This is a genomic window from Klebsiella terrigena (genome assembly GCF_012029655.1).
GTDB classification, from domain to species: Bacteria; Pseudomonadota; Gammaproteobacteria; order Enterobacterales; family Enterobacteriaceae; genus Klebsiella; species Klebsiella terrigena.
Genome location: NZ_CP050508.1, coordinates 1592287 through 1649957 on the forward strand (window position 1 = coordinate 1592287; position 57671 = coordinate 1649957).

The 57671-nt window shown below is 57.3% G+C and carries 47 protein-coding genes, 1 tRNA gene and 2 pseudogenes (1 of these 50 running past the window's edge); 23 read left to right on the forward strand and 27 right to left on the reverse strand.

Annotated elements, in window-relative coordinates; all coding sequences use genetic code 11:
- The first annotated feature begins 60 nt into the window (after positions 1-60).
- From HCK03_RS07610 to yfaU, 5 genes are all read left to right on the forward strand, one after another.
- Positions 61-1257, forward strand: coding sequence for a nicotinamide mononucleotide deamidase-related protein YfaY (locus HCK03_RS07610; RefSeq protein WP_041146543.1), 1197 nt, complete (start codon positions 61-63; stop codon positions 1255-1257).
- A 204-nt stretch (positions 1258-1461) separates the two neighbouring features.
- A complete protein-coding gene (locus tag HCK03_RS07615; protein ID WP_134527144.1) occupies positions 1462-2244 on the forward strand; it encodes an IclR family transcriptional regulator in 783 nt (260 codons plus the stop codon).
- A 13-nt stretch (positions 2245-2257) separates the two neighbouring features.
- The gene (gene rhmD, locus HCK03_RS07620; RefSeq protein WP_041146541.1) at positions 2258-3463 is read left to right on the forward strand and encodes an L-rhamnonate dehydratase; all 1206 of its coding nucleotides are present in this window, start codon (positions 2258-2260) and stop codon (positions 3461-3463) included.
- 52 nt (positions 3464-3515) lie between these two features.
- On the forward strand, positions 3516-4805 hold the full coding sequence (locus tag HCK03_RS07625) for an MFS transporter (protein WP_167691351.1): 1290 nt from the start codon (positions 3516-3518) through the stop codon (positions 4803-4805).
- Positions 4806-4819: 14 nt separating this feature from the next.
- Positions 4820-5623: a 2-keto-3-deoxy-L-rhamnonate aldolase gene (gene yfaU, locus HCK03_RS07630; RefSeq protein ID WP_167691352.1), complete on the forward strand. Its 804-nt coding sequence runs from the start codon at positions 4820-4822 to the stop codon at positions 5621-5623.
- A gap of 25 nt (positions 5624-5648) precedes the next feature.
- On the opposite strand, the gene glpC is transcribed toward yfaU, so the two are convergent.
- From glpC to glpA, 3 genes are read right to left on the reverse strand one after another with little or no spacing between them, the layout of a single operon-like run.
- Complete coding sequence (gene glpC / locus HCK03_RS07635) at positions 5649-6827, reverse strand: anaerobic glycerol-3-phosphate dehydrogenase subunit GlpC (RefSeq protein WP_143717312.1); 1179 nt, start codon at positions 6825-6827, stop codon at positions 5649-5651.
- A complete protein-coding gene (glpB, locus tag HCK03_RS07640; protein ID WP_143717311.1) occupies positions 6824-8083 on the reverse strand; it encodes a glycerol-3-phosphate dehydrogenase subunit GlpB in 1260 nt (419 codons plus the stop codon). Before glpB ends, glpC begins: the two co-directional genes overlap by 4 nt.
- A complete protein-coding gene (gene glpA / locus HCK03_RS07645; RefSeq protein ID WP_167691353.1) occupies positions 8073-9695 on the reverse strand; it encodes an anaerobic glycerol-3-phosphate dehydrogenase subunit A in 1623 nt (540 codons plus the stop codon). Before glpA ends, glpB begins: the two co-directional genes overlap by 11 nt.
- Before the next feature lie 271 nt (positions 9696-9966).
- Here glpA and glpT point away from each other — a divergent pair, with 271 nt between their 5' ends.
- Both glpT and glpQ read left to right on the forward strand, forming a co-directional pair.
- Positions 9967-11313 carry a glycerol-3-phosphate transporter gene (gene glpT, locus HCK03_RS07650; protein ID WP_041146535.1) on the forward strand — a complete coding sequence of 449 codons (1347 nt, stop codon included), beginning with the start codon at positions 9967-9969 and terminating at the stop codon, positions 11311-11313.
- A 9-nt stretch (positions 11314-11322) separates the two neighbouring features.
- Positions 11323-12402 (forward strand): glycerophosphodiester phosphodiesterase, encoded by a 1080-nt coding sequence (gene glpQ / locus HCK03_RS07655; RefSeq protein ID WP_135184204.1) that lies wholly within the window; start codon positions 11323-11325, stop codon positions 12400-12402.
- Positions 12403-12464: 62 nt separating this feature from the next.
- Here glpQ and yfaE read toward each other — a convergent pair whose 3' ends face one another.
- The 4 genes from yfaE to ubiG form a co-directional block, all read right to left on the reverse strand.
- Positions 12465-12719 carry a class I ribonucleotide reductase maintenance protein YfaE gene (gene yfaE, locus HCK03_RS07660; protein WP_041146533.1) on the reverse strand — a complete coding sequence of 85 codons (255 nt, stop codon included), beginning with the start codon at positions 12717-12719 and terminating at the stop codon, positions 12465-12467.
- On the reverse strand, positions 12719-13849 hold the full coding sequence (gene nrdB, locus HCK03_RS07665; RefSeq protein ID WP_041146532.1) for a class Ia ribonucleoside-diphosphate reductase subunit beta: 1131 nt from the start codon (positions 13847-13849) through the stop codon (positions 12719-12721). Before nrdB ends, yfaE begins: the two co-directional genes overlap by 1 nt.
- Positions 13850-13945: 96 nt before the next feature.
- Entirely contained in the window at positions 13946-16231 is a 2286-nt protein-coding gene (gene nrdA, locus HCK03_RS07670; RefSeq protein WP_041146531.1) for a class 1a ribonucleoside-diphosphate reductase subunit alpha, read from the reverse strand.
- Between the two features lie 345 nt (positions 16232-16576).
- Positions 16577-17305, reverse strand: a complete 729-nt coding sequence (gene ubiG / locus HCK03_RS07675) for a bifunctional 2-polyprenyl-6-hydroxyphenol methylase/3-demethylubiquinol 3-O-methyltransferase UbiG (RefSeq protein WP_041146530.1) — start codon at positions 17303-17305, stop codon at positions 16577-16579.
- 271 nt (positions 17306-17576) lie between these two features.
- Here ubiG and gyrA point away from each other — a divergent pair, with 271 nt between their 5' ends.
- Both gyrA and rcsC read left to right on the forward strand, forming a co-directional pair.
- Positions 17577-20216 carry a DNA topoisomerase (ATP-hydrolyzing) subunit A gene (gene gyrA, locus HCK03_RS07680; RefSeq protein WP_041146529.1) on the forward strand — a complete coding sequence of 880 codons (2640 nt, stop codon included), beginning with the start codon at positions 17577-17579 and terminating at the stop codon, positions 20214-20216.
- Positions 20217-20369: 153 nt separating this feature from the next.
- Entirely contained in the window at positions 20370-23216 is a 2847-nt protein-coding gene (gene rcsC, locus HCK03_RS07685; protein WP_167691354.1) for a two-component system sensor histidine kinase RcsC, read from the forward strand.
- Positions 23217-23308: 92 nt separating this feature from the next.
- On the opposite strand, the gene rcsB is transcribed toward rcsC, so the two are convergent.
- Together rcsB and rcsD are read right to left on the reverse strand one after the other, a co-directional pair.
- A complete protein-coding gene (gene rcsB, locus HCK03_RS07690) occupies positions 23309-23959 on the reverse strand; it encodes a response regulator transcription factor RcsB (protein WP_041146527.1) in 651 nt (216 codons plus the stop codon).
- A 16-nt stretch (positions 23960-23975) separates the two neighbouring features.
- Positions 23976-26633: a phosphotransferase RcsD gene (gene rcsD, locus HCK03_RS07695; RefSeq protein ID WP_041146526.1), complete on the reverse strand. Its 2658-nt coding sequence runs from the start codon at positions 26631-26633 to the stop codon at positions 23976-23978.
- 770 nt (positions 26634-27403) lie between these two features.
- Here rcsD and ompK36 point away from each other — a divergent pair.
- The 6 genes from ompK36 (at position 27404) to mgtE (ending at position 34739) form a co-directional block, all read left to right on the forward strand.
- Positions 27404-28495 (forward strand): porin OmpK36, encoded by a 1092-nt coding sequence (gene ompK36, locus HCK03_RS07700; RefSeq protein WP_115192200.1) that lies wholly within the window; start codon positions 27404-27406, stop codon positions 28493-28495.
- Positions 28496-28597: 102 nt separating this feature from the next.
- Positions 28598-29650, forward strand: coding sequence for an FAD:protein FMN transferase ApbE (apbE, locus tag HCK03_RS07705; protein WP_167691355.1), 1053 nt, complete (start codon positions 28598-28600; stop codon positions 29648-29650).
- A gap of 72 nt (positions 29651-29722) precedes the next feature.
- Positions 29723-30784, forward strand: coding sequence for a bifunctional DNA-binding transcriptional regulator/O6-methylguanine-DNA methyltransferase Ada (ada, locus tag HCK03_RS07710; RefSeq protein WP_167691356.1), 1062 nt, complete (start codon positions 29723-29725; stop codon positions 30782-30784).
- Positions 30784-31434: a DNA oxidative demethylase AlkB gene (gene alkB, locus HCK03_RS07715; RefSeq protein WP_167691357.1), complete on the forward strand. Its 651-nt coding sequence runs from the start codon at positions 30784-30786 to the stop codon at positions 31432-31434. Before ada ends, alkB begins: the two co-directional genes overlap by 1 nt.
- A gap of 74 nt (positions 31435-31508) precedes the next feature.
- Positions 31509-33152 (forward strand): multidrug ABC transporter permease/ATP-binding protein, encoded by a 1644-nt coding sequence (locus HCK03_RS07720; protein WP_076945765.1) that lies wholly within the window; start codon positions 31509-31511, stop codon positions 33150-33152.
- A 150-nt stretch (positions 33153-33302) separates the two neighbouring features.
- A complete protein-coding gene (gene mgtE, locus HCK03_RS07725; RefSeq protein WP_115192204.1) occupies positions 33303-34739 on the forward strand; it encodes a magnesium transporter in 1437 nt (478 codons plus the stop codon).
- Here the strand turns inward: mgtE and HCK03_RS07730 are convergent.
- On the reverse strand, positions 34702-35949 hold the full coding sequence (locus HCK03_RS07730; protein ID WP_123551751.1) for a SulP family inorganic anion transporter: 1248 nt from the start codon (positions 35947-35949) through the stop codon (positions 34702-34704). The genes mgtE and HCK03_RS07730 overlap by 38 nt on opposite strands.
- A 277-nt stretch (positions 35950-36226) precedes the next feature.
- Between HCK03_RS07730 and mqo the strand changes: the two genes are divergently transcribed.
- Complete coding sequence (mqo, locus tag HCK03_RS07735; RefSeq protein ID WP_041146518.1) at positions 36227-37858, forward strand: malate dehydrogenase (quinone); 1632 nt, start codon at positions 36227-36229, stop codon at positions 37856-37858.
- 47 nt (positions 37859-37905) lie between these two features.
- Here mqo and eco read toward each other — a convergent pair whose 3' ends face one another.
- Positions 37906-38397 carry a serine protease inhibitor ecotin gene (eco, locus tag HCK03_RS07740; RefSeq protein ID WP_167691358.1) on the reverse strand — a complete coding sequence of 164 codons (492 nt, stop codon included), beginning with the start codon at positions 38395-38397 and terminating at the stop codon, positions 37906-37908.
- A 367-nt stretch (positions 38398-38764) separates the two neighbouring features.
- On the opposite strand from eco, the gene HCK03_RS07745 reads away from it, so the two are divergent.
- Positions 38765-39187, forward strand: a complete 423-nt coding sequence (locus HCK03_RS07745; RefSeq protein ID WP_115192207.1) for a hypothetical protein — start codon at positions 38765-38767, stop codon at positions 39185-39187.
- Between the two features lie 95 nt (positions 39188-39282).
- Here the strand turns inward: HCK03_RS07745 and HCK03_RS07750 are convergent, their stop codons facing one another.
- The 9 genes and pseudogenes from HCK03_RS07750 to HCK03_RS07785 form a co-directional block, all read right to left on the reverse strand.
- Complete coding sequence (locus HCK03_RS07750; protein WP_041146515.1) at positions 39283-40392, reverse strand: AI-2E family transporter; 1110 nt, start codon at positions 40390-40392, stop codon at positions 39283-39285.
- A 646-nt stretch (positions 40393-41038) separates the two neighbouring features.
- Entirely contained in the window at positions 41039-41371 is a 333-nt protein-coding gene (locus HCK03_RS07755; RefSeq protein WP_167691359.1) for a DUF1493 family protein, read from the reverse strand.
- Positions 41371-41820 (reverse strand): STM2901 family protein, encoded by a 450-nt coding sequence (locus HCK03_RS07760; RefSeq protein WP_167691360.1) that lies wholly within the window; start codon positions 41818-41820, stop codon positions 41371-41373. The genes HCK03_RS07755 and HCK03_RS07760 overlap by 1 nt, the downstream gene beginning before the upstream one ends.
- 11 nt (positions 41821-41831) lie before the next feature.
- Positions 41832-41918: pseudogene (locus HCK03_RS26590) on the reverse strand (type VI secretion system tube protein Hcp); the annotation flags it as partial.
- Positions 41911-41991 (reverse strand): annotated as a pseudogene (locus HCK03_RS07765) (type VI secretion system tube protein Hcp); the annotation flags it as partial. The pseudogenes HCK03_RS07765 and HCK03_RS26590, both read right to left, overlap by 8 nt.
- 478 nt (positions 41992-42469) lie before the next feature.
- Positions 42470-42685, reverse strand: coding sequence for a hypothetical protein (locus tag HCK03_RS07770; RefSeq protein ID WP_167690984.1), 216 nt, complete (start codon positions 42683-42685; stop codon positions 42470-42472).
- Positions 42686-42725: 40 nt separating this feature from the next.
- Positions 42726-42802: transfer RNA gene (locus HCK03_RS07775), tRNA-Pro, on the reverse strand.
- A gap of 75 nt (positions 42803-42877) precedes the next feature.
- Positions 42878-44638, reverse strand: a complete 1761-nt coding sequence (yejM, locus tag HCK03_RS07780) for an LPS biosynthesis-modulating metalloenzyme YejM (RefSeq protein WP_115192208.1) — start codon at positions 44636-44638, stop codon at positions 42878-42880.
- A 19-nt stretch (positions 44639-44657) separates the two neighbouring features.
- Positions 44658-44885 (reverse strand): YejL family protein, encoded by a 228-nt coding sequence (locus tag HCK03_RS07785; protein ID WP_015583825.1) that lies wholly within the window; start codon positions 44883-44885, stop codon positions 44658-44660.
- A gap of 189 nt (positions 44886-45074) precedes the next feature.
- Here HCK03_RS07785 and yejK point away from each other — a divergent pair, with 189 nt between their 5' ends.
- Entirely contained in the window at positions 45075-46082 is a 1008-nt protein-coding gene (yejK, locus tag HCK03_RS07790) for a nucleoid-associated protein YejK (protein WP_041146511.1), read from the forward strand.
- Positions 46083-46124: 42 nt separating this feature from the next.
- On the opposite strand, the gene HCK03_RS07795 is transcribed toward yejK, so the two are convergent.
- The gene (locus HCK03_RS07795; RefSeq protein WP_135184209.1) at positions 46125-46889 is read right to left on the reverse strand and encodes a DeoR/GlpR family DNA-binding transcription regulator; all 765 of its coding nucleotides are present in this window, start codon (positions 46887-46889) and stop codon (positions 46125-46127) included.
- An 81-nt stretch (positions 46890-46970) separates the two neighbouring features.
- On the opposite strand from HCK03_RS07795, the gene HCK03_RS07800 reads away from it, so the two are divergent.
- The gene (locus tag HCK03_RS07800) at positions 46971-47591 is read left to right on the forward strand and encodes an NUDIX domain-containing protein (RefSeq protein WP_115192210.1); all 621 of its coding nucleotides are present in this window, start codon (positions 46971-46973) and stop codon (positions 47589-47591) included.
- Here HCK03_RS07800 and HCK03_RS07805 read toward each other — a convergent pair.
- A complete protein-coding gene (locus HCK03_RS07805) occupies positions 47588-48895 on the reverse strand; it encodes a serine hydrolase domain-containing protein (RefSeq protein ID WP_167691361.1) in 1308 nt (435 codons plus the stop codon). The two genes, HCK03_RS07800 and HCK03_RS07805, sit on opposite strands and share 4 nt — an antisense overlap.
- 106 nt (positions 48896-49001) lie before the next feature.
- On the opposite strand from HCK03_RS07805, the gene HCK03_RS07810 reads away from it, so the two are divergent.
- Positions 49002-49892 carry a LysR family transcriptional regulator gene (locus HCK03_RS07810; protein ID WP_041146507.1) on the forward strand — a complete coding sequence of 297 codons (891 nt, stop codon included), beginning with the start codon at positions 49002-49004 and terminating at the stop codon, positions 49890-49892.
- A 57-nt stretch (positions 49893-49949) separates the two neighbouring features.
- Here the strand turns inward: HCK03_RS07810 and rplY are convergent, their stop codons facing one another.
- Positions 49950-50234, reverse strand: a complete 285-nt coding sequence (gene rplY, locus HCK03_RS07815; protein WP_041146506.1) for a 50S ribosomal protein L25 — start codon at positions 50232-50234, stop codon at positions 49950-49952.
- Between the two features lie 137 nt (positions 50235-50371).
- Entirely contained in the window at positions 50372-52129 is a 1758-nt protein-coding gene (locus tag HCK03_RS07820) for a DEAD/DEAH box helicase (RefSeq protein ID WP_115192213.1), read from the reverse strand.
- Between the two features lie 147 nt (positions 52130-52276).
- On the opposite strand from HCK03_RS07820, the gene rsuA reads away from it, so the two are divergent.
- From rsuA to HCK03_RS07835, 3 genes are all read left to right on the forward strand, one after another.
- Positions 52277-52996 (forward strand): 16S rRNA pseudouridine(516) synthase RsuA, encoded by a 720-nt coding sequence (gene rsuA / locus HCK03_RS07825; protein WP_123551746.1) that lies wholly within the window; start codon positions 52277-52279, stop codon positions 52994-52996.
- The gene (locus tag HCK03_RS07830; protein WP_167691362.1) at positions 52993-54189 is read left to right on the forward strand and encodes a Bcr/CflA family multidrug efflux MFS transporter; all 1197 of its coding nucleotides are present in this window, start codon (positions 52993-52995) and stop codon (positions 54187-54189) included. The genes rsuA and HCK03_RS07830 overlap by 4 nt, the downstream gene beginning before the upstream one ends.
- Positions 54190-54519: 330 nt before the next feature.
- Entirely contained in the window at positions 54520-54864 is a 345-nt protein-coding gene (locus HCK03_RS07835; protein WP_041147706.1) for a YejG family protein, read from the forward strand.
- 3 nt (positions 54865-54867) lie between these two features.
- Here the strand turns inward: HCK03_RS07835 and yejF are convergent, their stop codons facing one another.
- The 3 genes in view from yejF to HCK03_RS07850 are tightly spaced (at most 1 nt apart) and all read right to left on the reverse strand, a layout consistent with a single transcriptional unit that may run on beyond the window.
- On the reverse strand, positions 54868-56457 hold the full coding sequence (gene yejF / locus HCK03_RS07840; RefSeq protein WP_167691363.1) for a microcin C ABC transporter ATP-binding protein YejF: 1590 nt from the start codon (positions 56455-56457) through the stop codon (positions 54868-54870).
- Position 56458: 1 nt separating this feature from the next.
- Positions 56459-57484 (reverse strand): microcin C ABC transporter permease, encoded by a 1026-nt coding sequence (locus HCK03_RS07845; RefSeq protein WP_041146501.1) that lies wholly within the window; start codon positions 57482-57484, stop codon positions 56459-56461.
- Positions 57484-57671, reverse strand: partial view of a microcin C ABC transporter permease YejB gene (locus HCK03_RS07850; RefSeq protein WP_167691364.1) — the 3' end only. It continues 907 nt past the right edge of the window; the window shows 188 of its 1095 coding nt (coding positions 908-1095); its start codon lies beyond the right edge, outside the window; its stop codon occupies positions 57484-57486. Before HCK03_RS07850 ends, HCK03_RS07845 begins: the two co-directional genes overlap by 1 nt.

The window sequence follows — 57671 nt, forward strand, 5'->3', positions numbered from 1 at the left end:
TGTCTACCCAGCCCGCACCTTTGCGTTATAGTATTTCCACTTATCAGGCTGGAGTTCACAATGTTAAACGTGGAAATGCTGTCCACCGGCGACGAAGTGCTGCATGGGCAAATCGTCGATACCAATGCCGCGTGGCTGGCGGATTTCTTTTTTAATCAGGGATTGCCTTTAACGCGTCGCAACACCGTCGGTGACGATCTTGATTCTCTGATCGCTATTTTACGCGAGCGCAGTGAGCATGCGGACGTGCTGATCGTCAACGGCGGCCTGGGCCCGACCAGCGACGATCTCAGCGCGCTGGCCGCGGCAACCGCTAAAGGCGAGTCGTTAATTCTGCACGCCGGATGGCTGGAGACGATGACGCGTTTCTTTGCCGAGCGCGGACGACCGATGGCGGAAAGCAACCGCAAGCAGGCGGAAATCCCCGCCAGCGCGGAGATGATCAACAACCCGGTGGGCACCGCCTGCGGTTTTGCCGTTCAGCTCAACCGCTGTCTGATGTTTTTTACCCCCGGCGTGCCGTCGGAATTTAAGGTGATGGTTGAGCAGGAGATTTTACCCCGCCTGCGCGAACGCTTCCCGCTGTCTGAGCCGCCGCTGTGCCTGCGACTGACCACCTTTGGTCGTTCAGAAAGCGACCTGGCGCAAAGCCTCAATCCGCTGCCGCTGCCGCCTGGCGTGGTAATGGGCTACCGTTCTTCGATGCCGATTATTGAGCTGAAACTCACCGGTCCTGCTGAACAGCGCGACGCGATGCTGGCGCTATGGCCAGAAGTGCAAAAAGTTGCCGGCGAGAACCTGATTTTTGAAGGCACCGAAGGGCTGCCTGCGCAGATTGCGCGCCGCCTGCAGGAGCGGCAGCTGAGCCTGACCCTCAGCGAGCAGTTTACCAGCGGCCTGCTGTCGCTCCAGCTCTCCCGCGCCAGCGCTCCGCTGCTGGCGAGCGAAGTGGTCCCCGCGCAGGAGGAGACGCTGGCACAGTCGGCCCGCTGGACGTCAGAGCGGCGGGTGAAGCATTTTGCCGGACTTGCGCTGGCGGTCTGCGGCCAGGAAGCCGATTACCTGAACTTCGTGCTCTCCACCCCGGAAGGCACCCACGCGCTGCGGGTTAAGCTCAGCGTCACCCGTTACAGCCTGCAGGTCCGCCAGGAGGTTTGCGCGATGATGGCCCTGAATATGCTGCGCCGCTGGCTGAATGGCCAGCCGGTAGCCGGCGATCACGGCTGGATTAACGTGGTCGAAACGCTGTCGATCTAAGTCGCCAATCGCGCCGGGAACCACTCCCGGTGCGTTTTCAGTCCAGCCCGCTGTACCTATTTTTAAATATTCTGTGCGCTATCCCCCATTTATACGCTGCGAAATGTCCACCCTGCTGGAATAACGCCGTGATTTGAGGCCGCTCACAATTTTCCCCCCTGACAATCGCAACACTGATTCCAGTATTCAGGATTGGAGTCCAGTATGTTGGAATCAAGCAAGGTCCCGGCGCTGACCCGCGCCATCGATATTCTCAATCTCATCGCCCGCATTGGCCCCTGCGGCGCGGCGACGATTATTGACGAACTCGGTATTCCGAAAAGCACCACCTATCTGCTGCTGGGCGAGCTGAGAAAGCAGCGTTTCCTCAGTATGGATAATCAGGATAACTACTGCCTGTGGACCAAGCTGGTGGAGCTGGCCGGGCACGCCGTAAGCAAAATGGATCTCCGCGAGCTGGCGCGGCCGCGGCTGACTCAGCTCATGGACGAATGCGGGCTGCTTTGCCATCTGGGGATCATCGATCAGGGTAATGCCTACTACATTCTGAAAGTCGAATCTCCGGCGACGATCAGCGTCCGCTCGCACGAGGGGAAAAGCCTCTCGCTCTACCGCTCCGGCATTGGCAAATGCCTGCTGGCCTGGCAGCCCGCGCATATACAGCACGCCATCATCGGCGAACTGCGGTGGGAGCGCTCTACGCCGACCACCATCACCACCGCCCAGCGGCTTCACGAGGAGCTGGAGCTCATTCGCGCCAGAGGCTGGAGCTTTGATAACGGCGAGGATTACCTCGACGTCCGCTGCGTCGCCGCGCCGGTCTTTAACGCCAATAACGATCTCACCGCCGCGATCTCGGTGGTGGGGACGCGTTTGCAAATCAATGAAGATAATCGTGATTACCTTGCCGGTAAGGCGATTGCCTGTGCCAAAGATATTTCCCGTTTGCTGGGGTGGAAAAGCCCCTTCGAGCGACGAGCTTCATAACAAGGAGAACATCATGACCCTACCGAAAATTAAACACATCCGCGCGTGGTTTATCGGCGGCGCGACCGCGGAAAAGGGCGCCGGCGGCGGCGACTACCACGATCAGGGCGCAAACCACTGGATTGACGATCATATCGCGACTCCGATGAGCAAATATGCCGAGTATGAACAGTCCCGCCAGTCGTTCGGCATTAACGTGCTGGGCACGCTGATTGTTGAAGTGGAGGCCGATAGCGGCCAGACCGGCTTCGCGGTAACCACGGCGGGAGAGATGGGCTGCTTTATTGTCGAAAAGCACCTCAGCCGCTTCGTTGAAGGAAAATGCGTCAGCGATATTAAGCTGATTCACGATCGGATGCTCAATGCCACCTTGTTCTACTCTGGCTCCGGCGGTCTGGTGCTGAATACAATTTCTTGTATCGACCTGGCGCTGTGGGATCTGTTCGGCAAAGTGGTTGGCCTGCCGGTTTACAAGCTGCTGGGCGGTGCGGTTCGCGATGAGATTCAGTTCTATGCCACCGGTGCGCGGCCGGATCTGGCGCAGGAAATGGGTTTTATCGGTGGCAAAATGCCGACGCACTGGGGGCCGCACGACGGCGACGCCGGGATCCGCAAAGACGCCGCCATGGTTGCGGAATATCGCGAGAAATGCGGCGCGGATTTCTGGCTGATGCTGGATTGCTGGATGAGCCAGGATGTGAATTACGCCATTAAGCTGGCTCACGCCTGCGCGCCATATAACCTCAAGTGGATTGAAGAGTGCTTACCGCCGCAGCAGTACGAAGGCTATCGCGAACTCAAGCGCAGTGCCCCTGCCGGGATGATGGTCACCAGCGGCGAGCACCACGGCACGCTGCAATCTTTCCGTACGCTGTCGGAAACCGGCATCGATATTATGCAACCCGACGTCGGCTGGTGCGGCGGGTTAACCACCCTGGTCGAGATCGCGGCGATCGCCAAGGCGCGCGGTCAGCTGGTGGTGCCGCACGGCTCGTCGGTCTATTCGCACCATGCGGTGATTACCTTCACCAACACCCCGTTTAGCGAGTTCCTGATGACCAGCCCGGACTGCGCCACGCTGCGTCCTCAGTTTGACCCGATCCTGCTGGGCGAGCCGGTACCGCAGAACGGGCGGATCCATAAATCCGTGCTCGATAAACCGGGCTTTGGCGTTGAGCTGAATCGCGACTGTCATCTTAAGCGCCCCTATAGCCACTGATCTCGTCGTGCCGCGCAGCGTCGCTGTGCGGCCGATTCCTGAGGAGATTGCGATGAGTAATACTTTGCTGGAGAGCGTGGTGAAGAAAAACCGCGCCCGTTTGATCCCCTTTATGCTGGCGCTGTACGTGCTGGCGTTTCTTGACCGTTCGAATATTGGTTTTGCCAAAGAGACCTACCAGCTGGATACCGGGCTGAGCAACGAGGCCTACGCCCTTGGCGCCGGAATATTTTTTGTGGTGTATGCCTTTCTCGGGGTCCCGGCGAATCTGCTGATGCGTAAATTTGGCGCGAGAAAATGGATTGGCTGCACCACGCTGCTGTGGGGCGTGCTCTCTGCGGCCATGGCATGGGCGGATAGCGAAACAAAATTCCTGCTGGTACGGACGCTGCTCGGTGCCGCCGAAGCGGGCTTTTTCCCGGGAATGATCTACCTGACTTCTCAATGGTTCCCGCAACAAAATCGCGCCAGCATTATGGGGCTGTTCTATATGGGCGCGCCGCTGGCGCTGACGCTTGGCTCGCCGCTATCCGGCGCGCTGCTGGAAATGCACGGCTTTATGGGGCATCCCGGCTGGTTCTGGATGTTTGTGATTGAGGGGCTGCTGGCCGTCTGCGCGGGATTTTTCACCTTCTTCTGGCTCGATGATACGCCGCACAGCGCGCGTTTTCTGACCGCTGCCGAAAAGCAGGCGTTGCTTAGCCAGCTGGCAAGCGAAGAGGAGAAAAAGGTGACTTCCCGGCTCTCCGATGCGCTGCGCAACGGGCGCGTCTGGCAGCTGGCGATTATCTATCTGACGATTCAGGTTGCGGTTTATGGCCTGATCTTCTTCCTGCCGACCCAGGTTGCCGCGCTGCTGGGCACCAAAGTGGGGTTTGTGGCCTCGGTGGTGACGGCGATCCCGTGGATTGCGGCTCTGCTGGGGACCTGGCTTATTCCTCGCTACTCCGATCGGACCGGCGAACGGCGCAATATTGCGGCGCTGACCTTACTGGCGGCGGCGATTGGTATCGGCGTCTCCGGGCTGGTGCCCCCGGTGCTGGCGATACTGGCGCTGTGCGTCGCGGCGGTCGGCGTGATCGCCGTGCAGCCGGTATTCTGGACGATGCCGACGCAGCTACTCTCCGGTACCGCGCTGGCCGCGGGCATTGGCTTCGTCAACCTGTTCGGCGCAATCGGCGGTTTTCTGGCACCGATCGTTCGCGTTCAGGCAGAGACGATTTTCGCCAGCAATTCCGCCGGCCTGCTGACGCTCTCCTGCGTGGCGATAGTGGGCGTCGTTATTATCTTTTCATTGAGCGTCACACGCATGGTGCCGCAGTCCGGCAGCGTACCGCATTAATATAAGGAAGACCTATGAACGCTATTTTATCGAACCCGTTTAAAGCGGGATTATCCAGGGGAGAAACGCAAATTGGCCTGTGGCTGAGCTCAACCTCCTCCTACGTGGCCGAGATAGCCGCTACGGCAGGCTACGACTGGCTGCTGATTGACGGCGAACATGCGCCAAATACCATTCAGGATCTTTACCATCAGCTGCAGGCCATTGCCCCCTATGCCAGCCAGCCGGTGATACGCCCGGTCGAGGGGAGCCGCAGCTTGATCAAGCAGGTGCTGGATATCGGCACGCGGACGTTACTTATCCCAATGGTCGATACGGCCGAGCAGGCGCGGGATATCGTCGCGGCAACCCGCTATCCGCCGGTCGGCACGCGCGGGGTTGGCGCCGGCGTGGCGCGCGCGGCGCGCTGGGGGAGAGTAGGGAACTATATGGCACAGGCGAATGATGAACTCTGTCTGCTCATTCAGGTCGAGAGCAAAACGGCGCTCGACAATCTGGATGAGATCCTCGAAGTGGAAGGCATTGACGGCGTATTTATTGGCCCTGCCGATTTGTCCGCCTCCCTCGGCTATCCGGATAACGCCGCTCATCCTGACGTGCAGCGGATTATTGAACAGAGCATTCGCCGCATTCGCGCGGCGGGCAAAGCGGCCGGCTTCCTTGCCGTCGATCCGAAAATGGCGCAAAAAAGCCTTGAGTGGGGCGCCAATTTTGTCGCCGTTGGCGTAGATACTCAGCTCTATACCGACGCGTTGGATAGCCGGCTGGCGATGTTCAGGCCCAGCGCGCGGCGGGAGGAAGAAAAGGGGAGCTACTGACTCCCCATAATCATCGCGCAGAGGTTCAGGCCAGCGCCTGCGCCAGCAGGGTGATGGGATGTTCACAGCGCTTGCTGGTGGACATCTCAATCTGCCATTTGCAGGTTTCACAATCGGTCACCACCACATCGGCGCCGCTCTCCTCAATCTGGCGGAAGAGCGGCGCGCCGATGGCCTGGGAAGACGCGTAGTTCTCCGACTTAAAGCCGTAGGTGCCGGCGATGCCGCAGCATTGCGAATCCAAAACCTCCAGCTGCAGGCCGGGGATCTGCCGCAGCAGTTCGAGGGTATAGAGCGACCAGCCCATTTTCTCCATATGACAGGGAGTGTGGTAGACCACCTTCAGCGGCAGCGGTTTTAGCGCCAGGGTTCGCCCGCCGTCAAGCTGGCGCCAGATCCAGCGCGTTGCCAGCTCAACCCTGTCGCGCACGTCGCTATTGTCAACATCCAGCACGTGCGGATACTCATCGCGCAGGGTGAAGGTGCAGGTGGAGGAGGTGGCGATGGTCGGCAGCGCGCTTTCGCGCATGGCGGCGACGTTACTCAGCGCCTGCCTGCGGGCTTTGGCAAAAAAGCCGTTGGCAATCAGCGGCACGCCGCAGCATTTTTCTTTGGACAGCAGCTGTACCCCGGTGCCCATGGCGTTCAGCACGCGGATAAGATCCTTACCCAGCTGCGGATGGTTGTAGTTGACGTAGCAGCCGTGAAAGAAAGCGACCTGGTCGCTAAACTGCGCCTGCTGGGCGGCGAGCTGGCGGTATGCCCGGCGGAACGTGCCGAAACCGTATTTTGGCAGCGTTCGGCGGTGATCTATCCTGAGTGCCGTATCGAGCAGCCGGCGCACCGGCTGCAGACCCGTGACGGCGTTGACCAGCGGCGCAAACGGCGTAGAAAGGGTGCCCATCAGATCCGTATGGCTCAGCACCGCATCGCGTAGGGTGGGCTTCTGCTGGCCGTACTGCGCCCGCGCCCGCTGGATAATATCGCCGATTTTAACGTCAGAGGGGCAGGCGACCTCGCAGCGCTTGCAGTTAATGCAGTACTTCAGCGCCTCGTCATACAGCGCGCCGTCCTTTAGCCGCAGCCGCTCGCCGTCGGGTCCCGCCTGCTTAGGGCCGGGATAGCGCGGATTAACCCGGCTGACCGGGCAGGCGGTGGTGCAAACCGTGCATTTGATGCAGCTCTCAAAGCGGGTATCGTTCATCGTTCGCCTCCGGCAAGGTCGTTGATCTGTTTGGCGACGTGCAGCGCGGTGACCGCGCAAACGCCGCCGCCGCATCCCAGCTGAATGGCGTCAAAGCCGCCGAGCAGAGAACCGGCGGCAAACAGGTTGTTGAGCGGCCGCCCCTGCAGCAGCGGACGCAGCATCGCATCCGTTTTCAGGCCGAAGCGCTGCCAGGGCTGGGAGGCGAAGAAATCCCGCTGATACCAGCTCTCGCGCGGCATGCTCTGCTGTAGGTCGAGGCCCAGAATCGGCTCGCGCACGCCATCGCGCCCGGCGATCAGGCCGTTGCTGAAGAAGCTGCCGCTGGCCAGGACGGTAAAGCGCGGCCGCAGCGGGATATCGCCGTGGTTACGCGTCCATACTCTGCTGACCGTTCCATCCTGATGGCTGATGTTGGTCACCTCATCACCGGCCAGCCAGGTTCCTCCGCCGCGAATAAAGCGGCGCTGGAGCTGGCTATGCAGGCGCATTCCCGGAACCGACGGGGGCAGAGTTGGCAGCAGGCGCAGCGGGCAGGGCAGGCGCTCTTGTAGCCACAGATAGAGCCGGTTATCGCTAAGGCCAAAGCAGGCGGGCAGGATCAGCAAGTCGTGCTCCTGCGCCAGCGGAAGCAGCGCGGCCAGCAGCGCCGGCCAGTGGCGCTCGTCATCCAGCACTCTGGCAATATTGGCGGCGCGAAATTCGCTCGGGCTCTCGCGCAGGACGTCCAGCAGCGGTAAATCGATTTCCGCCGCGCTGGCGTTCATTCCGTGCTGATTAAGCGACGCGGCGGCCAGGTGCGGCTGGAAGTCGGCAAAGCCGCCGATCCCGACCAGGCAGGGGGATTGGGCGGTTAACGGGTAAACGGGAACCTCCTGCGGGGAGAGCCACGCGGCGCGCAGGGTGCCGAGGGGCGTAATGCGCAGATGCGGCCGGGCGGCATCGCCCTGCATCACAATGCCGCTGGCGGCCAGCAGCGCCTGGGTTTGCGCCGCGTAGTCCATGACGCGTTCGATGCCGATCCTCGCGTAGGGATGCTCCGGAGTCTGGCCTGCCAGCCGGGCGAGACCCTGGGCAACCTCGGTCACCTTTTCGCCGTCGGGCAGCTCTGAGAGCAGATCCAGCGAGGCGGAGGAGAAATGCAGCGCGCTTTGACCGCGGCTGACGATCGCGCTGCGCAAACCATATTGATTCAGGCTCAGCCCGCAAAGTAGCCCGGCGAGCCCGCCGCCGATGATCGCGCAATCAAATTTCATCCTGCTGCTCCTTTTGCAAACCGCACAGCCCGAGATAGACCCAGCGGGTGAATTCACTTTCGCGCAGCGCATCGCCCCAGGCGACGGGCTGTACGCCTTTCCAGCGTTCGTTTAAAAACTCAGAAAGCTGGGTCAGCGATTGGGCCGGCGTGGCGACATTGAAGCGCTGCAGCAGCCCGGCGGCGCGGCAGGCGCACAGCTCGCCCTGGCAGGTTCCCATCCCGATTCGGGTACGGCGGCGTAAATCGAGCAGGTTGTTGACCGCTAAATTTTCTACCGCGTACTGCACCTCCCCCGCGGTAACCGCTTCGCACTCGCAGACCAGGCTGCGATGCTGGCGGCTATCGCCAAGCCACGCGGGCGTGCGGTCTCCGTGTCGGTACACCGCCGATCCCCGCAGCGGCGCGGGCAGAGAGATGATTTTTTGCAGCGTGGCTTCGACCGGCTCGCGGGATCCCGGTAAAGGGGTTTCGGCGGTGGTGCAGGGGACGGTGTTGCCAAGCTTGCGGCAAACGGCGTCCGTCGCCCATTCGGCCATCAGGCGGTAGGTCATCAGCTTGCCGCCGGTAATGGTGATAAACCCGGCCATCCCGTCGCGTTCGGCATGATCCAGCAGCACAATGCCGCGGCTGACGCTACGACCGCTGGGATCGTTATCGCTGGCCACCAGCGGGCGTACGCCGGAGTAGGCGCGCAGCACCCGGGTGCGGGCCATGACGGGGGTCAGCTTCTCGCCTTCGCGCAGCAGGGTATTGACTTCCGCGGCGGTGACCCGGTTATCGTCAATTTCATCGTAGGGAATATGCACCGAGGTGGTGCCAATCAGGGAGATGGTATCCCCGGGAACCAGAATATCGGCATCGGCAGGCTTGCGGCAGCGGTTGATAACGTGGTGGTTAATGCGATGGTCGAGGATCAGTAGCGATCCTTTAGCCGGAAACATCGCAATGCGCAGATCGGCATATTCCGCAATCCGCTGGCCCCAGATCCCGGCGGCATTGACCACTACGCTTGCGCGCAGCGTGCGGTTTTCACGGCGCTTATGGTCATAGCAGCGCACGCCGTTGACCCGATCGCCGCTGCGCAGCAGGCCGGTGATTTCACAGCCGGTAAGGATGGTGGCGCCGTGTTCGCGGGCGTCCAGCATATTGGCCGCGCTCAGGCGAAACGGATCGACGGTGCCGTCGGGTACCTGAACGGCGCCGAGCAGCGCGGGATTGACGGTGGGCTCAAGGCGCAGCGCCTCGGCGGGCGAGAGCTGACGGGTCTCAATTCCGGCCTGCTGGCAGGCGTGAATAAAGGTCTGTTGCCAGGCGAGATCGTCTTCGGGGAGGGTAATAAACAGTCCGTTAGTGGGTTCCACACAGTGGCGGGCGATGCGGCGCAGGATGCGGTTTTCGCTGATACATTCGCGCGCCGATTCGCCGTCGGTCACCGCGTAGCGGGCGCCGCTGTGCAGTAGCCCATGATTGCGTCCGGTCGCCCCGGTGGCGATATCGTGGCGTTCTACCAGGGTTACGCGCAGCCCGCGGAGCGCGCAGTCACGGGCGATCCCTGCTCCGGTTGCGCCGCCGCCAATGACAATGACATCACACTCATCGGTCTCGGCCATCTCTCTATCCCTCTACTTTCGTTTTACACCATTTAGCCACACAAATAGTGCGTATTGTTTGATTTCGAGCATATTCGCGCGTTTATCGAGCATGGAATGTGATTTCATGCTCACAATGGAATGTTTTGTCATATTTTTGTAACAAAGCGTGCGATGTTTCACAGTATCGTCTGCGAGGTTTCCCTACCATCGCGCCATATCAGAAGTGGGTGATTAAATTAGGTTTTTTTTTTACCTGTACCCATAAAAGCAAATGGCAACGGAGGCTGCTATGTTAAGTATTTTTAAACCCGCGGCGCACAAAGCGCGTCTACCCGAGGCGGAAATTGACCCGCACTATCGTCGGCTACGCTGGCAGATTTTTATCGGTATTTTCTTTGGCTATGCCGCCTACTATCTGGTGCGCAAGAACTTTGCGTTAGCCATGCCATACCTGGTGGAGCAGGGATTCTCTCGCGGCGATCTCGGCTTTGCGCTGTCCGGGATTTCCATCGCCTATGGTTTTTCAAAATTCATTATGGGCTCGGTATCCGATCGCTCGAATCCGCGCATTTTTCTACCGGCGGGGCTGATCCTGGCTGCGCTGGTCATGCTGGTGATGGGCTTTGTGCCCTGGGCGACCTCCAGCATCATGGTTATGTTTGTGCTGCTGTTCCTCTGCGGCTGGTTCCAGGGGATGGGCTGGCCGCCCTGCGGGCGCACGATGGTGCACTGGTGGTCGCAGAAGGAGCGTGGGGGCATCGTTTCGGTATGGAACTGCGCGCACAACGTTGGCGGCGGGATCCCGCCGCTGCTCTTCCTGCTCGGGATGGCCTGGTTCAACGACTGGCACGCGGCGCTGTACATGCCGGCGTTTGGCGCGATCCTGCTGGCGGTATTTGCTTTTGCCATGATGCGCGATACCCCGCAGTCCTGCGGCCTGCCGCCGATTGAAGAGTATAAGAACGACTATCCGGATGATTACAGCGAGCAGCACGAGCAGGAGCTCACCGCCCGGCAGATCTTTAAGCAGTATATTCTGCCAAACCGGCTGCTGTGGTATATCGCCATCGCCAACGTCTTTGTCTACCTGCTGCGCTACGGCATTCTCGACTGGTCGCCAACCTACCTGAAAGAGGTGAAGCACTTTGCGCTGGATAAATCCTCCTGGGCCTACTTCCTCTACGAGTATGCGGGGATCCCCGGGACGCTGATTTGCGGCTGGATGTCGGATAAGGTGTTCAGAGGCAACCGCGGGGCGACCGGGGTCTTCTTTATGACGCTGGTGACCATCGCCACCGTCGTTTACTGGCTTAACCCGCCGGGTAATCCGGGCGTTGATATGGCCTGCATGATCGTTATCGGCTTCCTGATTTACGGTCCGGTGATGCTGATTGGCCTGCATGCTCTCGAGCTGGCGCCGAAAAAGGCCGCCGGTACCGCGGCGGGCTTTACCGGGCTGTTTGGTTATCTGGGAGGCTCCGTTGCCGCCAGCGCCATCGTCGGCTACACCGTTGACTTCTTCGGCTGGGACGGCGGATTTATGGTCATGATCGGCGGTAGCGTGCTGGCGGTGCTGCTGCTGATTGTGGTGATGGTGGGCGAAAAACGTCATCACCAGCAGCTGAAACAGTCCTGAGGAGTGAGCATGAAAACGGCAATAACGACCTTGATGACCGGGATTCTGCTGGCAGGCTCCACGCTGAGTTTTGCCGCCCAGGCGGGGGATAAGATAGTCATTGCCCACCGCGGCGCCAGCGGCTATTTGCCGGAGCATACGCTGCCGGCGAAAGCGATGGCCTATGCCCAGGGAGCCGATTATCTCGAGCAGGACCTGGTGATGACCAAAGACGATCGGCTGGTGGTGCTGCATGACCACTATCTCGATCGGGTCACCGACGTGGCGGAGAAATTTCCGCAGCGCGCACGTCAGGATGGCCGCTTCTACGCGATCGACTTCACCCTGGCGGAGATAAAAACGCTGAAGTTCAGCGAAGGGTTTGAACCCAAAAACGGTAAGAACGTCCAGACCTTCCCGGGGCGCTTCCCTATGGGAAAAGCGGATTTTCGCATTCATACCTTTGAAGAGGAGATTGAGTTCGTTCAGGGGCTGAACCACTCAACCGGGAAAAATATCGGTATCTATCCGGAAATTAAAGCGCCGTGGTTCCACCATCAGGAAGGCAAGGATATCGCCACCAGCGTCCTGCAGGTGCTGAAGAAGTATGGCTACACCAGCAAGCAGGATAAGGTGTATCTGCAGTGTTTTGATGCCAACGAACTCAAGCGCATCAAGAACGAGCTGGAACCGAAGATGGGGATGGACCTGAATCTGGTGCAGCTGATCGCCTACAGCGACTGGAATGAAACCCAGCAGCGCCAGGCGGATGGCAAATGGGTTAACTACAGCTATGACTGGATGTTTAAGCCCGGCGCGATGGGGCAGATTGCACAATACGCCGACGGCATCGGCCCGGACTACCACATGCTGGTGGCGGCGAACGCCAGGCCGGGCCAGGTGGCGCTGACTGACATGGTGAAAGAGGCGCATCGCCAGCATCTGGTGGTCCACCCCTATACCGTCCGCGCTGACCAGCTGCCGGATTACGTCACCAACGTGAACCAGCTGTTCGATCTGCTGTATAACAAGGCTGGCGTCGATGGATTGTTCAGCGACTTCCCGGATAAGGCGGTGCAGTTTCTGCAGCAAGAGGGGGAACGCCGCTAACCCGCGGCGTGAATGGCAAACCTGTCCGCGCCGGTCGGCGCGGATGGGATGTTGCCAGGCAGCTACATCTCGATTTCGATATCGCTTTTTGCCCGGCAGCAGCAGGGCAAAATCTCTCCCGGCTGAATGAACGCCAGCGGCTCGGTCAGCCAGTCAACCTGACCGGACACCAGCCGCGTGCGGCAGGAGCCACAATAACCTTCGCGGCACTGATACTCCACGTCGATATTATGCGATTCCAGGGCATCAAGCAGGCAGTGGTGTTCATCCTGACACTCGAGATGGGTGTCAGAAATTTTCAAAAAAATGCGTTTCATCAGAGCTGGAAGTTGCTCAGGTCATCGGCATCGACTTCGGCATCGATCTGCCCCACCAGGTAGGAGCTGACTTCCACTTCCTGCGGCGCAACCTGCACGTTATCGGATACCAGCCAGGTATTGATCCACGGGATGGGGTTGGAGCGGGTCTGGAACGGCAGTTCGAGACCGACCGCCTGCATGCGGATATTGGTGATGTATTCGACGTACTGGCAGAGAATATCGCGGTTCAGGCCAATCATCGAACCATCGCGGAACAGATAATCTGCCCACTCTTTCTCCTGCTGAGCCGCCAGCACGAACAGGTCATAGCACTGCTGCTTGCACTCTTCGGCAATTTCGGCCATTTCCGGATCGTCGACGCCAGAACGCAGCAGGTTCAGCATGTGCTGGGTGCCGGTGAGGTGCAGCGCTTCGTCGCGAGCGATCAGGCGGATGATTTTAGCGTTACCTTCCATCAGCTTACGCTCGGCGAAGGCGAAGGAGCAGGCGAAGCTGACGTAGAAGCGAATCGCTTCCAGCGCATTCACGCTCATCAGGCACAGGTACAGTTTCTTTTTCAGCTCGCGCAGGTTCACGGTGACGGTTTTACCGTTAACGCTATGGGTGCCTTCACCCAGCAGATGCCAGTAGCTGGTCAGCTCAATGAGCTCATCGTAGTAGCTGGAAATCCCTTCCGCGCGCTTCTGAATCTGCTCGTTGGTGACGATATCATCGAAGACCATCGCCGGATCGTTGACGATGTTGCGGATGATATGGGTGTAGGAGCGCGAGTGAATGGTTTCAGAAAACGCCCAGGTCTCTACCCAGGTTTCCAGCTCAGGAATCGAAATCAGCGGCAGCAGCGCGACGTTCGGGCTGCGGCCCTGGATGGAGTCCAGCAGGGTCTGGTACTTCAGGTTGCTGATGAAGATATGCTTTTCGTGATCCGGCAGCGCCTGATAATCGATACGATCGCGGGAAACGTCAACTTCCTCCGGGCGCCAGAAGAAGGAGAGCTGCTTTTCGATAAGCTTTTCGAAGATGTCATATTTTTGCTGATCGTAACGGGCAACGTTAACCGGCTGACCAAAAAACATCGGCTCAAGCAGCTGATTGTTTTTGGTCTGAGAAAAGGTGGTATATGCCATTAAATGTGCGTCCTGTGATGTTATTGCCCCTCGCTCCGGCCCTACAGACGGGGCCGGGCTGTGATGTTCCCTCGCCATGGGGCGAGGGGGGCGTTATCAGATCTTACAAGCGCCGCTTTCGCAGCCGTCGTCCTGGATGGATGGCGCCAAATCGTCCTGCGCATCTTCCGCGCCATCACGGGTGTTGTGATAGTACAGAGTTTTTACGCCAAATTTATAGGCGTTGAGCAGGTCTTTCAGCAGCTGCTGCATCGGCACTTTTCCGGACGGGAAGCGCGTCGGGTCGTAGTTGGTGTTGGCCGAAATCGACTGATCGATAAACTTCTGCATGATGCCGACCAGCTGCAGGTAGCCATCGTTGCTCGGCATTTCCCACAGCAGCTCGTAGCTGTTCTGCAGCTTTTCGTAATCCGGAACCACCTGGCGCAGAATGCCGTCTTTCGAAGCCTTGATGCTCACATGGCCGCGCGGCGGTTCGATACCGTTGGTGGCGTTAGAGATCTGCGAAGAGGTCTCTGAAGGCATCAGCGCGGAGAGGGTCGAGTTACGCAGGCCGTGGGTTTTGATCGACTCGCGCAGCTGCTCCCAGTCGTAGTGCAGTGACTCGCTAACGACAGCGTCGAGATCCTTTTTATAGGTATCGATCGGCAGAACGCCCTTGGCATAGGTGGTTTCGTTGAACCACGGGCAGGCGCCCTGTTCGATAGCCAGCTCGTTGGAGGCTTTCAGCAGGTAGTACTGAATAGCTTCAAACGTCTTGTGCGTCAGGTTGTTGGCGCTGCCGTCGGAGTAGCGTTTGCCGTGTTTTGCCAGATAGTAGGCGAAGTTAATCACGCCGATACCCAGCGTACGACGGCCCATGGCGCCGCGTTTTGCCGCCAGAATCGGGTAGTCCTGATAGTCCAGCAGCGCATCCAGCGCGCGAACCGCCAGCACCGCCAGATCTTCCAGCTCGTCCAGGCTCTCAATCACGCCGAGGTTGAACGCTGACAGCGTACACAGCGCGATTTCGCCGTTTTCATCGTTGACGTCGTTCAGCGGCTTGGTCGGCAGGGCGATTTCCAGGCACAGGTTGGACTGACGAACGGGCGCGATAGCCGGGTCGAACGGGCTGTGGGTGTTGCAGTGGTCAACGTTCTGGATGTAGATACGACCGGTAGAGGCGCGCTCCTGCATCATCAGAGAGAACAGCTCAACCGCTTTGATCCGCTGCTTGCGGATGCTGTCGTCTTTTTCGTACTGGGTGTAGAGACGCTCAAACTCGTCCTGATCGGCGAAGAAGGCGTCATACAGGCCTGGGACGTCGGACGGGCTGAACAGAGTGATATCTTCACCTTTCAGCAGACGGGTGTACATCAGCTTGTTGATCTGTACGCCGTAGTCCATGTGACGAACGCGGTTCGCCTCGGTGCCGCGGTTGTTTTTCAGCACCAGCAGGGTTTCAACTTCCAGATGCCACATCGGATAGAAGAGGGTGGCAGCACCGCCGCGCACGCCGCCCTGTGAACAGGACTTCACCGCGGTCTGGAAGTGCTTATAGAACGGGATACAGCCGGTGTGGAAGGCTTCACCGCCGCGAATCGGGCTACCGAGCGCGCGGATGCGGCCGGCGTTAATGCCGATGCCGGCGCGCTGGGAAACGTATTTCACAATCGCGCTGGAGGTGGCGTTGATGGAGTCGAGGCTGTCGCCGCACTCAATCAGCACGCAGGAGCTGAACTGGCGGGTCGGCGTACGAACCCCGGACATGATCGGCGTCGGCAGAGAAATCTTGAAGGTGGACACCGCGTCGTAGAAGCGCTTGACGTAGTCCAGACGGGTCTCGCGCGGGTAGTTCGAGAACAGGCAGGCGGCGACCAGAATGTAGAGGAACTGGGCGCTTTCATAAATTTCGCCGGTCACGCGGTTCTGCACCAGATACTTACCTTCCAGCTGCTTAACTGCCGCATAGGAGAAGCTCATATCGCGATCGTGCACGATGAACGAGTCCATCTGCTTGAACTCTTCTTCCGTGTAGTCTTCCAGCAGATGAGTATCGTATTTACCCTTGTTGACCATCTTCGTGACGTGATCGAACAGCGCCGGCGGCTCGAACTGGCCGTAGGCCTTTTTACGCAGATGGAAAATCGCCAGACGCGCGGCGAGATACTGGTAATCCGGAGCATCGCGGGAGATAAGATCCGCCGCAGCCTTGATGATAGTTTCGTGAATATCGGCAGTTTTGATGCCGTCGTAGAACTGAATGTGGGAACGCAATTCTACCTGAGAAATCGAAACGTTATTCAGTCCTTCTGCCGCCCAATCCAGTACGCGATGGATTTTGTCGAGATTAATACGCTCGGTTGTACCGTCGCGCTTTGTCACCAGCAGACTCTGATTCATGTGGATTATACCTGTCCGTGAAAGAAAATATCCCCCGCTTATCCACAGAAGGTCGTTGTGACTAACTCTGTGGATAAATACTATATGTAGGGGGTTGTAGATAAAAAGAACGCTATATGGTGAGTATTCTAGTAAGGATTCTTTTGAGTACAAGAGTTGATTTTGACGTTAAATTGAGGTTGCGGAAGCGTAATAATAGCCGGGCCCACGTCGCATAAGGCCTGGCGAAGATGTCAATAAACTCAAAAATAAAAATGAAAATTTGATCGAGTGCTGATTTCTTCGGCGCCAGGAAAAATTACGCGGCTTGATGCCGCGCAATCATCATATGAAAAACCGCTGACGTTATGCGTTTTTCGCCGTTGTATGCAACATGTAGTTAACATCTACGCCCGGCGCCAGCTTGAAGGTATTGGTTAGCGGATTGAAATGGAGGCCGGTAATATGCTGCTCTTTCAGATTTGTCTGATCTACCCAGCCGATCAGCTCGGACGGCTTGATAAACTTCTTCGCGTCATGGGTCCCCTTGGGCACCATCTTCAGCACGTATTCGGCGCCGACTACCGCCATCAGCCACGCTTTGCCGTTGCGGTTGATGGTTGAGAAGAAGACCTGACCTCCGGGCTTAACCAGCCGGGCGCAGGCGTGGACGACGGACTGCGGGTCGGGAACGTGCTCCAGCATCTCCATACAGGTCACCACGTCGTACTGCTGCGCATGCTTCAGCGCGTGCTCTTCGACGGTCTCCTGGACATACTCAACCTGAACGCCGCTTTCCAGCGCGTGCAGCTTCGCCACCTGCAGCGGTTCAAAGCCCATATCCAGCCCGGTTACCGTTGCACCTTCCCGCGCCATGCTCTCCGCAAGAATGCCGCCGCCGCAGCCGACATCGAGCACTTTTTTGCCGAACAGGCCGCCGGAGCGCTGCGCAATATAGCCCAGCCGCAGCGGGTTGATGCGATGCAGTGGTTTGAATTCGCCCTCTAAATCCCACCAGCGCGAGGCGACGGCTTCAAATTTAGCGATTTCATTATGATCAACGTTGTGGGCCACCGACGGTTTTTCGGCATTCATGGGCGCTTTTACTCCTTTTCAGTTCAGACCTGCGAGTATATCAGCAGACCGCCATGAATAAACCGTCTATACCCTTCGCCTTTCGCACCGCCTCTTCGTTGGCCGCACGCGCTCACCCGAATCACTCACTACGGTGAGCTCATCGGGACTCCCGCGCTTGCCGCCTTGATGCGGTACGAAATTCATTGGGTATAGGTTTACCGGTATCACCGCGGCTGTGTTATAATTTGCGACCTTTGAATCCGGGATACAGTAGAGGGATAGCGGTTAGATGAGCGACCTTGCGAGAGAAATTACACCGGTCAACATTGAGGAAGAGCTGAAGAGCTCGTATCTGGATTATGCGATGTCGGTCATTGTTGGCCGTGCGCTGCCGGATGTCCGAGATGGGTTGAAACCGGTACACCGTCGCGTACTTTACGCCATGAACGTATTGGGCAATGACTGGAACAAAGCCTATAAAAAATCCGCCCGTGTCGTTGGTGACGTAATCGGTAAATATCACCCTCACGGTGATACCGCCGTTTATGACACCATTGTACGTATGGCGCAGCCATTCTCCTTGCGTTATATGCTGGTCGATGGCCAGGGTAACTTCGGTTCTGTCGATGGCGACTCCGCCGCAGCGATGCGTTATACGGAAATCCGTATGTCGAAAATCGCCCACGAGCTGATGGCCGACCTCGAAAAAGAGACGGTTGATTTCGTTGATAACTATGACGGCACGGAGCGCATCCCTGACGTCATGCCAACAAAAATCCCCAACCTGCTGGTAAACGGTTCGTCCGGTATTGCCGTTGGGATGGCGACCAACATTCCGCCGCACAACCTGACGGAAGTGATTAACGGCTGCCTGGCCTATATCGACGATGAAGACATCTCCGTCGAAGGCTTGATGGAACACATTCCAGGCCCGGACTTCCCGACCGCCGCCATTATCAATGGCCGTCGCGGCATCGAGGAAGCCTACCGTACCGGCCGTGGCAAAATTTATATTCGCGCCCGCGCTGAGGTAGAAACCGATGCGAAAACCGGCCGTGAAACCATCATCGTCCATGAAATTCCGTATCAGGTGAACAAGGCTCGCCTGATCGAGAAAATGGCCGAGCTGGTGAAAGAGAAGCGTCTGGAAGGGATCAGCGCGCTGCGCGATGAGTCTGACAAAGACGGCATGCGTATCGTGATTGAGATCAAGCGTGATGCGGTGGGTGAAGTGGTTCTTAACAACCTCTACTCGCTGACTCAGCTGCAGACCTCTTTCGGCATCAACATGGTTGCGCTGCACCACGGTCAGCCGAAGATCATGAACCTGAAAGACATTCTTTCCGCGTTCGTGCGTCACCGCCGTGAAGTGGTCACCCGTCGTACTATTTTCGAGCTGCGTAAAGCCCGCGATCGTGCGCACATCCTTGAAGCCCTGGCAATTGCGCTGGCCAACATCGACCCGATCATCGAGCTTATCCGCCGTGCGCCAACGCCTGCGGAAGCGAAAGCCGGGCTGGTTGCCAGACCCTGGGATCTGGGCAACGTGTCGGCGATGCTGGAACGCGCCGGTGATGATGCCGCGCGTCCGGAGTGGCTGGAGCCAGAGTTCGGCGTGCGTGACGGTCAATACTATCTGACCGAACAGCAGGCCCAGGCGATTCTGGATCTGCGTCTGCAGAAGCTGACCGGCCTTGAGCATGAAAAACTGCTCGACGAATACAAAGAGCTGCTCGAACAGATTGCTGAACTGCTGCATATTCTCGGCAGCGCCGACCGTCTGATGGAAGTGATTCGTGAAGAACTGGAAGCGATGCGCGAACAGTTCGGCGACCAGCGTCGCACCGAAATCACCGCCAACACCGCTGATATTAACATCGAAGATCTGATCAACCAGGAAGATGTGGTGGTCACCCTGTCTCACCAGGGCTATGTGAAGTATCAGCCGCTGACCGACTACGAGGCGCAGCGTCGCGGTGGCAAAGGTAAATCGGCCGCACGTATTAAAGAAGAAGACTTTATCGACCGCCTGCTGGTGGCCAACACCCACGATACGATCCTGCTGTTCTCCAGCCGCGGTCGTCTCTACTGGATGAAGGTTTATCAGCTGCCGGAAGCCAGCCGTGGCGCGCGTGGACGTCCAATCGTCAACCTGCTGCCGCTGGAAGCCAATGAACGTATCACCGCCATCCTGCCAGTACGCGAGTACGAAGAGGGCGTGAACGTCTTTATGGCGACCGCGAGCGGTACCGTTAAGAAAACGGCGCTGACCGAGTTTAGCCGTCCGCGTTCAGCCGGCATTATCGCCGTGAATCTGAACGAAGGCGACGAGCTGATCGGCGTTGATCTGACGAACGGCGAAGACGAAGCGATGCTGTTCTCTGCGGCCGGTAAAGTGGTGCGCTTTAAAGAGAGCGCAGTACGAGCCATGGGCCGTACCGCGACCGGCGTACGCGGTATCAAGCTGGCGGGTGAAGATAAAGTTGTCTCCCTGATCATTCCGCGCGGCGAAGGTGCGATCCTCACCGTGACCCAGAACGGCTACGGCAAGCGTACTGCGGCGGATGAGTATCCGACCAAGTCCCGCGCCACTCAAGGCGTTATCTCGATCAAAGTGACCGAGCGTAACGGCTCCGTGGTGGGCGCGGTACAGGTGGATGATTGCGATCAGATCATGATGATCACCGATGCGGGCACCCTGGTGCGTACTCGCGTATCGGAAGTGAGCATCGTGGGTCGTAACACTCAGGGCGTCATTCTGATCCGTACTGCGGAAGATGAAAACGTTGTTGGCCTGCAGCGCGTTGCTGAACCGGTTGATGATGAAGAGCTGGATGCCATCGACGGCAGCGTGGCGGAAGGCGACGAGGATATCGCGCCGGAAACCGACGCTGAAGCGGATGATGACATCGCCGAAGATGATGAATAATCTGCGGTAATGATGCGAAAAGGGCCGGGATATTCCCGGCCCTTTTTATTTGCCCGCCGCGGGTGATCCAGAGAGTATAACGTTGCGACAAAACGTGTTTACCGCTACCTTAACCCCATTCTGTTGAGTCCCTGACGGCCGAGCATCGCCACATTGAAATATCTTGCTTCTTTTCATACCACGCTAAAAGTTTCACGCTACCTGTTCCGGGCGCTGGCGGTCCTGCTGTGGATGCTGATTGCTTTCGTCTCGGTGTTTTACATTGTTAACGCGCTGCATGACCGGGAGTCGGAGATCCGCCAGGAGTTTAACCTCAACGCCGATCAGGCGCAGCGCTATATCCAGCGCACGGCGGACGTCATTAAAGAGCTGAAGTATGTTGCCGGCAATCGGCCGGGCGGCGGCCGTGAAGGCGACGCGTCGCCGGTGCAAAATGGCGACATCGCGGTTCCGGACTTCGAACCGCTCTATCCGGATTCAGATTGCGGGGCAATGAGCGGTACCTGGCGCAATTCGCTGCAGTCTCTGGCATGGTTTATGCGCTACTGGCGTGATAATTTCTCCGCCGCTTACGATCTCAACCGTATCTTTTTAATTGGCAGCGATAATCTGTGCATGGCGAACTTTGGCCTGCGCGAGATGCCGCTGGAACGGGACCAGGCGCTGAAGGTGCTGCACCAGCGTATTGAGCAGTATCGCGACGCCCCGCAAAGCGAACGCGGCAGCAATCTGTTCTGGATTAGCCAGGGCGTGCGTCCCGGCGTCGGCTACTTCTACGCGCTGACGCCGGTCTATATGGCCAACCGCCTGCAGGCGATGCTCGGCGTCGAACAAACGATTCGCATGGAGAGCTTCTTCACGCCGGGCAGCCTGCCGATGAGCGTCACGATCCTTGACGACAAAGGCCAGCCGCTCATCTCCCTCGCCGGGCCGGACGCTAAAATCAAGGGCGAGGCCCGCTGGATGCAGGAACGGATCTGGTTCGGCTATACCTCCGGCTTCCGCGAACTGGCCATGAAGAAGAGCCTGCCGCCATCCTCTCTGAGCATCGTATATTCGGTATCGGTAGACCAGGTCCTCGAGCGCATCCGGATGCTGATCCTCAATGCGATAGTGCTCAATATTCTGACCGGGGTGATGCTTTTCGCCCTCGCGCGAATGTACGAGCGGCGGATCTTTATCCCGGCGGAAAATGACGCCCAGCGCCTCGAGGAGCACGAGCAGTTTAACCGTAAGATCGTGGCCTCGGCGCCGGTGGGGATCTGTATTCTGCGCACCCTCGACGGCACCAATATTCTGAGTAACGAACTGGCGCATAACTACCTTAATATGCTGACCCATGAGGACCGGCAGAGGCTGACGCAGATTATCTGCGGCCAGCAGGTCAATTTTGTCGATGTGCTGACCAGCAATAACACCAATCTGCAAATCAGCTTCGTTCACTCGCGCTACCGCAACGAAAACGTGGCTATCTGCGTGCTGGTTGACGTCAGCGCCCGCGTCAAAATGGAAGAGTCGCTGCAGGAGATGGCGCAGGCCGCAGAGCAGGCCAGCCAGTCGAAATCGATGTTCCTTGCGACGGTGAGCCACGAGCTGCGAACGCCGCTGTACGGAATTATCGGCAACCTCGATCTGCTGCAAACCAAAGAGCTGCCGAAGGGCGTCGACCGTCTGGTCACGGCGATGAACAACTCGTCCAGCCTGCTGCTGAAGATCATCAGCGATATTCTGGATTTCTCGAAAATTGAGTCCGAACAGCTGAAAATCGAGCCGAGCGAGTTCTCGCCGCGCGAGGTGATGAACCACATCTCGGCGAACTATCTGCCGCTGGTGGTGCGCAAGCAGCTCGGGCTGTACTGCTTTATTGAGCCCGACGTTCCGCAGCTGATGTCCGGCGATCCGATGCGTCTGCAGCAGGTCATTTCTAACCTCTTGAGCAATGCCATCAAATTCACCGATACCGGCTGCATTATCCTGCACGTTCAGTGCGCCGGCGACTATCTGCAAATCAGCGTGCGCGATACCGGGGAAGGGATCCCGGCAAAAGAGGTGGTGCGCCTGTTTGACCCGTTCTTCCAGGTCGGCACCGGCGTTCAGCGCAATTTCCAGGGAACTGGCCTCGGGCTGGCGATTTGCGAGAAGCTCATCAGCATGATGGATGGCGATATTGCCGTGGAAACCGAGCCCGGCATGGGCAGCCGCTTTACCATCCGCATTCCGCTGTATGGCGTGCAAAACGGCGCGCCGCTGCTTGCCGATGGCCTGGCGGAAAAATGCTGCTGGCTTGCCGTTCACAACACCGCTCTGACGATGTTTATCACCTCGCTGCTGAATCACCACGGCGTGAAGGTGAAAAACTATGCCGGCGAGACGCCGGGAGCGGACGATATTTTGCTCACCGATGATGAAGCGCATACTGGCTGGTCAGGGGCGGCGGTGATTATTTTCTGCCGCCGGCATATCGGCATTCCGCAGGAGCGCGCGCCGGGAGAGTGGCTGCATAGCGTCACGACGCCGCACGAGCTGCTGCCGCTGTTGGGACGTATCCTGCACGTCGACGTGGCCAGCGCCGAACACGGCCCGGCGCTATCCGCGCCGGAAACGCAGACGGCCAATCACGATGACATGATGATTCTGGTGGTGGACGATCATCCGATCAACCGCCGCCTGCTGGCCGACCAGCTCGGATCGCTGGGCTATCAGTGCGTAACGGCGAACGACGGGGTTGATGCGCTGGGCGTCCTGAGCAAGCAGCATATTGATATCGTACTGAGCGACGTCAATATGCCGAATATGGACGGCTATCGCCTGACGCAGCGTATTCGCGAGCTGGGAATGACGCTGCCGGTTATCGGGGTGACCGCCAACGCGCTGGCGGAAGAGAAGCAGCGCTGCCTTGAGTCGGGTATGGACAGCTGTCTTTCTAAACCGGTGACGCTGGATATTATCAAGCAAACTTTGACGCTGTACGCCGCGCGGGTGCGTAAGAGCAGGGAATAGGGCGAAGATTTCCGCGGGCGCGGCCTGGCAGTGGCGGGTCGTTGCCCCGGATATGGCGCATGACGGTCGCGCCGTATCCGGGAAGGTGAGCGTTACTCTTTGTCGGTTGCGCTCAGTGAAACGGAAGAGAGGTAGTTGAGCAGGGCAATGTCGTTTTCTACGCCGAGCTTCATCATGGCCGATTTCTTCTGGCTACTGATGGTTTTAATGCTGCGATTGAGCTTTCTGGCAATCTCGGTCACCAGGAAACCTTCGGCAAACAGGCGGAGAACTTCGCTCTCTTTCGGCGACAGGCGCTTGTCGCCATAGCCGCTGGCGCTGATTTTTTCCAGCAGGCGTGAAACGCTTTCCGGCGTAAATTTTTTGCCTTTCTGCAGCGCCGCCAGCGCCTTCGGCAGATCGGTCGGCGCGCCCTGTTTCAGCACGATCCCTTCGATATCCAGATCCAGCACCGCGCTGAGGATCGCCGGGTTATTGTTCATGGTCAGAACAATGATCGACAGATCCGGGAAATGGCGCTTGATGTACTTGATAAGCGTAATCCCGTCGCCGTATTTGTCGCCTGGCATGGACAGGTCGGTAATCAGAACATGGGCGTCTAATTTCGGCAGATTATTGATAAGTGCTGTGGAGTCTTCAAACTCGCCGACAACGTTTACCCACTCGATTTGCTCGAGTGACTTACGAATACCGAACAGTACGATCGGATGGTCATCGGCAATAATTACGTTCATAGTATTCATGTATTAGGCTACCTTGCTACAGCAAGCTCTTGACGTAAACGTCAATGTCGCTGATGTATTTTTCTATGCTTTGCGCATCTTTTTCACGAATCAGATGCTCAAGCGTTTCACATAACTGTTTGCCGGGTATCAGGTTAAGCATAGCAAACGCCCCTTTGAGGCGATGTGCAGTCTGGGCCAGCGCAGCTAAATCGCTTGTTGCCAGCTCAGTATACAGTCTCTTAACATCATCCGGAACCGTGTCGGCAAACAGCGCATAATAGCCGCTGGCGTGCAGTTCGGCGTTGCTCCCGCTTCCCGGAGGAGAAGGTTGCACGTTTTCTTCCGCCAGCTGCTGTTCAATCAGTTGCAGAATCGCTTCCTGCATGGCCGTGCTGATATTAAAATTGACGCACAGTTGGCCTGGACCTATTTTTCGTATCCCGACCTCATCATCGCTTAAAAGCAAGCCAGAAGCAGTAAGATTAGACGGATTATCCGTTAAAAAGAGATCGTATTCTTGACTTGTCAGCCTCTCATCCGGCGTGATGCAGCTCGCTCCCCAGCTTTCAAGCTGACGCACGACAATCTTTCGGACCTCATTAGCCGTAATATCAAGTAATACCACCACGTCATCCAGCAGATGTTCGCCGGAGTCGCTCTCTTCTTCACTGGCCGGCATTTTGAGGTGCAGGGAGTAGCGGGTGCCCAGAGATTCGCGCGCTTTGATATTCATCTGGCCGCCGAGCTTGCGCGTCAGGCGATCGCAGAGCCAGAAGGTGAGCGCATTGGCCTTACCGTACAGATCGGCCTGAGTATCATTAAGGAACGGGAAGTGCATATTATCGATTTCGTTTGCCGAAACGCCGTTGCCGGTATCGATAATGCGGAAGGTCAGACGATCGTCCGCAGAGTCGTCCTTGCTCACCTCGAGGGTGATTTTACCGATCTGCGTGGTGGTGACCGAGTACTGAATCAGCAGCAGCAGCGTACGGCGCAGCGCGTCGCGGTCGCCGTAGCGTTGCTCATTTGCCGCGAGGGCGTTGTTAATCAGCAGCTGCAGGCCTTTGCGCTTAATCACGGGCAGCACTTCCGGCACCACTTCATCGATCAGCTCCTGAATTGAGAACCGATCCGGCGTGCTCTTCCAGCTATCGCTTTCCAGCAGGTTTGCCAGCTGAATTTCGTCAACCAGCTGCACCAGCTCATCCGCGTGCTGCGCCAGCCTGCGGCTTTCAGCAATGCCGAGCGCGGCCGCTTCTTCCGCCAGGCTGCGGGCGGGCTGCTTCAGCGCGGCGCCAATGTGCTGCATAAACGCGGTGCGGCCCTGCTGGTTTTTCTCGTACAGGCGCTGGGCCTGCTTGAGCTTTTTACTCACCAGCACTTCCCGATCCTGATCGCGGATGATGAAGATCTGCGTGCGCGGCGCGACCTGGCTGCGGTACTGGCGAATCTCATACAGTTCGTTGTTCACCGTAGCCTGAATCACGCCCTGATGCTGATCCGCCATGTTGGTAATATTTTGCAGGTTGAGATGCGGCAGCAGATGATCGGCGATGGGGTTGCTGATAATCGTGCGGTTAGCTTCCAAATCGTGAACCAGCAGCCCCAGCGGCAGCAGCGAGACAATCTCTTCATTTATTGCCCGCAGCGTACGATGCTCGCCGCTGGCAGCAGAGGAGACGCTCGTCCCGGTCTGACGGCTACGGCCGCTGTAGTGGCGAAAGGTCGTGAAGCCAAACAGGGTCAGCGCCAGCAGGCCGATAATCAGCAGGAGCGGCAGCAGGACGTTCTGCAGCGACTCAATCATCAGAGTACTGAATGGCACCACCCAGATCAGGCGCATCCCGGTGGTATTAATGGCGGTGACGATTTCAATCCGCGTGCCGTTGAAGTTGATGCTGACGTTATCAGACTCTTCTTTATCCGGATTGCCGGTCGCGCTCTGCGACGGGTCAGGCTCAAGGCGGAAGCTGTCAAGGGCCATGCCCGGCGGGATCAAATCGTTAATCGGCAGGTCGAAAGCGACCACGGTGGCCAGATGACCCGGCTGGTTGAAGGTGGTCCGCAGGGTGAAGTAGTGGCCGTTTTGCCATGAAAGCTGGCGCAGCGACGAGAAGGTTTCTCTTTCGTCGAGCGTGTTAGCCTGCAGCAGCATTTCCGCGCGGCGGGACTCCACCACGTTGCTAATCGTCGACTCTTTAAAGCTGGAAGACAGGTCTTTGAGCGGCAGAGTTGAGACCAGAATCAGGCTGTTATCCAGCCCGTTGAGATAGTACATCGACCAGGGAATGGTCTCTGCGCCCCACAGAATATCGAGATAGTTGGAAATTTTTTGCGTCATTTCCAGCGTTGAGCTGTCATGAGAGCCAAAAATCAGCGCCTCGGTCTTACGCCGCGGCTTTTCCAGATAATAGACATCCTGCTTTAACCGCGTTTCCTGTAAACCCTCGCCGGCGGCGCTGGAAGAGGTGGCGGCAATATTGTCGTAAATTTGCCAGGTGGCATAGCGCCACGCATCGATACGCTTGTGCAGCGCATGGCTTACGTCGACAACTTGATAGCTTTTCTCTTTTAACCAGGCGTTGACCGCGCTTTGCAGCGTCACGCTCATCGTCGCCAGCAGGACGATGACCATTAAAATGAAGAAACGGGTGATGCTGCCAGGCATCAGGGTGAACTTTTTCTGGGTCATCGTGTAGCAGTGCGACTCATCAATGTTTGTAAGCAGGATGTTGCACCAAAGTAACTGGTAGCAGAGTGAATTCGCTAAGCAGTATAAAGGCTAATTTATCAAATCCATACTACAGAATGGCCTTCAGCGCTTTTTTGCTTTGGGATTTATCTTAAAGGAGCGTTGACAATAAAAATGTACAGCGGAATTGATTCTGTACAGTTATTTGCCGATTACCTGCAGGAAATAGCACGAAATAACAAGAAATTACCCGGATAAGGACTTCCTGATACGCGGAGTGTTTGATTAATAACCGTTATTTTTATCGCGGCTAGCACAGGTATAATTAAAGTTATGTAAAGAAGGGTAAAAAAAACCGGATGCGAAGCATCCGGTCGAAATAGGGGTAAACAGACATTCAGAACTGAATGACGGTAATAAATAAAGTTAATGATGATAGCGGGAGTTATTCTAGTCGCAGGCGACCATTTTGTTTTGTCATTCAGTGCTATACCTGACGTGGTGTGTAACTACCTGATGGTAATTGAAAAAAATTATTTTCTTGATTATTGGTGCTTATTTTACGATTTTTCATCGTTGCGAAAAGTTCCCTTGCATTTACAAATTGAAACATCTTGTGCGCATTTTGAAACACCTTAGAAGTTTTCGTATCATATTCTTGTTGGATTATTCTGCATTTTACAGCACAATGAATATAGCCGACTGATTAGAAGGGTAATCAGTAAGCAGTGGCATAATAAAAGGCATATAACAAACAGAGGGTTAATAACATGAAAGTTAAAGTACTGTCCCTCCTGGTACCGGCTCTGCTGGTAGCAGGCGCAGCAAATGCGGCTGAAATTTATAACAAAGATGGCAACAAATTAGACCTGTACGGCAAAATCGACGGTCTGCACTATTTCTCTGACGACAAGAGCGTAGACGGCGACCAGACCTACATGCGTCTTGGCGTGAAAGGCGAAACCCAGATCAACGACCAGCTGACCGGTTACGGCCAGTGGGAATACAACGTTCAGGCGAACAACACTGAAAGCTCCAGCGATCAGGCATGGACTCGTCTGGCATTCGCAGGTCTGAAATTCGGCGACGCGGGCTCTTTCGACTACGGTCGTAACTACGGCGTTGTTTACGACGTAACTTCCTGGACCGACGTTCTGCCGGAATTCGGCGGCGACACCTACGGTTCTGACAACTTCCTGCAGTCCCGTGCTAACGGCGTTGCAACCTACCGTAACTCTGACTTCTTCGGTCTGGTTGACGGCCTGAACTTTGCTCTGCAGTATCAGGGTAAAAACGGCAGCGTCAGCGGCGAAGGCGCGACCAACAACGGTCGTGGCGCTCTGAAACAGAACGGCGACGGTTTCGGTACTTCCGTAACTTATGATATCTTCGACGGTATCAGCGCTGGTTTCGCGTATGCTAACTCCAAGCGTACCGACGATCAGAACCAGCTGCTGCTGGGCGAAGGCGATCACGCTGAAACCTACACCGGCGGTCTGAAATACGACGCGAACAACATCTACCTGGCAACTCAGTACACTCAGACCTACAACGCAACTCGCGCTGGTAGCCTGGGCTTTGCTAACAAAGCACAGAACTTCGAAGTGGCTGCACAGTACCAGTTCGATTTCGGTCTGCGTCCGTCCGTTGCTTACCTGCAGTCTAAAGGTAAGGACCTGAACGGTTACGGCGACCAGGATATCCTGAAATATGTTGACGTGGGCGCGACCTACTACTTCAACAAAAACATGTCTACCTATGTTGATTACAAAATCAACCTGCTGGACGACAACAGCTTCACCCGCAGCGCCGGTATCTCTACCGACGACGTGGTTGCTCTGGGCCTGGTTTACCAGTTCTAAGCACGCTGAAGTTACGAAAAAGGCGCCTCTGGCGCCTTTTTTTATGCCTCGTTTAAGCAGGCTGGTGTACTCTTGCAGCCTTAGCAAGAGGAAGCCAATTTTATGGATATCACTTTTTTCCGCGCCGCGCTGCTCGGCGTTTGCGTACTCCTTTCCGGCTGTGATTCAGCCACCTCACCTGCAGCCCAAAAGAGTGCCGCGACCGTGCTGGACGGCAAAACGATGGGCACATTCTGGCGGGTCAGCGTCATTGACGTTGATCGAGCGAAAGCCCAGGCGCTGTGGCAGAAAATAGAGACCCAGCTGGACTCCGACGATCGCCTGCTTTCCACCTGGAAAAACGATTCAGCATTGATGCAATTTAACCACGCTACCTCCACCGAGCCGTGGCCGGTCAGCGCAGCGATGGCCGATATCGTCACCATGTCCCTGCGCATTGGCGCGAAAACGCACGGCGCGATGGATGTTACCGTCGGGCCTTTGGTTAATCTCTGGGGCTTTGGCCCGGATAAGCAGCCGGTAAAAACGCCGGATCCTCAGCAGATCGCGGCGGCAAAAGCGCGGACGGGGTTGCAGCATTTGACGGTGATTAACCGCGCGGATCGTCAGTATTTACAAAAGGATATTGCGGATCTGTATGTCGATCTTTCGACCGTGGGCGAGGGCTATGCCGCCGATCATCTGGCGCGTCTGATGGAGCAGGAGGGCATTTCTCGCTATCTGGTTTCCGTCGGCGGCGCGCTGGTTAGCCGAGGGATGAACGCCGACGGGCAGCCGTGGCGAGTGGCGATCCAAAAACCGACCGATCGTGAAAACGCCGTCCAGGCCATCGTCGATATTAACGGCCACGGTATCAGCACCTCCGGCAGCTACCGCAACTATTACGAGCTGGATGGCAAACGGATCTCGCACGTGATCGATCCGCAAACCGGCAGACCGATCGACCATAAGCTGGTCTCGGTGACGGTGATTGCGCCGACGGCGCTGGAAGCCGACGGCTGGGATACCGGGCTGATGGTCCTCGGCCCGCAAAAGGCGCAGGAGGTGGTGAAAGAGCAGGGGCTGGCCGTCTATATGATTGTCAAAGAGGGGGAGGGGTTTAAAACCTGGATGTCGCCGCAGTTCCGCACCTTCCTGGTTGGCGAAAAGAATTAAACAGCAAGATTTCGGGTTTTATTCGGCGGGCGATGAATCAGACTGGCTATACACTTAAAGCAGGAGCCGATGATGAAACCGATTATTGCTGATACCGATGACCGCCGCTGGCAGGCGGTATGCGATCGTGATGCCCACGCCGACGGTCAGTTTGTGTTTGCCGTGCTGACCACCGGCGTTTGCTGCCGTCCCTCCTGCCGCTCGCGGCGGGCGCTGCGGGAAAACGTCCGTTTTTACCCTGATGTGGCGGCCGCCATCGCCGATGGATTTCGCCCCTGCAAGCGCTGTCAGCCGGACAAAAGCGACCCGCAGCGGCAGAAGGCCGAGAAAGTTGCCAGAGCCTGCCGCCTGCTTGAGCAGGAAGCGCCCATTACCCTCGAGGCGCTGGCCCATGAGCTGGCGGTCAGCCCGTACCACTTCCACCGTTTATTTAAATCCGTCACCGGCATGACGCCGAAGGCCTGGCAGCAGGCGTGGCGCGCGCGGCGTTTACGGGACGCGCTGGCGCAAGGGGAAAAAGTGACCCCGGCGGTGCTGGCCGCAGGCTTTCCCGACGGCAGCAGCTACTATCGTCAGGCCGACGCCGTGCTTGGCATGACCGCCAGCCAGTTTCGCCGCGGCGGCGATGATACCGATATTGTCTACACGCTCGGCGACTGTGTAATTGGCCGCTGTCTGGTGGCGCAGAGCGAGCGTGGAGTGTGCGCCGTATTGCCCGGAGAGGGCGACGCGCCGCTGGACGAGCTGCGCCGCCTGTTTCCTCACGCCCGGCTTCTGCCCGGCGACGCGCATTTTTCCGCGCGGGTGGCGCAGATTTTTGCCCACATCGACGATAGCCGCCAGGCCGTCGATCTGCCGTTAGATATTCGCGGCACCGCCTTTCAGCAGAGGGTCTGGCAGGCCCTGCGCCAGATCCCGGCGGGCGAAACGCGCAGCTACCGCCAGGTTGCCGAAAGTATCGGCCAGCCGCGCGCCGTCCGGGCGGTGGCGGGGGCCTGCGCGGCCAACCGGCTGGCTATCGTCATTCCGTGCCACCGGGTGGTACGCGAAGGCGGGGCGCTGTCCGGCTATCGCTGGGGAACCGCCCGCAAAGCGCAGCTGCTGGCCCGGGAAGCACAAACCGAGGAGTCGTAATGCTCGATCTTTTTGCCGATACGCCCCCCTGGCAGGAACCGCTGGCGCCCGGGGCCGTCATTCTGCGGCGCTTCGCCCACCAGCGCGCTCCGACTCTGCTGCAGGCGCTGCTGGGCGTTGCCGACGTTTCGCCGTTTCGCCAGATGGTCACGCCCGGCGGCTACACCATGTCGGTGGCGATGACTAACTGCGGGCCGCTGGGCTGGACGACCAATATGCACGGCTATCTGTATGCTCCCGGCGATCCGCTAACGGGGCGCAACTGGCCGCCGATGCCGCCGATATTCGCCGAGCTGGCCGCGCAGGCGGCGCTCGCCTGTGGCTACGCGGGCTTTGTGCCCGACGCCTGCTTAATCAACCGCTATCAGCCCGGGGCGAAGCTCTCGCTGCATCAGGATAAGGATGAGCGCGATCTGCGTGCGCCGATCGTTTCCGTATCGCTGGGGCTGCCGGCGGTGTTCCAGTTTGGCGGCCTGCAGCGGAGCGATCCGCTGCGCAGAGTGCTGCTGGAGCACGGGGACGTGGTGGTCTGGGGCGGCGAGTCGCGGCTGTTTTATCACGGTATTCAGCCGTTGAAAGAGGGTGACCATCCGGACACCGGCGCCTGCCGTTACAACCTCACCTTTCGGCTGGCAGGCGATAAAGAATAAAAATAAGAATTATTCTTGATGTCATCGGCGAGCAGTTTACACTGCTGGCTGTTTTGCTTGCCCGGATTGCTGTTATGGAACTTCTTCTTCTTGTTTGGCGCCAGTATCGCTGGCCGTTTATTTCCGTCATTGCCCTGAGCCTGCTCAGCGCGGCGCTGGGGATCGGGTTGATTGCCTTTATCAATCTGCGGCTGATGACCGTTGTCGATACCTCGCTGACGGTGCTGCCGGAGTTTCTCGGCCTGCTGCTGCTGCTGATGGCGGTGACGCTGGGCTCACAGCTGGCGCTGACGACCCTTGGGCACCATTTTGTTTTCCGCCTGCGCGGGGAGTTCATTAAGCGCATCCTCGACACCCAAATCGAGCAGGTTGAGAAGATCGGCAGCGCCTCGCTGCTTGCCGGCTTAACCAGCGACGTACGCAGCATTACCATCGCCTTTGTGCGCCTGCCCGAGCTGGTGCAGGGCATTATCCTGACCTTTGGTTCCGCCGCCTATCTGGCGTGGCTGTCGGGAAAAATGATGATGGTGACCGCGCTGTGGATGGCGATAACCATCTGGGGCGGATTTATGCTGGTATCACGCGTTTATAAGCATATGGCGACGCTGCGGGAGACCGAAGACAAGCTGCACCACGACTATCAGACGGTGCTGGAAGGGCGCAAAGAGCTGACGCTCAATCGCGAGCGCGCCGAATACGTGTTTAATCATCTCTATCTGCCGGACGCGCGCGAGTATCGTCACCATATTATCCGCGCCGATACCTTCCACCTCAGCGCGGTAAACTGGTCGAATATTATGATGCTCGGCGCCATTGGCCTGGTGTTCTGGATGGCCAACAGCCTCGGCTGGGCGAATACCGCCGTGGCGGCGACCTACTCATTGACCCTGTTGTTCCTGCGCACGCCGCTGCTTTCCGCCGTGGGCGCGCTGCCGACGCTGCTCAGCGCCCAGGTTGCCTTCAATAAGCTGCACAAATTCTCCCTGGCGCCGTACCGGGCCGAATTCCCGCAGCCGCAGGCGCACCCGCACTGGCAAACCCTGGAGCTGCGTGACGTCTGCTTCCACTACCCGGACAACAGCTTCGCCGTCGGGCCTGTCAATATGACCCTCAAACGCGGCGAGCTGGTGTTCCTGATCGGCGGCAACGGCAGCGGCAAATCGACGCTGGCGATGCTGCTGACCGGGCTGTATCAGCCGGCTTCCGGTCAGATCCTGCTGGACGGCGAGGCGCTGGCGGTAGACCGGCCGGAAGACTACCGTAAGCTCTTCTCGGCGGTATTTACCGATGTCTGGCTGTTTGACCAGCTGCTGGGGCCGGAGGGGAAAGCGGCCGATCCTGCGCGGGTGAGCCAGTGGATGGAGTACCTGAAAATGACGCATAAACTGCGGCTGGATAACGGCAGGATCCTCGATCTGAAGCTCTCCAAGGGGCAGAAAAAGCGCGTGGCGCTGCTGCTGGCCCTGGCTGAAGATCGCGATATCATCCTGCTTGATGAGTGGGCGGCGGATCAGGATCCGCACTTCCGCCGCGAGTTTTATCAGGTGCTGCTGCCGCTGATGCAGCAGATGGGTAAAACCATTTTCGCTATCAGCCACGACGATCACTATTTCCAGCATGCCGATCGCCTGCTGGAGATGCGCGCCGGCCAGCTGGCGGAGCTGACGGGTCAGGATCGCGAGCTGGCGACCCGAGATGCGGTCTCCCGCACCGCCTGAAAGCTGCGCCTGCCGACCCACGGCGGGCGCTATTGTTGATTTTTCCGCCGGACGAACCCGCCGGCGGTTATTATTTCCCCCTCCTCGCGCTATGCTTAGGGCACCTGGCCTGCTGGTCGGCCAACTATTCTCACAAGGATTGCCTGACCGATGTCCGTTTTGCATAAAAAAAGCGCCAGATTGCGCGACGAAGAGCGCGCCCGCCTCATTTGGCTGCTGAGCACTGATAAAGCCGTTACCTCCTCGCTGTTGGGCAAATTAACGCTGGCTGAACGCTATGACGACGGCACCCTTGCCGACGATCTGGCGGAAGTGGAAGTGCTGGTTTCCCACCTGCCGCCGCCGGATCTCGCCGATGCCCTCGAGGCGCTGCCTTACGACGCGCGTAACGCGCTATGGCGGCTGATTGCCGACGATAAACGCGGCGAAGTATTGCTTGAGGCGTCGGAGAGCGTCTGGGGCGACCTCATCGATAAGATGAGCGATCGTGAGCTGCTGTTTACGCTGCAAAATCTGGATATTGATGAGCAGGTCTATATCCTGCAGCATCTGCCTCAAGACCTGACTGCACGCCTGCTGGCGGAGCTGCCGGCGGAGAGGCGAGCGCGTATCCGTCAGATGATGCGCTACGCCGACAATACCGTCGGCGCGATCATGGAGTTTGAGGTGATCACCGTTCGCCCGGAGGCGACGCTCGCCGCGGTGCAGCGCTACCTGCGGCGGTTAGGCAAAATGCCGGAAAACACCGATAAGCTGTTTGTCACCACCCGCAACAAGCTGCTGCTTGGCGAGCTGGAGCTGCAGACCATCCTGCTCAACGATGCGCAGAAGCGGGTAGGAGACGTCATGGAAGGCGATCCGGTGACCTTTCAGCCGCACGAAGAGGCGGAGAAGGTCGCGCGCACCTTTGAACGTGACAACCTGCTGAGCGCCGCGGTGATTGATGCCGACGGCAAGCTGATGGGGCGCCTGACCATCGACGAAATCGTGGACGTGGTTTATGAAGAGACCGATAACGATTTACGTCGAATGGGGGGGCTGAGCAACGATGACGACGTTTTCGCCCCGGTGAGCAAAGCGGTGAAAACGCGCTGGGCGTGGCTGGCGGTCAACCTGTGCACCGCGTTTATCGCCTCGCGGGTGATTGACGGCTTTGAGCATACGATTTCGCAGCTGGTGGCGCTGGCGTCGCTGATGCCGATCGTCGCCGGGATCGGCGGTAATACCGGAAATCAAACCATCACTATGATCGTACGGGCGATGGCGCTGCAGCATATTCAGCCGGGAAGCTTCTCGTTCCTGATCCTGCGTGAAATGGGGGTTGCGGTGATTAACGGGCTGGTGTGGGGCGGAATTATGGGCGCCGTGACCTGGTGGCTCTACAGCGACCCGCAGCTCGGCGCCGTGATGACGCTGGCGATGATGCTCAACCTGCTGATGGCGGCGATGATGGGGGTGATTATCCCGATGGTGATGGTGAAGCTGGGACGCGACCCGGCGGTCGGCTCCAGCGTGATGATCACCGCCATCACCGATACCGGCGGCTTCTTTATTTTTCTCGGTCTGGCGACGATTTTCCTGATGTAGCCGACGGCCCGCCGCGCAGCCTGCGTGGGATCAGCGCCATCGCCACCAGGCCTGCCAGAACGCCAATGGCCAGATTGCTGGTGCCTACCGTTGCGGCAACGGTCACCAGCATGACCAGCGTTTCCGGCCACGGATTGCGCTTCAGCTCGGCCGGGCGAAGGCTGTGCCAGCTGAAGGTTTTGGCTGCCACAATAACCATCACTCCGGCCAGTACCGCCATCGGAATTTTTGCCATCACTTCACTCAGCACGGTAACCAGAAGCAGGAGCACCACGCCGGCGGCGAGGGTGGAGACGCGGCTGCGGCCTTTACCCATTTCAACGTTAACAATGGTCTGACCAATCATTGCGCAGCCGGCGATGCCGCCGTAGAACCCGGCAAGAATATTGGCGATACCCAGCCCGGCGCTCTCGCGCGCTTTGCTGGACGGCGTCTGAGTCAGGTCATCGACTAATTTGGCGGTCAGCAGCGACTCCATCAGGCCGACAAAGGCAATGCTCAGGGCGCAGGGCCAGATAATTTGCAGGGTGTCGAGATTGAGCGGCACCAGCAGGGCGGTGAACCCCGGAAGCCCGCCGCTCATCGAGCCCTCGTCGCCGACGGTAGGCAGCAGCTGCCCGGTGGTGGCGGTAAACAGGGTTATTACCACGATAGCAATCAGCGGCGCGGGGATCGCTTTAATAAAGCGCGGCGCCCAGAGGACAATCAGCAGCGTCAGGACGAACAGGCCGAGGATCAGCGGCTGCTTGCTCCAAAAATGGGGAACCTGGGCGAAAAAGATCAGAATCCCCAGCGCGTTGACGAAACCGGTCATCACCGCTTGCGGTATAAACCGCATCAGCCGGGCCATGCCGCCCAAACCAAACAAAATTTGAATAATACCGGCCAAAATGACGGCGGGCAGGATGTAGCCGACGCCGTGTTGATGCACCATCGGCCCAATCACCAGCGCCACCGACCCGGCGGCGGCGGTAACCATTGCGGGCCTGCCGCCGAGTACCGACATCGCAAGGCACAGCACAACGGACGCAATCAGGCTGACCTTGGGGTCAACGCCGGCAATCACTGAGAAGGAGATAACCTCCGGAATCAGAGCCAGAGCGGTCAGAACGCCTGCCAGAGCCTCTCGTGTGAACAGCGACGGCGAACGAAGTACGTGGCGAATGGCGCCTGTTGAAGCGGGCGTAGCGTGGTCTGGAGCCTGAGGCATAGGGAGTTCGCAGGTTAGTTTAAGCCGGGACGAGTAAGCCTGAGCTTGCGTGCGGTCTGTCACAAAACGGGGGATGATAGCGCGGTCGCGCCGCTTATACCAGTACAAAATGTGATTTGTGGTACACATTTATTAAACATTTTTATAACAGATCTCAAAACTCAACTTAAATTTTAAACAATATTTAAATTTTTTATCTTCAGTGTTACTTTGATTCCTGATAATCGTGTCACCTGCGCTAAATAAAAAAAAGCGAGTAAAGTAAGGCTCAAATTCGATGAAGAAAAAGATGGCCGTACCCAGCTCACCGGCGGTTGGTTCAAATACACCTCGGACCAACACCCGCCACGAGCAAGAGACGGATGTACTGTTGATTGGCGGCGGCATCATGAGCGCCACGTTGGGAACCTGGCTGCAGGAACTGGAGCCGGATTGGTCTATTACCATGGTCGAGCAGATGTCCAGCGTGGCTGAGGAGAGCTCGAACGGCTGGAATAACGCGGGTACCGGGCATGCGGCGCTGATGGAGCTGAACTATACGCCCCAGACCGCCAGCGGGATCAACATCGACAAAGCGGTCGATATCAACGAATCCTTCCATATCTCTCGTCAATTTTGGGCCCACCAGGTCACGCGCGGCATTCTGAGTAAGCCGAAATCATTTATCAACAGCGTACCGCACATGAGCTTTGTGTGGGGCGAGGATAACGTCAACTTCCTGCGCGCGCGCTACGCCGCTCTGCAGCAGAGCGAACTGTTCCGCGGTATTCGCTATTCCGAAGATCATCAGCAGATTAAAGAGTGGGCTCCGCTGGTGATGGAAGGGCGCGATCCGCAGCAAAAGGTTGCCGCGACCCGCACCGAGGTCGGCACCGACGTCAACTACGGCGAAATTACCCGTCAGCTGATTGCCGGACTGCAGACCCACGCTAACTTCTCCTTACAGCTTGGCACCGTTGTGCGTCGCTTCAAGCGCAACGCCGATAAGAGCTGGACGGTTACCCTGGCGGACGCGAATAACCGCCGCCAGAAGCGGGTCATTAAAGCCAAATTTATCTTTATCGGCGCCGGCGGCGCGGCGCTGACGCTGCTGCAGGAAACCGGTATTCCTCAGGCTAAAGAGTACGCGGGCTTCCCGGTTGGCGGCCAGTTCCTGGTGTGTGAAAACCCGGAAGTCGTTAACCACCATCTGGCAAAAGTCTACGGTCAGGCCGAAGTTGGGGCGCCGCCGATGTCGGTGCCGCATATTGATACGCGTATTATTGACGGTAAGCGGGTGGTGCTGTTTGGGCCGTTTGCCACCTTCTCCACCCGTTTCCTGAAAAACGGCTCTTTGTGGGATCTTCTGGCATCGACCAACACCTCAAATATTCTGCCGATGCTCAACGTCGGTCTGGATAATTTCGATCTGGTGAAATACCTGATTAGCCAGGTGATGCAGAAAGATAAAGATCGCCACGAGGCGCTGCGCGAATACTATCCGGAAGCGAATAAAGGCGACTGGCGTCTGTGGCAGGCCGGCCAGCGCGTGCAGATCATTAAGCGCAACGGTAAGAAGGGCGTACTGCGTCTGGGAACCGAAGTGGTCAGCGATGATGAGGGTACCGTTGCGGCACTGCTGGGCGCATCGCCCGGCGCCTCGACCGCCGCGCCGATTATGCTGCAGCTGATGGAAACGGTCTTTAAGGATAAGGTTCACTCAGCCGCCTGGCAGGCGAAGCTGAAAGAGATCGTTCCCTCCTATGGCCTGCGTCTCGACGGTAATTCCGCGGCGATTGAGCAGGCGCTGGCGTGGACCAGCGAGGTTCTGCAGCTGCGCTACGAGCCGGTTTCGGTCGCGGATAAAGCCCCTCAGGCAGAGCTGAAACCGCTGACGGATAGCAAACCGATAGCGGATATCGCGCTGTAGAAGGCAAAACCGGCGGCCCTGGCCGCCGGTTTCTTATCCTCTATCGGCTAGCGCTCGACGGCATTACCGATAGTTTCGTCTGCTCGCCAGACGCGATACTTCACTTGTACGTTATCCGGCGTGTAAACCACTACCGGCAGCCTGCTGTTGTAACGCAGCATGCCGGCGTCACCCAGACCTGCGGTGACAAACTTCTCCACCTTCTTCCCGTCCGGGCAGGCCATCATGGTCGAAACCGGCGACGTCACTTTATCAAAGACGAAATAGTCGTAGCCCCAGCCTTCCAGGGTTTTGCTTTCCAGCTGACCCCCCAGGCGATGGCGGTTGCAGTCGACTTCCAGCGTCTGGCCAATCAGCAGCTCAACTTTATAGGCCGATTCGTCCTGCTGCGGCGGCAGCTGGATCACCTGACGTTTCATGCCTTTCTCCGCTTTCGGATAGGGCGCAATCTTTTCCAGAGGCTGTTCGGCGGCCAGAGCGCTGGTGGAGACACAGGCAACGGTCAGCAGGGAAACAGCAAACGTAGCGATTTTTTTCACGAGCGATCATCCTTTGTTATCGTTCTTCAACGCTAAAAGACTATCACTGTTTGCGCCATTGGTAAGAGTTATTTACCAATATTTGCATATAAAATAGCGTGATATGCTGACTTATTGTTGTGGTGTATAGGAATTTACTGAAAGTAATCTTAACTAAAGAACTATTATCCACTGGGTTTTATAGGTTTATCGCACCATGCTTTTATTGGTGAAATCAGCATTGATAATCATCAATGAAAAACTTAATTTTCGCATGAAATTATTTCAGTCGCGCCGCCTAATATTCACCGCTTAGAATGATTTACCAGGGAAATTAATTGATATGGAATTGTTATTAAAATTAGATTATTTATATGAGTGATGATAGATGAAAGTGAATAAAGTCATGTTGGTCGCGGTACTGGGGATGACGGCAGCCTTAGCGGGCTGCACCTCCGAGGCGCAGCGTTTAGCCAGCTGTGAAGCCAAAGGCGTATCGAAAGATACCTGTTATTTAGCTGAGCAAAATAAACAAGCTGCCCTTAACGCCGCCTATGAGAAACAGGCGATGGAGAACGCTGCCAGCGCCGTACAGCACGCACAAGGCGCTAAGGGTAACGTAAAGCACTTTGCGGGGATGGAGATCAAGTCTACCAGCACCGGCATTACCGTTGACGGTAAACCGGCGGCGGTGATTGAGAAGGAGCCTAAGGCAACGGTCTACCAGCAGGGGCTGTACAATTTTATTGTTTACACCAACGGCAAGATTGCGGTGACTGAAAACGGCACTTTCAAAGGCTACGCAAAATAAGAGTATGGCTCGCGCCGCGAACGCCAGGAGGAGCTGGCGGCTCCTCCTGGTTTTTGTCAGCCGCCTAAGGCTGCTGACGTCGCGCCGCTAACGGCTCACTCGTCGCGGGTTAGCTTGCCTTCCTCGATAAACTCTTCATCAATTTCATCGGTATTGCCGGCGTGTTCGCGGCCTGAGAGCAGATTCCAGCAGGCGATAAACAGCGCGGCGATCAGCGGTCCGATCACAAAACCGTTAATACCGTAAATCTCCATACCCCCGAGGGTGGCGATCAGAATCATGTAGTCCGGCATTTTAGTATCTTTACCCACCAGCAGCGGGCGCAGGATGTTGTCCACCAGCCCGATAACGATCACGAAGAAGCCGACGACAAACGCCCCTTGCCATATCTGATCGGTTGCGAAGAGGAAGATGGCCGCGGGAACCCAGACGATGGCGGAACCTACCGCCGGGATCAGCGACAGAAACGCCATGATCGCGCCCCACAAAATGCTGCCGTCAATTCCGGCAACGTAGAAGGCAATTCCGCCCAGGATGCCCTGGACCAGAGCGACGGCGACGGTACCCTTCACGGTTGCCCTGGCGACGGCGGCAAATTTGGCAAACAGGTGCTGCTTAACGTAATTCGACAGCGGCAGGGATTCGAGGATCAGCAGCACCAGATACGGGCCATCCTTGAGCAGGAAAAACAGCAGATACAGCATGACGCCAAAACTAATGGTAAAGCCAAAAGTCCCTTTACCAATCAGAAATGCGCTGCCGGCCAGGTACTGGCCTCCTTTTAGCGCCGCGTCTGAGAGCTGTTTCTGAATCTGATCGGCGCTGTCGAGATTATGCTCAGAGAGGAAGCTTCTGACCCACTCCGGGAGATGGGCAAACAGGCTTGCCACTACCGACGGAAACTGGGTGTCATTGTGCTCAAGCTTGGTGTAAACCACGTTCAGCTCGAGCGCCAGCGAGGAGATAATAATCGCCAGCGGGGTGAAGACAATCAGGCAGATAATCGCCACGGTGAGCAGTGAGGCCAGGCCATTACGTTCACCAAGCTTAGCGCGGATCTTGTTCTTCACCGGATTGAAGATCACGGCCAGAATCGCCGCCCACAGAATGGCTGAGTAATAGGGAGAAAGAACATCAAAAAAGGCAAGGCTGACTATCAGCAGAATCAGGATAAAAAATCCCTTGGTAATTCCATTAACTCTCATATTTATCTTCCTGGCGTATGACTGATACAGTCGAATGATAGAAGCTATTCCTCGATTTACAATCAGCGGTATCGCAGTTTATTTTGCGGCGCGGCTCAAGAGCGGCGCTGCAGGCGGGTTCGCGTCAGCTTTCGGGCACAAAGAACCGATGAGGGGATATTTTATAGGGAATACGTTTTGATTTGAAACTATCAAGAAAAACAGCAGCTACAGCCTGTTATCGCTAAGCGATTTGCTTGTATGGGTAAATCAGCGCAAGGTCCGCATATCAGAAGACCGCCTTTCACATCTGTGGTAAACCAATGACGACAATAGAGCCCATACCCATCTTAAGCGTCAAATCTCGGATACAGATCGGCCGCTGGCGATGAAAGCGCCAGTATCCTCTTCATCCGTTAGCTGCATCCGTTAATCAACAAAATAACCCTCTTAAAAGAACGGCCATTCGACTTCAGATAAACCGACATTAAATCTTTTCTGAAATTCACCCAAAGCTTTAGGTAGGTCATCGACGGGGGTATCAAGTAAATAGGGATGAAGTTACAAAAGAATTTCTTTCCAGTCTCTGTCTAAATATCCGGGACGCCTTAGCAGGAAGAGTGTTAACACATCTCCCTAAAGATCCCGATGCCCGGTATGTTAATGCTCAATCGTAAAGCCATTTACCTGCTTTGGCCGATTCGGCAAACATATCCACGGTTAAAGGTTTGCGATTTTTTTCTATATCTTCTCGTTTCACCTTAAACCACCGCGTTAATAGCGGGGTATACTCCCAGGGGAAGTAGTGAGACCAATCAACATTTGACAAATCAATGTTAAATTCTTTTTGATACTCCTCGATTGCATCAGAAAGGTCATCGCGTGGTTCATCGAACAAATCAGAATGAAACTGCAAAGGAATTTCGTTCCCATACTTGTCTTTATAACCAGGGATCTCTTTTCTAAATAATGCCAGTACATTATCCTGGATAGTATTCATTAGAAGGCAGTCCACTGTATACGATCTTTCGGCCGCGCTATAAGATTGTATTTATTTTGGGTTTTTCTGGATGCCTGGTAGATAGAATTTACGAGGCCAATCCATCCTAACCAGGGGATATATCGCCCAATCACTGCTGCAAGTTTGTTCGTTTTTTTCATACTAAAACCAGCAGGTGTGTTGACCCTCAGACCAAAAGGCAAACGAGCATCTCTAAGAATAATTCTTGCATATTTTGAAGCAATACTTGTCCCAACTTGCGCGTCCCTTGGTTTTTGGCGAGTCCTTAACCACGGTTGTCCAGAAAGAATTGCCGCACCAGATTCAACTCCTATCGCTAATTCATCACAAAACTGCTCCAGGAATATGAGATCGAATAGCTCACCGGCGCTCAGATTGCTGTGGCCGTGGTAGAAGTAGGTTCCGTTTAGTTCTTCTGTCGTATTCATTCGATCACCTGTTATGCTGTTTGCCGCTCATTCCCGGCATCGGTGAAAACTCTGTTTCCATCACAATGTTTCCAGGCGATCTTTTCATACTTCCCTTCCGGACACGTCGCAGCCGCCTTTGATTAATGCTCCACCCTCATCATAGAGCCAAATATTCCCCGGAATAGCCATGTTCTTCTTTCCTTATGTCGTTTTAAAATCCATTTTAATAGTGTGCCTACTAAGCAGGGGTGAGTAAATGAATGAAGATCTCAAGCATGCAAAAATAGGATATTTCCTCCGCTTTGAAATAGGTGTTTAATACCTTTCTTTAAAAGAAGTTTTCCTCAGGGCGAGAAAGAGATCAAAGCAGCGTCTAATCTATGTATTTAACTATAAGAGATAGATTCAGTATGCCCGACTCCGGTTACAACAGCGCTTAATTATCCTGACGTTCCCCCAGAATTAAATACAGAAGCCAGTTAGTCATATCTGCTTTTTTACCCTGACCCACGCGCGCAGACGCTCCGGCGTCAGCTCTTTTTTCCACAACGTCCTGCAGCATGAACTTGTCGAAGCTAAGAGTGGCAAGCAGCTCCTTCAGCCGCAGATTTCTCTTCCAGTTGCCGCATGTGCTTCAGCTCCAGTAGATGTCACCGTAATTCTTGCGTCAGGTGTTAAAACTGGCGTCGGAGATGTCTGGCTTGCGAAAGATCTCCGGCACGGGCATACCCAGTACAGCCTGCTGAGGACAAAGACAATCAGCTGCTCGGTGAATTGTGACTTTTTTAATCGGCACCGCCTCTGCTAAGGGAGTGCGTACGATGCCGGAAATCTGTTTGTGCATGGCGCTGGATTTCGGATTGAGATCGCAAAAAGCAGGCATAAAAAAACCAGCCTTAAAAGGCTGGTTTCTCAGGGATTTTTGGTCGGCACGAGAGGATTTGAACCTCCGACCCCCGACACCCCATGACGGTGCGCTACCAGGCTGCGCTACGTGCCGACGCGTGGCGGTAATATTACCCGTTCCCCTGGCGAATGCAAGCGGGGAACGACCAATTGATTCATAATTAATCAATCAGTTAGCGATAAAGCGCTTTTCATCCGTCAGGATCTGCAGCAGCAGGCTGAGCTGCGGTTTGCGATTGTCGATCTTCTTACCGTCGCTGTTCCAGGTGCTGTAGGTTCCGTTGTGGTTCAACACCACGGTGACTTCCGGTGAGGTGACCGCCAGCGTATCGCTGTTCGCCGCGGTGACCCAGCCGCGGCGGCGCGCAGGGCTAAACAGGTCCTCACCCTGCGAATACTCGTTCGCCGGGGTAGAGACGTGCAGCAGGCGCTGCATCAGCGTGGTCATCACGTCTTTGTTATCGGTCAGCGTCGCGATATTCTGCGCTGGAATGCCCGGCCAGTGAATTACCAGCGGAACCTGCAGCTGATCTCTCGACCAGTCAAACTTGCCGTGCTGAGGATTAAGCGGCATGCCGTGACCGGCGGTGACGATAACCACCGTGTTATCCAGCTTGCCCGCCTCGCGAAGAGCGCTGAGCACCCGGCCAATCTGCGTATCGACATCACCCGCCGCGCGGCTATAGCGGCGCACGAAGTTCTGCTGCTGGCCGTCGTCAAGCGAGGTGCCGTTGAGCGAAATCCACGAGAACCAGCGGTTTTCATCCTGAGCGTAGCGATTCAGCCAGCCAATCCACTGATTTGCCGTCTGCTCATCGCTTTGGGTTTTGGCTACCGGCAGCGAGAAGTCGGACAGCAGCGCCTGGCGATAGAGCGGGCTGCTGAAGCCGTCGGAAGAGAACAGGCCCAGCTGATAGCCCTGCTGGTTGAGGGCGGTAATCAGCGCGGCCGGAATACGGGCCGACAGCACGCCGTCCATATAGCCTGGTGAAATGCCGTAGAACAGGCCAAAAATACCGTTATCGGTGCTGTTGCCTGAGCTCATATGCTGGGTAAAGTTGACGCTATCTTTCGCGAAGCCGGCAAGCTCCGGCATGTTCTTCTCGAAACGCGAGTAGTTCAGGTTATCAACGGTAATCAGCAGCACGTTATAGCCGGCGCCGAGGTCGCGATAGCGCAGATCGCTCAGCGGATACTGTACGGAGACGGCTTCCGGAGCGCCTTGCTCCACCAGGCGACGCTGGTAATCCTGCGCGTCCAGCAGGCCGTGTTTCTCAAGGAAGCGGCGCGCGGTCATCGGATAGGAGAGCGGCAGGTTCGCCCGCTGCATGGTAATCGGACGGTAGAAATTAGCATCCGCCCAGATATAGATCAGGTGGCTGCTGATAAAAGAGATAAAGAAAAGCCAGGCGACGGGGCGCGCGTAGTGGCGGCGGCGCGTCAGGCTGCGCAACTTCTGCCAGCTCCAGGTCGCAAAGAGCATTTCCAGCAGGAAGATAATCGGCACGCTGATAAACATCAGCTGCCAGTCCCGCGCCATCTCGTTCTGGTCCGGGTTGATAACCAGTTCCCAGACGATAGGGTTGAGATGCAGGTGGAAGCGGGTGAAAACTTCGCTATCAATCAGCAGCAGCGTCATTCCTGCAGTGGCCAAAATGACCGACAGGAAGCGCATAAGTCGCTGTGATATCACGACAAACGTCAGCGGAAAGAGGATCAGTACGTAGCTGGTAAAGACCAGGAAACTGAAGTGACCAACGAGGCTGACGTACGAAAAAATGCGTCCGCCAAGCGTCGTTGGCCAGTCGGCGACAAAAAGATAGCGGCTGCCGAGTACCATAGCCAACAACATGTTGAACAGGGCGAACCAGTGCCCCCAGCTGACCATCTGGGAGACTTTTTCTCGGTAGGGCTGACGAAGAGTCACCATATAAAGTTGTTGGTTATCCTTAGTGCGCCGGGTCGTCGTTGATTGAGGACTGCAGAGCCTGGGCAAAAGAACGGGCGATCGCCTGACGCTGCGCCGGCGCGACGCTACTATTGATCAGGTTGGTCACCATATTGCCTAGCACCATCAGTGAAAGGTCAACGGGGGCTTTGTGTGTTTCCAGCACGTTGGTCAGCTCGCTGAGCAGCTGTTCGACGTGTTCATCACTATAGCGGGATAATTGCGGCATAAAAGTCAAAATCTGTTTGTTCGTGAAAGGGCAACATATTACCGTAGCAGCAGCTTTTTTTCCGCATTTTTTCGCCACGGCGCAAAAGCGCGCAGGATCGCGGGTCTCTGCTAGCCAAGAGTCACGCGCCGGTTGCGTCGCCGTCCCGGCGGTGGTTGAATACCGCCCGGTCTAAAAGGAGAGTTTAACATGAGTCTGGATATCGACCAGATTGCCCTGCATCAGTTAATTAAACGTGATGAACAAAACCTTGAGCTGGTGCTGCGCGATTCGCTGCTGGAGCCGAATGCGACGGTGGTGGAGATGATGGCCGAGCTGCATCGTGTCTACAGCGCAAAAAACAAGGCTTATGGCCTGTTTAATGAAGAGAGCGAGCTGGCGCAGGCGCTGCGCCTGCAGCGCAAAGGTGAAGAAGATTTTCTGCCGTTCAGCCGCGCGGCCACCGGTCGTCTGCGTGACGAGCTGGCGAAATATCCCTTCGCCGAGGGCGGGATCGTCCTGTTTTGCCAGTATCGCTATCTGGCGGTTGAGTATCTGCTGGTGGCGGTGCTGAACAACCTGAGCAGCATGCGCGTCAACGAAGAGCTGGATATCAGCTCCACCCACTACCTGGACATCAACCATGCCGATATCGTGGCGCGCATTGATTTAACCGAGTGGGAGACGAACCCGGAATCCACCCGCTATCTGACCTTCCTGAAGGGCAGGGTAGGGCGCAAAGTCGCCGATTTCTTTATGGATTTCCTCGGTGCCAGCGAAGGGCTGAACGCCAAAGCGCAGAACCGCGGCCTGCTGCAGGCAGTGGATGATTTTGCCGCAGACGCGCAGCTGGATAAGTCCGAGCGGCAGAACGTGCGTCAGCAGGTTTACGCCTACTGCAGCGAGCAGCTGCAGTCCGGAGAAGAGATCGAGCTTGAGTCGCTCTCTAAAGAGCTGGCGGGCGTGAGCGAGAAGAGTTTCCAGGAGTTTACCGCTGAACAGGGATATGAGCTGGAAGAGAGCTTCCCGGCGGATCGCAGCACTCTGCGGCAGCTCACCAAGTTTGCCGGCAGCGGCGGCGGGTTGACGATCAACTTTGATGCCATGCTGCTCGGCGAGCGCGTGTTCTGGGACCCGGCGACGGATACCTTAACCATTAAGGGCACGCCGCCGAATCTGCGCGATCAGCTCCAGCGCCGGACGTCCGGCGGCAGCTGAAGCTAAACGCTCCCGGCTTCAGGCCGGGGGCGTTCTCCTCTCTTACTGCGCGCCAGCGTGGATCGTTTCAATACCGCATTGTGCCAGCCGCGCCTGCAGCAGCTCATCCACAGGGCTATCCACCACCAGCGTACCGGCAAGGCTCAGCTCGCCGATGGCAAAAGCCGACGCCGAATTCAGCTTCTCCTGCGACGCCATCACGATGGTTTCCGCCGCCCGTGCGGCCAGCGCCCGCTTAATGCCCGCTTCTTCATAGTCCCCGGTGGTGAAACCCGCATGATGATGTACTCCGGTGACGCCCATAAAAAACAGATCGGCGTTGATCCGCGCAATGCCTTCCAGCGCCGCGGCACCGACGGCGACCAGCGAATGTTTAAACAAGCGGCCACCGATCAGGATCACCTCAATCAGCGGCCGATCGACCAGCGCGACGGCAATGCCGGGGCTGTGGGTCACGATGGTGCAGGCCAAATCGGCGGGCAGAAACTTCACCATCTCGGTGGTGGTGGTCCCGCCGTCAACGATAACCACCTGGCCTGGATGAATGAGCGCCGCCGCCCGGCGGGCAATCGCCTGTTTTGAATCGATTTGCACGTTTCTGCGCGTTGCTATCGGGGCAACGGCGGCCGAAGCCGGCAGCGCGCCGCCGTGAACCCGCTGCAGCTTCCCTTCCGCCGCCAGCTCGCGTAAGTCGCGACGAATGGAGTCCTCCGAGACGCCAAAGCGCTGGCTGAGCTCTCCCGACATCACCTGCTTCTCGGCGGTGAGAATCTGCAAAATAAGCTGCTTTCGTTGACTGGCAAGCATGCGGTTTCCTTCACGATTGATCTTGTTTGTGCATGATTATGCATGTTATGGTGCCTGCTGTCACCTGATAAGGAGCAAAGCATGCACATTGACGCACCAAAGGTTCGTAATATCCGTGAAACGCTGTTATCCGATAACTGGTATACGCTCAAAACATATACCTTTGAGCTGCTGCGGCGAGACGGGCGCTGGCAGGAGCAGAGCCGCGAAGCCTACGACCGCGGAAACGGTGCCGTCATTCTACTTTACAGCCGCGAGAAAAAAACGGTGGTTCTCATCCGCCAGTTTCGCTTTCCGGTCTGGATTAACGGCCACCACGGATTTTTAATTGAGGCCGCCGCCGGACTGTTGGATAACGCCTCCCCTGAAGAGCGAATTATCGCCGAAGCGCAGGAGGAGACGGGCTTTCGGGTGACCCGCATCGAGCCCGTTTTTACCGCCTACATGAGCCCCGGTTCGGTCACGGAAAAGCTGTACTTTTTTATTGCCGAATATTCGCCTGACGATCGGCAAACCGGCGGCGGCGGGCTGGCGGAAGAGGGGGAAGATATCGAAGTGCTGGAGTGGCCGCTGGAGCAGGCGCTGCAGGCTATCCGCGACGGTGAGATCGTGGATGCCAAAACCATCATGCTGCTGCAGCACCTGGCGCTTAATTCAGCCTCGCTCTTTGCCACAGAGCGGGCAAAGAGCGATAGGGGTTAGCGCAGCTGGCGGGCGATGGCGCTGTACATCAGCGCGGCCTCCAGCGGCTGGGCGCTAAACGAAGGCTCCGCCTGCGGCCAGGTTGACCACTGGACGATAACCAGATGCTCAGCGCGATTGACCATAATCACCTGGCCATAGATGCCGAGCGCCCACAGGGAATCCTTCAACCCTTGCTGAGCCGTCGGTTCGACGTTTTTGGCATTAGTCGGAATGGCGTTGTTCCACCACTGGAATCCGTAAATTCCCTCAGGATGCGCCGCGGAGACCGACTTCTGCGCCTGAGTCCAGGCGGAGGCCATATCGAACCAGCCGTCAGGCAGCAGCGCTTTCCCGTTGGCCAGGCGTCCGTCCCGGGCGACGAACTCACCGAAGCGTCCCCAGTCTTCAAGCGTGGCGTTGAAGCCGTGGGCGCCGACATCGTGCTTGCCTTGCTGATAGGCGTGCCACACGCCATCCTGGGCCATGCCGCCAGGCCGCCATAGCGTTTGCTCCAGCCAGGCGGCAAGGGGCATGTCGGTTGCTCGCTCCACGATATCCCCCAGCAGCCACGCCCCGCCGGAGGAGTAGGACCACTGCTCCCCGGCCGGATGGGCGCGTTTCAGGGAGGCGACAATCTTGCTGACGCAGTCGTAGGCGCCCGGTTGCGCCTCGCACTGGGTCAGCCGGGCGAAGTGGGACTGCGGGTTGGTGTAGTCCTCATTCCACTCAACGCCGGAGGTGTGCTGAATCAGCTGACGGAGCGTCACGCCCTCCCAGGCTGTCCCTTTAAGGTCGGGTTCATAATCGGTCACCAGGTCATCCAAAGAGCGGATTTTTCCCTGCTGAATCGCGATACCGACCAGCGTGGAAACCACCGCTTTGCCAACCGAGCGTGAGGTCCACAGGGTCGTATCGCTGTTGCCGGCGCCGAGATATTTATAGGCAATTTTGCCCTCTTTCAGTACCAGGAAGCCGGTAACGTTCTGGTGCTTCAGGTAGTCCTCCAGGTTCCAGGTGTGGCCGTTTACCGTATAGCTGACGTCGGTCAGCGGCTTATCTGCCTGCTGGAGCGCAGCGGAGGTGCCGTGGTGAAAGACGTCCCCGGCATAGTTACGATAGTCGTTACGAAAACCAATCACCCGATCGGTCCGATCCCAGGTGAGCATCTCTTTAGCCGCCGGCAGCGTTTTATCAAACGGCGTCGGGCAGGTATCGAGCAGCACGCCGCCGCACGTCTGCTGCGCCTGCGCCAGCGCGGCGCCGGGCAGGGCGGTAAGCATCAGCGCCAGCGCCAGCGGTTTGATCGTTTTTATACTTGTCATCAGAAATTCCTTGTTAGCCATTACAACCCGATGCGCAGTATATAAATCGTCGGCCACAGGCTAAAATCAGCCGATGGGGGATTTTCCCCCGCAAGGATGGGATGGTATGAAAACGCTGCAGTACTCTTTTGCGCAAATTGAGGCTTTCGCCACCGTCGCCGAAACGGGCTCGCTTTCGCGGGCGGCGATTCGCCTCGGCAAAGATCGCACGACGCTGCGCGATCTGCTGGATTATCTGGAAGATGCGCTGGGCTACGCGCTATTCCTGCGCCACGGACGCAGCCTGGCGTTAACCGCGGAGGGGGAGCAGCTTTTTCGCCAGGCGCATCTGCTGCTGCGTCAGGCGCAGGCCTTTGAATCCTTTGCCCGGACGCTGCCGGGCACGGCCTGGCAGGAGCTGAGGGTGGCGTACGATCCCTTCGTGCCGCGCGGCTTTCTCTGTGCGCTGGCCGATAATCTTGCGCAGCGTCAGCTGCGGATGAGCTGCTGGAGCGCGTCGCGTCGCGAGGCCGAACAGGCGCTGGCCGACGGCCATGCCGACCTGGCGCTATGTCAGGCCAATAACCGCACCCTTGGCAGCGAGATGGAGTGGCGCGCGCTGGGGACCGTTGAGCTGGGATTTTATGCCGCAGAGCGGCTATTTGCCGGCTATGCGAGGCCGCTGACGCTGCTGAATCTGGCGCTGGTACCGCAGCTGGTGATGCATCGCCGTTCTGACGATCAGATTGCCCGCCGGCTGCAGATCTCCGGCCATACGCAGTATATGAATGAAATCACGCTGCTGCGTCACGCCATGCAGCAGGGGCAGGGCTGGGGGTTTTTGGCCGATCACCTTCAGGCGCAGCGCTGGGATGGGGTGAGTAAAATCGACACCGAGGTCGGCAGTCAGGGGCTGAACGTCACGATGGTGATGCTCTGGCAGCCGGGCATGAACAAACACCAGGATCTGAAGACGGTTATCGATTTAGCGCCGGCTCTGTGGGCGCAAAGCACATAACAAAACGCCCCGGACCTTGCGGACCGGGGCGCTTCATACAACAACTGCTATCGGCTATTAAGCGCGAACGAAGTCGATGTGAGACAGTTTTGGCTTGAACGGGTGACGCTGAACAGCCTGAACCTTAACTTTCTCTTCTTTGCCATCGAGAACGATGGTCAGAACTTCACCGTAGAACTCAGCTTTACCCTGAATGTTCCACAGTTTGTCCTGGTCCAGCTCAATTGCTACCGGAGTAGCTTCGCCGCCATAAATGATGGCCGGGAATTTATTAGCTGCACGCAGGCGGCGGCTCGCACCCTTACCCTGCTCTTTACGTACTTCTGCGTCGATAGTAAACATTGATGTCTCTCTATATTTAAATCCTGCTACAGGCGACCCAGCAGCAGGCAGATGATCTGCTTTGCGAATGCAAAAGCGGGCGGCATTATAGCCGCCTGAGGTTTTTACGGCAATCAAAACCTCAGCCTTAATGCCGATTAACGCAGTTCGTTGGCCCGGCGGAAGCGTCCCTGGTAATCGAACATTTTCTCCCGCACCTGCCAGTATTGCCCCTTCATGCGGGCGACGACAAAGTCCGGATGGCGCAGCAGCGCCCGCTGAGCAAGGATATCGGCGGCGGTTATCCAGCGCAGCGGCACGCCGGGCGTGCGGGTGTGCGGGCGAATAAACAGCTGTTCAAACGCGGTGCGCTGGGCGGGCGTCTGCAGGCGGAAGCGCTCGCTAACGTCGGCGCCGTCTTCATCGTAGTAGGTAATTTTCAGCCACGGGCCTTTGTCGTCGGCGCCGTGCTGCAGATCCATGCCGCTGCAGCGCAGCACCAGCGCGTCTTTGAGCTTCAGCGCCGCCTTCAGCATATCATCGGGATCGACGAGGATCGTGTCGCACTCGCGGCAGCGGCGGGCGGCGATATCGTTCTCCGCATTACACTGCGGGCAGTTCTTAAAGCGAAAACGAAAGTCGCACTGCTCGCGATGGCCGTCATCATCCTCAAACCAGCCCTGACAGCGGCGGCCAAAATGTTCGATCAGCGTGCCGTCGGCGGTGGTTTTGCCCCAGAAGGTATTGGCAAAACCGCAGGCCGGGCAGAAGACCTGCACCGGTACGTTGTCGCTCTTACCTTTAGGTGTCCCGACTTCGGGCGCGTAGAGGTCGTGCGGGTTGCCGGCATAGTCGAGGATCAGGCAGTCGGTTTTTCCCGGCGCCAGTCGCAGGCCGCGACCGACGATCTGCTGATAGAGGCTCACCGATTCGGTTGGGCGCAGAATGGCGATAAGATCGACATGCGGGGCGTCAAAGCCGGTGGTCAGCACCGCCACGTTGACCAGATAGCGGTATTGCTGAGCTTTAAACGATTCAATAATGCGGTCGCGCTGCGGGCCCGGCGTTTCGCCGGTAATCAGTTCGGCCTCGCCTGCGGGCAGCAGACCGGTGATTTCCCGCGCGTGCTCCACCGTAGAGGCGAAAATCATCACCCCTTTTCGCGTCTGGGCAAACTCAACAATCTGGCTGACGATATGCGGCGTAATGCGCTGCTGTTTTTTCAGCTCGTGATTGAGGTCGGCCTCGCTAAACAGGCCGTTGCTCTGCGCCTGAAGGCGGCTGAAATCGTACTGCACTACCGGCATATCGAGCCGCTCCGGCGGCGTCAGATAGCCGTGTTTAATCATGTAGCGCAGCGGCAGCTCATAGATGCAGTCGCGAAACAGCGCCTTCTCGTCGCCGCGCACCATGCCATGATAATGGAACTGATAAATCCAGCCCTTGCCGAGGCGAAACGGCGTAGCGGTGAGCCCAAGCAGGCGCAGCTGCGGATTGACCTGCCGCAGGTGGGTGATAATTTGCTGGTACTGGCTATCGTCGTCATCGCTGATGCGGTGGCACTCATCGACGATCAGCAGCGAAAACTCCCCCTGGAACTGCTCAAGATTGCGGGCAACCGACTGCACGCTGCCGAAAACCACCTTACCGTGGCTCTCTTTGCGCTTCAGCCCTGCGGCGAAAATGTCGGCTTCCAGCCCAAGGGCAAGATACTTAGCGTGGTTTTGCGCCACCAGCTCTTTGACGTGCGCCAGAACCAGCACGCGGCCGCGGGCCAGGCGCGCCAGTTCGGCAATGACCAGGCTTTTGCCTGCCCCGGTTGGCAGGACGATAGCGGCGGGCTCATGGTGGCGGCGAAACCAGGCTAAGGTGGCATCGACCGCCTCTTTTTGGTAGGGGCGTAGTGTAAAATTCATGGCTTCACAGGCGTTAATTAACTCGCAAATAGTATGCCATGAATCTTTTCCCTTGAGTGGCGTTAAGAGCCCGTTATACTAGCCAATGAATTTCTTCTTTTTCGGGCGCTTGCCCGCTCCAGCATTATTACAGGCTAAAAAAATCTCATGCGACTTGATAAGTTTATCGCTCAGCAACTTGGCGTCAGTAGGGCTATTGCCGGACGTGAAATCCGCAGCAGCCGCGTTCTCGTGGATGGTGAAATCGTGAAAGACGCTTCGTTCAAGCTCCAGCCGGAGCATGACGTTGAGTATGACGGTAATACGCTTACCCAGCAGAACGGCCCGCGCTACTTTATGCTTAACAAGCCGCAGGGTTACGTCTGTTCTACCGACGATCCGGATCACCCAACGGTGCTCTATTTCCTTGACGTGCCGGTAGCGCACAAGCTGCATGCCGCAGGGCGTCTGGATATCGACACCACCGGCCTGGTGCTGATGACCGACGACGGCCAGTGGTCGCACCGTATTACCTCTCCGCGCCATCACTGCGAAAAGACCTATCTGGTGACGCTGGAAAACCCGGTTGCTGAAAACACCGCGGAGCAGTTCGCCGAGGGCGTTCAGCTGCATAATGAAAAAGATCTGACCCGGCCGGCGGTTCTCGAAGTGATTACCCCGACGGAAGTCCGCCTGACCATCAGCGAAGGGCGCTACCACCAGGTTAAGCGGATGTTTGCCGCCGTGGGCAACCACGTTGTCGGCCTGCATCGTGAACGAATCGGCGCGATCGCGATGGACGACTCTCTGGCGCCCGGCGAGTATCGCCCGCTGACGGAAGAAGAGATTGCCAGCGTTGGCATTCAGCATGCACGGAGTAAAACGTGACGGCAAAGCAGAATTCTTCCCTGGGGATTGTGTTTATTCTTGGCCTGCTGGCCATGCTCATGCCGCTGTCGATCGATATGTATCTCCCGGCTCTGCCGGTGATCTCGGCGCAGTTTAACGTGCCGGACGGCAGCGCGCAGATGACGCTCAGTACCTATATTCTGGGCTTTGCCTTTGGCCAGCTGCTGTACGGCCCGATGGCTGACAGCATCGGCCGTAAGCCGGTTATCCTCGGGGGGACGCTGATTTTTGCTGCCGCCGCGGTGGCCTGCGCCCTGTCGCAGACCATCGAAATGCTGATCACCATGCGCTTCTTCCACGGCCTCGCGGCGGCGGCGGCGAGCGTGGTGATTAACGCCCTGATGCGCGATATTTATCCGAAAGAAGAGTTTTCGCGGATGATGTCGTTCGTGATGCTGGTCACCACCATTGCTCCGCTGGTCGCGCCGATGGTGGGCGGGGCGGTGCTGGTGTGGTTCAGCTGGCATGCGATATTCTGGATCCTTGCGGTGGCGGCGCTGCTGGCTTCGGCAATGATCGCATTCTTCATTAGCGAGACTCTACCGCCGGAGCGGCGGCAGAAGTTCCACATTCGCACGACCCTCGGCAACTTTGCCACCCTGTTCCGCCACAAGCGCGTGCTGAGCTATATGCTGGCGAGCGGCTTCAGCTTTGCCGGGATGTTCTCATTTCTTAGCGCCGGCCCGTTTGTTTACATCAAGATTAACCACGTTTCCCCGCAGCACTTCGGCTACTACTTTGCGCTGAACGTGGCCTTCCTGTTCGTCATGACCATGATTAACAGCCGCTTTGTCCGGCGGATTGGGGCGCTGAATATGTTCCGCGCCGGGCTGTGGATCCAGTTCGCGATGGCCGTGTGGATGGTGGTCTGCGCGCTGTTTGATGTCGGCTTCTGGGCGCTGGTGTTCGGCGTAGCCGCGTTTATCGGCTGCGTATCGATGGTCTCCTCGAACGCGATGGCGGTCATTCTTGATGAGTTCCCGCATATGGCCGGGACGGCCTCTTCGCTGGCGGGAACCTTCCGCTTCGGCATCGGCGCGATTGTCGGGGCGCTGCTGTCGATAGCAACCTTTACTACCGCCTGGCCGATGCTGATCTCTATCGCTTTCTGCGCCAGCAGCTCCATTCTCTTCTACCTCTACGCCAGTCGGCGGCGAAAAGTCGCGCTTTGAATCTCATTTAAGGGGCTATTTCAGCCCCTTTTTTGATGCATATCAACCGCGGCGGGCTTCGCTATTCTGCAATTTGTTTCTTTTATGTAAAATCAATTAGTGTAAAAAGTCGCAATGTTGCGATAAAAAAGTTGTTTTGGATCACAGAAACGGGTACATATAGCCCCGATCGGTTCCGCAGCGAAACTATAAAGTTCTGGATAATAAGCGGTTAACCCCGGCGCCGCGCCGGTGTAAACGTTTTCCACGCTGATACAGGACTAGTTGTCAACAATGTGTTAATATTGATGTAAATTTATTGTGAAGCATTTTGCTTCCGGGGAAAACCAGGTGAATACACAGCAACTCTCTATCGTACACCGACTGCCGCAAAGCTATCGCTGGCTGGCCGGTTTTGCGGGTTCAAGAGTTGAACCGATTCCGCAAAACGGCGCGCAGAGCGAAAATAGCCTCGTGGCGCTGAAGTTACTCAGCCCGGACGGCGAGAAAGCGTGGCCGGTTATGCATAAGCTTAGCCAGGCGCTCAGCGACATCGAGGTCGATTGCTCAATCGTTGAGTGTGAAGGGGAGCCGTGCCTGTTTGTCAACATGCAGGACGAGTTCGCCGCCACCTGTCGTCTGAAAAATTTCGGCGTAGCCATTGCCGAGCCCTTCTCCGGCAACAACCCGTTCTGACCGTCAGCCCAGCGCCAGCAGCTGGCGGGTATACTCCTGCTGCGGAGCGGTAAATACGCGCTCACACTCTCCCTGTTCGACCACCTCTCCTTGCCGCAGCACCATCACCTGATGGCATAGCGTCCGCACGACGCGCAGATCGTGGCTGATAAAAACATAGGCCAGCTGATGCTTTTGCTGTAAAGCTTTCAGCAGGGCTAAGATTTGCGCCTGCACGGTCTTATCCAGCGACGAGGTCGGTTCATCCAGCACGATAAGCTGAGGCTTAACGATCAGCGCCCGGGCGATGGCAATACGCTGCCGCTGGCCGCCGGAAAACTCTGCCGGGTAGCGCAGGCGCGTTTGCGCATCCAGCCCCACCTCCTGCATCACCTGAATGACCGCCCGTTCACGCTCGGCGGAGGTAAGCGTCGGCTGGTGGACGCGCAGCCCTTCCTCAATAATCTGTAAAACGTTTAGTCGCGGGTTCAGCGACGAGTTCGGATCCTGAAACACGACCTGCATTCGGCGGCGTAGCGGCAGCATCTGCCGACGGCTGCGGCCCTGCAGCGTCTGGCCATCAAAGGCAATAACCCCTTCAGAGGCAATCAGGCGCAGCAGCGCCAGCCCGGTGGTGCTTTTGCCAGAACCTGATTCGCCCACCAGGCCCAGAGTTTCCCCCGCGCGCAGCTGAAAGCTCAGGGCGTTCACCACCCGATTATGCTCAACCACCCGGCGCAAAAGTCCCCGACGAACCGGGAAGGCGACGCTGAGCCCGCTTGCCGCCAGCAGCAGCGGCGCATCGGGCGCCAGCGGAACCGGCAGCCCCGCCGGTTCGCTATCCAGCAGGCGGCGGGTATAGGGATGCTGAGGGGCCGAGAAAAGGGCGCGACAGCCGTTCTGCTCGACGCAGCGTCCGTTTTGCATCACCGCCACGCGGTCGGCGAGCTGGCGGACGATGCTCAGGTTATGGGTGATAAACAGCAGCCCCATGTTCAGCTCCTGCTTCAGCTCCCGCAGCAGCTGCAGAATTTGCGCCTGCACCGAGACGTCCAGCGCGGTGGTCGGCTCGTCGGCAATCAGCAGCTCCGGGCGGGTGAGCAGGGCCATGGCGATCATCACCCGCTGGCGCTCGCCACCGGAGAGCTGATGCGGATAGTCCGCCAGCCGGCGAGGAGCCTGGCGAATGCCGACGCGCTCCAGGCAGTCGAGAATCTCTCCCCGAGCGGCTTCTTTGCGCATTCCGCGATGCAGAGAGAGCACTTCATAGAGCTGCTTTTCCAGGGTGTGCAGCGGATTGAGCGACACCATCGGCTCCTGGAAAATCATCGCAATACGGTTGCCGCGCACCCCGCGCAGGGTTCGCTCATCGGCATGCAGCAGCGACTGGCCGTGAAAGCGGATATCGCCGCTGGGGTAGCTTACCGGCGGCGAAGGGAGCAGGCGCAGCACCGACAGCGCGGAAACGCTCTTGCCGGAACCGGATTCGCCCACCAGCGCCAGGGTTTCCCCCGCCGCAATGTGCAGCGACAGTTCGCTGACGACGGTCTGAGTTTCGCCCTGCTGGCGAAAGGCGATGGAGAGATTGTCGATTTCTAACAGAGGCTGCACCATGCTATACCGCCTTACTCGGGTCGAAGGCGTCGCGAACCGCTTCACCAATGAAAATTAAAAGCGTTAACAGCACCGCGACGGACAAAAAGGCGGCGATCCCCAGCCACGGCGCCTGCAGGTTGTTTTTCCCCTGCAGCAGCAGCTCGCCCAGCGAAGGCGAGCCCAGTGGCAGGCCGAAGCCGAGAAAATCCAGCGAAGTCAGGGTGGTAATCGAGCTGCAGAGAATAAACGGCAGGAAGGTGAGGGTGGCGACCATCGCGTTGGGCAGCATATGGCGCAGGATGATGCTGCGGTCGTTAACGCCCAGCGCCTGCGCCGCGCGGATATAGTCATAGTTACGGGTGCGCAGAAACTCGGCGCGCACCACGCCCACCAGCGTCATCCAGCCGAACAGGACGGTAATCGCCAGCAGCCACCAGAAGCCGGGCTGCACGACGCTGGAGAGGAGAATAATCAAAAACAGCGTCGGCATTCCCGACCACACTTCAATAAAGCGCTGCCCCCAGAGGTCGATTTTGCCGCCGTAGTACCCCTGGATGGCGCCCGCCAGCACGCCGAGAACGCTGGAAAAGAGCGTTAGCAGCAGGCCGAACAGAATGGAGATCCGCGTTCCGTAGAGAATTCGCGCCAGCACGTCGCCGCCGTTGGCGTCGGTGCCGAGCCAGTTCTGCGACGACGGCGGCGAGGGGAAGGGGGATTGCGTCGCAAAGTTGATGGTCGTCGCCCCGAAGCGCACCGGTGCCCACAGCACCCAGCCGTGAGCCTCGAGCTGCTTCTGCAGCCACGGATCCTGATAGTCGGCGGCGGTGGCAAAGTCGCCGCCGAAGGTCTTCTCGCTATACTCTTTTAAGAGCGGAACGTACAGGCTGCCGCGATACTGCACCAGCAGCGGGCGGTCGTTGGCGATCAGCTCCGCGCCGAGGCTGCAGACGAAGAGGATTAAAAACAGCCAAAGCGACCAGTAGCCGCGACGGTTGTGGCGAAAACGTACCCAGCGGGCCTGGTTGACGGGACTCAAAAATGACATCAGCGGCCCTCAAAATCGATACGCGGGTCGACCAGCGTGTAGCAGATATCGCTGACGATATTAAGCAGCAGGCCAATCAGCGTAAAAATATACAATGTGCCAAACATCACCGGATAGTCGCGCGAAACCGTCGCCTCATAGCCCAGCAGCCCGAGGCCGTTGAGGGAGAACATCACCTCGATCAGCA

What these genes read in the sequence shown, in the direction of transcription:
- HCK03_RS07610 (WP_041146543.1), top strand. Translation starts at nt 61, where the DNA reads ATGTTAAACGTGGAAATGCTGTCCACCGGCGACGAAGTGCTGCATGGG.
- HCK03_RS07615 (WP_134527144.1), top strand. Translation starts at nt 1,462, where the DNA reads ATGTTGGAATCAAGCAAGGTCCCGGCGCTGACCCGCGCCATCGATATT.
- rhmD (WP_041146541.1), top strand. Translation starts at nt 2,258, where the DNA reads ATGACCCTACCGAAAATTAAACACATCCGCGCGTGGTTTATCGGCGGC.
- HCK03_RS07625 (WP_167691351.1), top strand. Translation starts at nt 3,516, where the DNA reads ATGAGTAATACTTTGCTGGAGAGCGTGGTGAAGAAAAACCGCGCCCGT.
- yfaU (WP_167691352.1), top strand. Translation starts at nt 4,820, where the DNA reads ATGAACGCTATTTTATCGAACCCGTTTAAAGCGGGATTATCCAGGGGA.
- glpC (WP_143717312.1), bottom strand. Translation starts at nt 6,827, where the DNA reads ATGAACGATACCCGCTTTGAGAGCTGCATCAAATGCACGGTTTGCACC.
- glpB (WP_143717311.1), bottom strand. Translation starts at nt 8,083, where the DNA reads ATGAAATTTGATTGCGCGATCATCGGCGGCGGGCTCGCCGGGCTACTT.
- glpA (WP_167691353.1), bottom strand. Translation starts at nt 9,695, where the DNA reads ATGGCCGAGACCGATGAGTGTGATGTCATTGTCATTGGCGGCGGCGCA.
- glpT (WP_041146535.1), top strand. Translation starts at nt 9,967, where the DNA reads ATGTTAAGTATTTTTAAACCCGCGGCGCACAAAGCGCGTCTACCCGAG.
- glpQ (WP_135184204.1), top strand. Translation starts at nt 11,323, where the DNA reads ATGAAAACGGCAATAACGACCTTGATGACCGGGATTCTGCTGGCAGGC.
- yfaE (WP_041146533.1), bottom strand. Translation starts at nt 12,719, where the DNA reads ATGAAACGCATTTTTTTGAAAATTTCTGACACCCATCTCGAGTGTCAG.
- nrdB (WP_041146532.1), bottom strand. Translation starts at nt 13,849, where the DNA reads ATGGCATATACCACCTTTTCTCAGACCAAAAACAATCAGCTGCTTGAG.
- nrdA (WP_041146531.1), bottom strand. Translation starts at nt 16,231, where the DNA reads ATGAATCAGAGTCTGCTGGTGACAAAGCGCGACGGTACAACCGAGCGT.
- ubiG (WP_041146530.1), bottom strand. Translation starts at nt 17,305, where the DNA reads ATGAATGCCGAAAAACCGTCGGTGGCCCACAACGTTGATCATAATGAA.
- gyrA (WP_041146529.1), top strand. Translation starts at nt 17,577, where the DNA reads ATGAGCGACCTTGCGAGAGAAATTACACCGGTCAACATTGAGGAAGAG.
- rcsB (WP_041146527.1), bottom strand. Translation starts at nt 23,959, where the DNA reads ATGAATACTATGAACGTAATTATTGCCGATGACCATCCGATCGTACTG.
- rcsD (WP_041146526.1), bottom strand. Translation starts at nt 26,633, where the DNA reads ATGACCCAGAAAAAGTTCACCCTGATGCCTGGCAGCATCACCCGTTTC.
- ompK36 (WP_115192200.1), top strand. Translation starts at nt 27,404, where the DNA reads ATGAAAGTTAAAGTACTGTCCCTCCTGGTACCGGCTCTGCTGGTAGCA.
- apbE (WP_167691355.1), top strand. Translation starts at nt 28,598, where the DNA reads ATGGATATCACTTTTTTCCGCGCCGCGCTGCTCGGCGTTTGCGTACTC.
- ada (WP_167691356.1), top strand. Translation starts at nt 29,723, where the DNA reads ATGAAACCGATTATTGCTGATACCGATGACCGCCGCTGGCAGGCGGTA.
- alkB (WP_167691357.1), top strand. Translation starts at nt 30,784, where the DNA reads ATGCTCGATCTTTTTGCCGATACGCCCCCCTGGCAGGAACCGCTGGCG.
- HCK03_RS07720 (WP_076945765.1), top strand. Translation starts at nt 31,509, where the DNA reads ATGGAACTTCTTCTTCTTGTTTGGCGCCAGTATCGCTGGCCGTTTATT.
- mgtE (WP_115192204.1), top strand. Translation starts at nt 33,303, where the DNA reads ATGTCCGTTTTGCATAAAAAAAGCGCCAGATTGCGCGACGAAGAGCGC.
- HCK03_RS07730 (WP_123551751.1), bottom strand. Translation starts at nt 35,949, where the DNA reads ATGCCTCAGGCTCCAGACCACGCTACGCCCGCTTCAACAGGCGCCATT.
- mqo (WP_041146518.1), top strand. Translation starts at nt 36,227, where the DNA reads ATGAAGAAAAAGATGGCCGTACCCAGCTCACCGGCGGTTGGTTCAAAT.
- HCK03_RS07745 (WP_115192207.1), top strand. Translation starts at nt 38,765, where the DNA reads ATGAAAGTGAATAAAGTCATGTTGGTCGCGGTACTGGGGATGACGGCA.
- HCK03_RS07750 (WP_041146515.1), bottom strand. Translation starts at nt 40,392, where the DNA reads ATGAGAGTTAATGGAATTACCAAGGGATTTTTTATCCTGATTCTGCTG.
- HCK03_RS07755 (WP_167691359.1), bottom strand. Translation starts at nt 41,371, where the DNA reads ATGAATACTATCCAGGATAATGTACTGGCATTATTTAGAAAAGAGATC.
- HCK03_RS07760 (WP_167691360.1), bottom strand. Translation starts at nt 41,820, where the DNA reads ATGAATACGACAGAAGAACTAAACGGAACCTACTTCTACCACGGCCAC.
- HCK03_RS07770 (WP_167690984.1), bottom strand. Translation starts at nt 42,685, where the DNA reads ATGCCTGCTTTTTGCGATCTCAATCCGAAATCCAGCGCCATGCACAAA.
- yejM (WP_115192208.1), bottom strand. Translation starts at nt 44,638, where the DNA reads ATGGTGACTCTTCGTCAGCCCTACCGAGAAAAAGTCTCCCAGATGGTC.
- HCK03_RS07785 (WP_015583825.1), bottom strand. Translation starts at nt 44,885, where the DNA reads ATGCCGCAATTATCCCGCTATAGTGATGAACACGTCGAACAGCTGCTC.
- yejK (WP_041146511.1), top strand. Translation starts at nt 45,075, where the DNA reads ATGAGTCTGGATATCGACCAGATTGCCCTGCATCAGTTAATTAAACGT.
- HCK03_RS07795 (WP_135184209.1), bottom strand. Translation starts at nt 46,889, where the DNA reads ATGCTTGCCAGTCAACGAAAGCAGCTTATTTTGCAGATTCTCACCGCC.
- HCK03_RS07800 (WP_115192210.1), top strand. Translation starts at nt 46,971, where the DNA reads ATGCACATTGACGCACCAAAGGTTCGTAATATCCGTGAAACGCTGTTA.
- HCK03_RS07805 (WP_167691361.1), bottom strand. Translation starts at nt 48,895, where the DNA reads ATGACAAGTATAAAAACGATCAAACCGCTGGCGCTGGCGCTGATGCTT.
- HCK03_RS07810 (WP_041146507.1), top strand. Translation starts at nt 49,002, where the DNA reads ATGAAAACGCTGCAGTACTCTTTTGCGCAAATTGAGGCTTTCGCCACC.
- rplY (WP_041146506.1), bottom strand. Translation starts at nt 50,234, where the DNA reads ATGTTTACTATCGACGCAGAAGTACGTAAAGAGCAGGGTAAGGGTGCG.
- HCK03_RS07820 (WP_115192213.1), bottom strand. Translation starts at nt 52,129, where the DNA reads ATGAATTTTACACTACGCCCCTACCAAAAAGAGGCGGTCGATGCCACC.
- rsuA (WP_123551746.1), top strand. Translation starts at nt 52,277, where the DNA reads ATGCGACTTGATAAGTTTATCGCTCAGCAACTTGGCGTCAGTAGGGCT.
- yejF (WP_167691363.1), bottom strand. Translation starts at nt 56,457, where the DNA reads ATGGTGCAGCCTCTGTTAGAAATCGACAATCTCTCCATCGCCTTTCGC.
- HCK03_RS07845 (WP_041146501.1), bottom strand. Translation starts at nt 57,484, where the DNA reads ATGTCATTTTTGAGTCCCGTCAACCAGGCCCGCTGGGTACGTTTTCGC.